Source organism: Agilicoccus flavus, from assembly GCF_014857905.1.
GTDB classification, from domain to species: Bacteria; Actinomycetota; Actinomycetes; order Actinomycetales; family Dermatophilaceae; genus Agilicoccus; species Agilicoccus flavus.
The window spans coordinates 509701-567371 of record NZ_JACYXE010000001.1 but is presented as its reverse complement, the minus strand read 5'-3'; the positions used below and the strand labels follow the sequence as shown (position 1 = coordinate 567371).

Sequence of the window (57671 nt, the reverse complement as noted above, 5' to 3'; positions counted from 1 at the left end):
CGACCTGGCCGACGGCCTCGACTTCGTGTCGATCGCCATGGGCCTCTTCGGCGTCGCCGAGATCCTCGACAACCTCGAGGAGCGGCACGGCAAGGTCCACACGCCGGCGGCCGTCGGCCGGGTCTGGCCCTCGCGGGCCGACCTGCGGCAGTCCTCGGGCGCGATGGGCCGCGGCTCGCTCATCGGTTTCGTCCTCGGCGTCCTGCCCGGCGGCGGCGCTGTCCTCTCCTCGCTCGTCGCCTACGCCGTCGAGAAGAGGCGCGCCAAGCACCCCGAGCGCTTCGGCCGCGGGGCCGTCGAGGGCGTCGCCGCCCCGAGACCGCGAACAACGCCGCCGCGACCTCGTCGTTCATCCCGCTGCTCACCCTGGGCATCCCGGCGAACGCGACGATGGCGCTCATGTTCGGCGCGCTGCTCATCCAGGGCATCCAGCCCGGCCCGCAGCTCGTCACCGAGCACCCCGACCTCTTCTGGGGCGTCATCAACTCGATGTACATCGGCAACATCCTGCTGCTCGTCATGAGCCTGCCGATGGTCGGACTCTTCGTGCGGATCCTGCGGGTGCGCCCCGCGATCCTCGCCCCGGTGACCGCGCTCATCACGCTGCTCGGCGCCTACACCGTCGCCAACCGCGTCTTCGACGTCTTCCTCGTCATCATCTTCGGGGTCATCGGCTACCTCATGAAGAAGTTCGGCTTCGAGCCCGGCCCGCTCGTCCTCGCGTTCGTCCTCGGCACGATGATCGAGAGCTCGGGCCGGCAGTCGCTGCTCATCTTCGGCGGCGACCCGGCCGGCTTCCTCACCCGGCCGATCTCCGGGACGATCCTCGCGCTCGTCCTCGTGGCCGCCCTCGTGCCGATCGTCCAGGCGGTGCTCGCCCGGCGGCGCCGCCCGGCCCCCGCGCCGGACGGGCGCGACGCCCAGCTCCACGACCACCGCTGATCCGACCCACCATCTCGTAGAAGAAGGCCCCCGTGACCATCCTCGTCGGATACCTGCCCACCCCCCAGGGCGAGGCCGCCCTCGACGCCGCGATCGCCGAGGCCGCGCTGCGCGACACCGACCTCGTCGTCGTCAACTCCCCGCGGCGCGGGGCCACCGTCGACGCCGACCTCGTCGGCGACGACGCGAGCACCGCCCTCGTCGAGCGGGCGAGCGCCCGCGGCGTGACCGCCCGCGTCGACCACGCCCTCCACGAGGACCTCGCCGACACCCTGCACTCCCTCGTGCAGGAGACCGGTGCCGACCTCGTCGTCATCGGCCTGCGGCACCGCTCACCCGTCGGCAAGCTGCTCATGGGCTCCGACGCCCAGAAGATCCTGCTCTCCGCCGAGGTGCCCGTCCTGGCGGTCAAGGCCCCGCGCTGATGGCCTCGCGCATCGCGGCGGTCGAGGTCACGCCGCTCGCCCTCGCCGACCCGCCGCTGCTCAACGTTGTCGGGGTGCACCAGCCGTGGGCGCTTCGGGCGCTCGTGCGCGTGCGCACCGACGACGGCAGCGTGGGGCTCGGCGAGACGTACGGCGACACGGCGCACCTCGAGCGGCTCGCCGCGTGCGCGTCGGCCCTGGCCGGCCACGACGTCCGCGACCTGCACGGGATGCGGCGGGTCGTCGACGCGACGCTCACCGGGGCGGGGGGCGCGGGCGCGAGCTTCGGCGACATGCTCGACCTGTCGGCGGCCACGGACCTCGTCTTCTCGCCCTTCAAGGTCGCCTCCCTCGACATCCAGGCCGCTCAGGCGGGCGTGCCGGTCAGCTCCCTGCTCGGCGGGGCCGTCCGTGACGTCGTGCCCTTCAGCGCCTACCTGTTCTACAAGTGGGCCGGTCATCCCGGGCTGCCCGAGGATGACTGGGGCGAGGCCCTCACCCCCGAGCAGATCGTGGCCCAGGCGCGGCGCATGGTGCAGGAGTACGGCTTCGAGGCGATCAAGCTCAAGGCCGGGGTCTTCGAGCCCGACGCCGAGATCGAGGCGATCCGCGCGCTCGCCGAGGCGTTCCCCGGCCACAAGCTGCGGATCGACCCCAACGGGGCCTGGGGCGTCGAGACGTCGCTGCGGGTGGCGGGCGCCCTCGACGGCGTCATCGAGTACCTCGAGGACCCGACCGTCGGCATCGAGGCGATGGCCCAGGTCGCCGCGGGCACCGATATCCCGCTCGCGACGAACATGTGCGTCATCGCCTTCGAGCACGTGCGGCCCGCGGTGCTCGCCGACGCCGTGCAGGTCGTGCTCTCCGACCACCACCTGTGGGGGGGCTGCGGCGCAGCCAGCTCCTCGGCGGGATCGCCTCGACGTTCGGCCTCGGCCTGTCGATGCACTCCAACTCCCACCTCGGCGTCAGCCTCGCCGCGATGGTGCACCTCGCCGCCGCGACCGAGCAGCTCACCTACGCGTGCGACACCCATTACCCGTGGAAGACCCAGGACATCGTGCGGCCCGGGGTGCTCGACTTCAGCGGCGGCGCCGTCACCGTGCCGACCGGGCCCGGGCTGGGCGTCGAGCTCGACGAGGACGCCGTCGGGCTGCTCCACGAGCAGTACCTGGCGTGCGGCGTGCGCGATCGCGCCGACACCGCCTACATGCGCACGATCGAGCCCGACTTCGAGCCGAACACGCTGCGCTGGTAGGCACGCTGCGTGCGATCCGCCTCGCCGCGGTCGATGGCGAGATGACGACACGTCACAGGCGGCCTCGCCGGGTCGGGGTCGCGCACAGGTCGTCGCGGACGCGCCGGATCGGCGGCCGCAGGGCCACCACGGCCGCGAGCGAGCCGAGCTGCACGAGCTCCTCGACGAGGATGCGGGTCGGCGTCACGAGCAGCAGCGACCCGTCCTGCGCGGCGCGGTCGACGTCGGCGGCGAGTAGCCATTCCGACCGGTGGGCCTCGGTCGTCACGTGCTGGAAGGCGGCCGCCTCCGCGGTGGAGGTCACCGGCAGCACGAGGAAACGGACGTCGAACCGCTTCGGCACCCCGATCGGCGTCTCCCAGTCGTCCCACGGGAGGAGGCGCGCCGGGTCGATCGCGGCGCTCGTCTCCTCGGCGACCTCACGCACGGCGCAGGCGAGCACCGTCCGCGCCGCGGTCTCCTCGTCGCCGAGGACGGAGGAGGCGGTGTGCCGCCAGGCGCGCGCGTGCTCGGCGACGAGGGTGGTCGGCAGGTCGATCGCGGCCCCGGCGGCGGCGTCGCCGGCGTCGATGCGTCCGCCCGGGAAGACGACCGCTCCCGGGACGAAGTCCATCGTCGCGACCCGGTGCTGCACGAAGACCTCCAGCCCACACGGGCCGTCGCGTAGCGGCAGGACGCTGACCGCGGGGATCGGGACCGGCTCGTCGCGCACGGTTCGGCTCATCGCCACGCGTGACGCGACGCGGTCGAGCCCGGCCGCGCGTTCGTCGGCGACGACCCGCGCGAGCGCCCCGCGCGGGCGCGGCACGACGGTGAAGCCGCTGCCGGCGTACCAGGGGGCGTTCCACGGCACGTCCGCGTACGTCGTCGACGTGAGCCGGTCGGTGCCGTGGTCGCGGACGATCCCGTACGCCGCCCGCAGGAGCGCGCGCCCGAGCCCGCGGCGCTGGGCCCGCGGGTGCACGACGATCTGCTCCAGGTGCGGGCTGCCGTCCTCGAGCTCGACGACGTGCGCGAACCCCTGCGCGGGGGAGCCGATGACGAGGACCGTGCCGTGCGCGACCCGGTGGGCGCCGCTCGTCGTCGCGAACGCCGAGGTGTCGAACAGCGGGGCGAACTGCCGGTCCCCCGCCGCCTCGATCTCCTCGAGCAGGGGCACGTCCTCCTCCTGCGCGATCCGCACGGAGCTGACTCTTACGGTCACCTTCACGAGCCTACGAGCGTTCTCGGGGTTGAGCGCTGCGGGCTCACGGCGAGGTCAGGTCGGCGGATCGTGCGTGGGCAGGAGATGCACGGGTGCGGCCGCAGGACCGAGTCAGCCGGTGATCTCGCGCGCGACACGCATTCAAATGTGACCTAGATCACAGGTAAAGGGGGTAGCGAGAGGGCCTGCGTCGCAACGCTTTTCGGGCCGACCAAGAGGCCTCGGATACCGTTGCGGCAGTAGGTCGCTCGCCTGTGGACAACCCGGTTATCGGATGCGTGTTCGATAGAATGGGGCATGACGTCGACCACCCTTCCCGAGTCGCCGGCCGTGCCGGCCGGCGATGGGTTGCGGGCACAGATCGACGCCATTCTGGCTTTTCCCGCGGGGTTTGTCCGCGGTGGCGAATGCGGAGTCGGCGGGCTTGGCCGCGTTGACGGCGGAGTTGGTCGCGGCGGCGTCCGCCGCGCAGGCGGCGATCGTGTTGGAGGCGTCGGCGCGAGGGGTGATCGCGGAGTCCGATCACCCCAGGACGCGGGCGTAGGTGGAGCAGTCCTGCCGGGACGCGGGGGTGCCGGTGGCGAAGGCCCAGGCGCGGAACCTGCACGAGGTCGCTCAGACGTGCGTCGGTTACGACGTGGCCGCCCTGCGCACGGCCGTAACCGAGGGGCGGGTCGGGATCGACCTGGCCGGGGGTGGTGGCGAAGTCGTTCCGGCGGTTGAAGCGGGGCATCGAGTACCCGAACTGGGACGCGCTGCTGGCGATCCTCATCGACCATGCGGCCGAGGGTGCGCCCGTCAAGGATTTCGCGGCGATCGTGGACCTCCTGATCGGTCAGTACGGGATCCCCGGCCGGCTGGCGGACCAGCACGAGCGCCTCCGGGACCGGCGCGAACTCACCGGCTTTCATCGGGACCGGAACGGGATGCTGGTCGCGACGTTGCGACTCGACCCGGCCTCGGAAGCCGTCTTCACGGCGGCGATCAACGCCCTGTCCGCGCCGATCACCGACGAACACGGCAACCTCGACCCCCGCTCGGCCGGCGCCCGCCGCGCGGATGCGCTGCTCGACATGGTCGCCGCGGCCACCGAAGCCGACCGCAGCGTCCCCGGGTCGGGGACGAAGGCGAAGGTCGTCGTGACGATCCCGCTCGAGACCCTCATGTCCGGCCTCGAGGAGGCCGCGGCCGATCAGGGCTGGGCGACCACCGGGTTTTCGCAGGCGCTGTCGCCGAGCGAGGCGCGGATCCTCGGCTGCGACGCCCAGATCATCCCCGCCGTCCTCGGCACCAAGAGCGAACTCCTCGACCTCGGCCACGCGAAGCGCCTCATCACCCCCGCTCAGCGCCTCGCGCTGCAGCAGCGCGACGGCCGCTGCACCTTCCCGGGATGCACGATCCCGCCGGCCTGATGCGACGGGCACCACTTGATCTATTGGGCCCTGGGAGCGGCGAACGGAGGCGAGCTTGCGAGCCGCAGTGAGCGCGACAGAGGGATCGGCGGGCGAACGGCTATGACGAATCTGGCCTTGCTCTGTCGTCACCACCACACCGAAGTCCACCGACAACGACACAGAGGCAAAGTCACCCCCGACGGAGTTCGATGGACCCGATCCGACGGCTCCCCGATCGGCAACACCCCGCGCGTCACGTCGTTCTGAGCGGCGGGGCCTCGGCGCGCGCCGGCGCTGTCCGTGCCCGGCCGCGGTCGAGTGCGGGTCGACGCGCACCCGTTTCGCACGTCTCACCCTCTCCGGGTTTCGTCATGGGTCGGGCGTCCTCGCCGCGCTCAGCGCGCGAGGTCGTAGGAATCCTGCACGAGCTCTCGGACGAGGCGTTCCGTGATGCCTGGTCCTGGGCCGATGCTGATCCAGGGTCTTGTCGAGGTAGCGGCCCGGGACGATCGTGGGGTGTCGGCAGCGGAGGTCGTCGCCCCGGTCGGGGTCGGCCTTGACTGTGATGATGGGCTCGGCGGGGTCGTCGGTGACGATGAGAAACACCTTCGCCCCGACCTTGAACACGTCGAGGTGCTCGGTGAAGGGCCGCCCGTTCGTCACGTTGTCGAGGCCTCGGGCCGTGTCCCGGGCGGTCCGCTGCAGCCGTCGTGCGGACAGACTCATGAGAGCGATCCTCCGTCACCCGACCCGGCGCCGCGACCTTCGCGGCGTCCTCGCGCGACGGCGTGTCTGCCTCCACGGGCTGTTCGCGACCGACTCGCCTACCTTGGCGTATGACCTGCGTCCGACGGACCTCGACGATCACGGTGCCGGTCGCGTTGCGGGACCGCGTCGATCACAGCGCCAGAGAGCGCGGCGTCACTGCCGCCGCCCTCATCGAAGCCCTGCTGGACGGCGATGAGCGACGCCGACGGATGGACAGCTTCGGCCGCGCCGTTCGCGGTGCTGATCAGGCCTATCGGGACGAGTTCCATCAGTGGGACATCGCCGCCGACCGTGACGATTGAGCTCAGGCGGGGGATGGTGATCCGGGTCGAACTCGACCCGCTGCACTGGTCAGGAACAGTTCGGGCCGCAGTCCCGCACGGGCGACGCTCGGGGCGAGCGGCGGTCCACCCGATCGGACCGACGGCTCACGGCCGGCCGGCCGCCCGCAACTCCCGGGGTGAGGCGTCGAACCAGCGCCGGCAGGCGCGGGTCAGAGCCGCCTGTTCGGAGAGGCCGACCATCGAGGTGATCTGGGTGAACGGCAGGTCGGTGGTCGTGATGAGCCGGCGCGCGGCGTCGCGGCGTGCCTCGTCGACGATCCGCTCGTAGGTCGTCCCCTCGGCGGCGAGCCATCGCTGCAGCGTGCGGGGGTGCATGCGGAAGGCCCGCGCGACGAGGCCGATGAGCGGCGCCGTCGCCCCGAGGGAGTCGGCGACGACCCGGCTCACCCGGCCCGCGAGCGTCGCGGCGCTCTCGCGGCGGTGGCTCTCCAGGTACTCCAGCGCCATACGGTGCACGAGCGCGTCGCTGCCGCCGTTCGGCGAATCCAGCAAACCCGCCGGCACCCGCAGCAGCGCCTCGCGGGTGCGGAAGCGGACCGGGGCGCCGAAGAAGGCGAGGTAGGCCGCCTCGTCGGCCGCAGGTGCGTCCGGCAGGTGCACCGACCTCAGCCCGTAGTCGTCTCGGCCGGTCACGGCGACGAGGACCCGGTGGGCGAGGCCGAGTCCCAGGTCCACCCCGACCGGCGGCCCCGCGGGGGCGTACCGGACGGCGACCGTCCCCGCCTCGTTCCGCGGGTCCGGCGCCGTCCGCAGCGACACCGTCGGGGAGTGGATGAAGAGGAAGCGCTCCGCGCAGGCGAGGGCCGCGCCCACGGTGGGGGCGCTCTCGAGACCGATCGAGAGGGGCCCGAGGATTCCCACGTCCTGGCGCCCGGCCAGGAGGAGCCCGAGGTCGGGGCGGCCGAGCTCGCGGGCCGCCAGCTCGAGACACGCCCCCACGGCGTCGACGGGGACGAGCGCGTCGCGCTCGTACAGGGCCCGGGGATCGAGCCCGGACCGGCTCAGCATGTCCGACGGGTCGCCGCCCAGCTCGGCGACGAGGGTGTCGAACCCACTGAGCGCGGCGGCGCGGATGAGGACGCTCATGTCGCCATGAGACAAGTTCGTGTCGCGTCGAGTCAATAATTCGGGGCGGTCGGTCCGGTGAACTGGTTCCAGAGGCACGACGGCACACGACGAGACGACACGGAGACGCGATGACGGACACGGTGACGGACACGACGACGCACGACCCGCAGGCGACCCCCGGCGGCGAGGAGGTCGAGGAGGTCGACGTCCTCGTCATCGGCGCCGGCATGTCCGGCATCGACGCGGCCTACCGGCTCGGCGAGCGCCGGCCGGGCACGAGCTACCTCGTGCTCGAGGCGCGCGAGGCGATGGGCGGCACGTGGGACCTGTTCCGCTACCCGGGCATCCGCAGCGACTCCGACATCTTCACGTTCTCCTACCCGTTCGCGCCGTGGACCGGCACGGACGTGCTCGCCGACGGCGCGAGCATCAAGGCGTACGTCGAACGCACCGCCCGCGACGCCGGCATCGAGCCGCACATCCGCTTCGGCGTCCGCGTCGGGGCCGCCTCCTGGAGCTCCGCCGACCAGCGCTGGACCGTGCAGGCCACCGGCCCGGGCGGCGAGCCCCGCACCTACCGGTGCCGCTTCCTCTTCTCGTGCGCCGGCTACTACGACTACGAGAACGGCCACCGCCCCGACTTCCCGGGCCTGTCGGACTACCGCGGCACGTTCGTCCACCCGCAGCACTGGCCCGACGACCTCGACGCCACCGGCACGCGCGTCGTCGTCATCGGCAGCGGCGCGACCGCCGCGACCGTCGTGCCCGCGATGGCGCGCACGGCCGGGCACGTGACGATGCTGCAGCGCACGCCCACGTACATGTCGACGCTGCCCAACAGCGACCCCGCGGCCGACCGCATCCGCGCCCTCCTGCCGCCGCGGCTCGCGCACCGCGCGGTCCGCGCGAAGAACATCGTCCTCACCGAGACGTTCTTCCGGTTCGCCCGCCTCTTCCCCGAGAAGTTCGCGGCGATGCTGCGCGCCGGCCTCGCGCGGGACCTCGACGACGCCACCCTCGACGCCCACTTCGTGCCGCCCTACAAGCCGTGGGACCAGCGCGTGTGCCGCATCCCCTCCGGCGACCTGACGAAGGCGATCGCGTCCGGCGCGGCCGACGTCGTCACCGACACGATCGAGACGTTCGTGCCGGAAGGGATCCGCCTGACCTCCGGGCGGGTGCTGGAGGCCGACGTCGTCGTCAGCGCCACCGGCCTGACGATGCTCGCGTTCGGCGGCATGACGCTGGAGGTCGACGGGCAGCCCGTCGACGTGGGCAGCCGGTTCGCCTACCGCGGGCTCATGCTCGAGGGCGTCCCGAACTTCGCCTTCACCGTCGGTTACACGAACGCGTCGTGGACGCTGCGCTCCGACCTCGTCAGCCGCCACGTCTGCCGGCTGCTCGCCGACCTCGACCGACGCGGGCTCGGCTCGGCCACCCCGCGGCCGGTGCCCGACGCGCAGCGGAGCGACCCGCGGCCGCTCATCTCGTTCAGCTCGGGCTACGTCCTGCGGGCCATCGACCGGTTCCCCAAGCTCACCGGGCGCGCCCCGTGGAACTACCGGCAGAGCTATCTCGCCGAGTCGGCCGGCCTCGCCCTGCGCGGCGTGCGCGCCGGCATGTCCTTCGAGCCGGCGCGAGCCCGGACCAGCCCGGCCCACGCCACCAGCCCGACCCGACCCACTCGACCGAACCACCCCGACCACGCGGAGGCGATCCGATGACCCTGCCCCGCTACGACGTCGCGGCCGGAACCGCCCTGGTCACCGGTGCCGCCGGCGGCATCGGCTCCTGCCTCGCCCGCGAGCTCGCCGGCCGCGGCAGCTATTTCGCGCTCGCCGACCGCGACTCCGGCGCGCTGGCCGCCACCGCGGCCCGGATCCGGAGCGACCACCCCGACCTAAGGGTCAGCGAGCACGTCGTCGACCTCGCCGACCTCGAGCAGGTCGAGCGGCTCGCGCAGGAGGTCCGCGCGGCCCACGGGCCGACCACCCTGCTCGTCAACAACGCGGGCGTCGCGATGGGCGGCCGCTTCGAGGAGCTCGACCCGGTCGACATCGACTGGGTCCTCGCCGTCAACTTCCGCGCGCCGGTCCACCTCACGCACCTGCTGCTGCCCGACCTGCTCGCCACGCCCGGCAGCCACGTCGTCAACGTCTCGAGCCTCTTCGGCCTCATCGCGCCCGCCGGCCAGACCGCCTACGCGGCGAGCAAGTTCGCCCTGCGTGGGTTCAGCGAGTCGCTGCGGGCCGAGCTCGCCGGCCGGGTCGGGGTGACGACGGTACACCCCGGGGGCATCCGCACGGGCATCGCCCGCAACGCCCGGGTCGGCGCCCGCGTCGACCCCGCCGGGGCGAGCGCCGACGGCGAGGCCTTCGACAAGCTGCTGACGTTCCCCGCCGACAAGGCGGCGCGGATGATCCTCGCGGCGATCGAGCGCCGCCGCCCCCGCCTGCTCATCGGCGCGAGCGCCACGATCCCCGACGTCCTCGCCCGAGTCAGCCCGGCCCACCACGACCGGCTCCTCACCGCCGTCCTGGGTCGGCGGCGTGCCCAGCGCGGCGGAAGCGCCGCGCAGGCCGGCACCGCCGACGAGGTCGCCCCCGAGCTCACGAGCGAGGGGGCCGGCGACGCGCCCGGCCCCGACCAGCGCTTCGTCGACGCGGCGGGCACGCGGGTGCGGGTGCGCGTCAACGGCGACCCGGCCTCCGGCCTGCCCCCGGCCCTGCTCGTCCACGGCATCGGGCGCAGCCTGGAGGACTGGACCGATCAGCACCGTCTCCTCGGCACCGGCCGCCAGGTCGTCAGCCTCGACCTGCCCGGCTTCGGGCTGACCGCACCCCTGCCGGGTGCCGCCGGGCTGGCCGCGTTCGCCGATACCGCCGTCGCGGTGCTCGACGCGCTCGGCATCGACGAGCCCGTCGAGCTCGTCGGAAACTCCCTCGGCGGGGCCGTCTGCCTGCACGTGCTCGTCGCTCACCCGGAGCGGGTGCGCACGCTCACGCTCGTCGACAGCGCCGGGTTCGGGGCCGAGGTCACCCTCGCGCTGCGCCTGCTCGCCGTGCCCGGTCTCGGGGCCCGCCTGTTGTCGCGGCCGACCCCGGCGTCGGTGCGCCGGGCCGAACGCTCCCTCTACGTGGACGCCGCGCTCGTCACCGCAGACCGCCTCGACCACGCCCTGCGGGTCGCGGGCAACCCCGGGCGGGTCGAGACCTACCTCGCGATCGCCCGCGAGGTCGGGTCGTTCCGTGGCGTGCGGCCGCAGTGGCGCCGGGCCGTGCTCGACGCGATCGCGAAGCACCCCCGGCCGACGCTCGTCGTCTGGGGCGACCGCGACCTCGTCCTGCCGATCAAGCACCTGCAGGAGGCGATCCGCGAACTGCCGCACGCCCGCAGCCACGTCTTCGAGCGGGCCGGGCACCTGCCGCAGGTCGAGCGGCCGGAGGAGTTCGCCGCCCTCGTCGAGGACTTCTGGGCCCACGCCGCACCGATCGAGTCGGTGCCACCGGGGCGTGAGCTCGCCCGCGACGCGTCGCGCGTCTGACGAGGCGCGCGACGCTCAGGCCGAGCGGAGCCGGTGGCGCGAGTTCGACAGGTGCAGCCGCATCGCGGCGCGGGCCGCGTCGGGGTCGCCGTAGCCGATCGCGGTGGCGATCGCCTCGTGCTCGCGGTGGACGCGCTCGACGTGGCGCGGGTCGGTCAGGGTGAAGCTCTCCTGCAGGCGGGTGCGGGGGAGCAGGATCATCATCGGCCCGAGGGAGTCGAGCAGCTCGAGGTAGAACCGGTTGCCCGCGGCCGCGGCCACGCTGCGGTGGAAGCGGAAGTCGGCCTCGACCGCCCCCGCCTCGCCCGCGGCCGGGAAGGCCGCGAGCGCGGCGCGCACCGCCGCCAGCGCGTCCGGGGTCGCCCGCCCGGCGGCCAGGGCCGCGGCCTCCGACTCGACCCCCACGCGGAAGTCGACCATCGCGAGGACGTCCTCGTGGGTGCGCAGCTGCGCGGCCTCGAGCCCGAATCGCGACGGCTCGGGCACCGCGAGCACGAACGACCCCCGCCCCTGGAAGGTCTCGACGAGCCCGGCCGCCGCCAGCCGCGAGAGCGCCTCGCGGACGACGGTGCGCGACACGGCGTACCGGTCGATGAGGTCCTTCTCGCTCGGAGCTTCGCGCCGGGGGCGAGGTCGCCGTCGAGGATGCGCGCCTGCAGGTCCTCGACGACCCCGCGGGCCAGGCCGCCGCGGCCGCGTTCGATGCTCACGGGCGCCACGCTACGCGGGCCTCACCCGCCGAAGGTGACGCTCTCGAGCGTCAGCTCGCGCGTCCGCTCGCTGAGCGTGAAGCCGAGACCCGGCCGGTCGGGCAGCCACATGCGCCCGTCGCGGATCTCCATCCGCTCGTCGAAGAGCGGGTCGAGCCACTCGAAGTGCTCGACCCAGCGCCCGGCACATGCGCAGCACCCGCGCGCGGTCCCACTGCTGGTTGGCGTCGCCCATGAGCGGGGCGTCGCCGAGGTGCTCGCGCATCGCCTCGACGCGGGCCAGGTCGGTGCGCCAGTCGGGCTGGCCGACCTTGATCTTGATGCCGCCGATCCCGGCCTCCAGCGCCGCGCTCGCCTTCTCCTCGACCTCCTCGATGGAGACCTGGAGGAACCCGCCGGAGGTGTTGTAGACGCGGCAGGAGTCGCGGCGGGCGCCGATGAGCTTGGCGAGCGGGAGCCGGGCGCGCTTCGCCTTGAGGTCCCACAGGGCGATGTCGACCGCCGCGATCGCCTGGGTCGCGACGCCGGAGCGCCCGACCGATGCGCCCGCCCAGAGCAACGTGTCGTACAGGCGCTGGATGTCGTTCGGGTCGTCTCCGACGAGCACCTCGCCGATCTCCTTGACGTGGGCGTACTGGGCCGGGCCGCCGCCCCGCTTGGAGTAGGAGAACCCCATCCCGGTCAGGCCCTGCTCGGTGGTGACCTCGGCGAACAGCATGACCATCCGGGTCAGCAGCTTCTGCCGGCCGGTGAGGACCTTGGCGTCGCTCACGGGGTTCTCGAGCGGGAGGACGACGTGCGACAGGGTCAGGGATGGAGGGACATTTGTTCAATGGTCGATCCGTCCATGCGGCACGTCAAGGGAGATGTGGGCCGTTCCGACGGCACTGTTGTCGACATCAGGCCCGTCCAAGGGGGCAGACCGCTCGGACGGGCCCTGGGAGGAGGGTGGGAAATCGACGCTCCACCTGGGAGAATGCTGTCCCGTGGACGAGAACTCGACCGACGACGTCACCATGGAGGCGCTCCGCCGCGCCCAGACGATCGCCTACCCCGACCCCTCCGCCTCCCGCGCCGCCCGTCGCGAGGGCGAGCACGTGGACCCGCACGTCGTCGTGCTCTTCGGAGCGACGGGCGACCTGTCGCGGCGCAAGCTGCTCCCGGCGCTGGCGCACCTGTCGGTGTCGTCGCTGACGCCCGACATCCACGTCATCGGCACGTCGCTCGACGAGTACGACGACGACGCGTTCCGCGAGTTCGCGCGGAAGTCGATCGCCGACTTCGGCGCGCACAAGCTCACCGACGCCGAGTGGGAGAGCTTCAAGCCCCGCCTCCAGTTCGTCTCGCAGAGCGAGGGGCCGGGGGCGCTCGCGGACGCCGTGCACAAGGCTCAGGAGAGCCTCGGCAGCTCGTCGCGGATCCTGCACTACCTCAGCGTCCCCCCGAAGGCCGCCACCGCCGTCATCACGACGGTCAAGGAGGCCGGCCTCGTCGACAACTCGCGTGTCGTCATGGAGAAGCCGTTCGGCACCGACATCGAGAGCGCCGTGCGCCTCAACGCCGACCTGCACCGCACGTTCGACGAGTCGCAGATCTTCCGCATCGACCACTTCCTCGGCAAGGAGGCGGCGCAGAACATCCTCGCGTTCCGCTTCGCGAACGGGCTGTTCGAGCCCATCTGGAACCGCAACTTCATCGACCACGTCCAGATCGACGTGCCCGAGGCGTTGGGCCTCGACCAGCGCGCCGCGTTCTACGAGCCCACCGGCGCCTACCGAGACATGGTCGTCACGCACCTCTTCCAGGTCATGGCGTTCGTCGCGATGGAGCCGCCGACCGCCCTCGAGCCGCGCTCGATCAGCGACGAGAAGGACAAGGTGTTCCGCTCGCTGCTGCCCATCCGGCCGAGCGACGTCATCCGCGGGCAGTACCAGGGCTACCGCGACCAGCCGGGAGTCGCGCGTGACTCCGACACCGAGACGTTCATCGCCCTGCGGGCGCGGATCGACAACTGGCGCTGGGCGGGCATCCCGTTCTACCTGCGCACCGGGAAGATGATGGCCGAGGGTCAGCGCATCATCTCCATCGCCTTCAAGGAGGCGCCGAAGTCGATGTTCCCCGCCGGTTCCGGCGTCGACTCGATGGGCCCCGACCACCTCACGTTCGATCTCGCCGACGAGTCGAAGGTGTCGCTGAGCTTCTACGGCAAGCGCCCCGGCCCCGGCATGCGCCTGGAGAAGCTGTCGATGCAGTTCTCCACCTCCGAGACGGAGTACGCCACCGACGTCCTCGAGGCGTACGAGCGTCTTCTCATGGACGCGATGCGCGGCGACCGCACCCTGTTCACGACGGCCGACGGCATCGAGAGCCTCTGGGCGCGGTCGATGCCGCTGCTCGAGGACCCGCCCGCGGTCAAGCCGTACTCGCCCGGTAGCTGGGGCCCGAACGCGATCCACCAGCTCATCGCCCCGCACGCGTGGCGTCTGCCGTTCGAGCGGGCGTGGCGGGTCCGGCGCTCCTGACCCAGGAGACTGCGCACCGATCCCGTCGGCCCGCCCGCCGCCCGCCGATCGGGCGGCCTTGCTTCTAACCGAGCAGGGCCGTCGCGGCGAGGATGACGGGCACCGACCCCGCCGTCGTCAGGAGGATCGTGTCGCGCGCGAGGGTCGTCGACCGCCCGTAGCGCGACGCGTGGACGAAGATGTTCTGGGCCGTGGGCAGGGCCGAGGTGACGACGATGGCGAGCAGCGGCAGGCCCTCCACGCCGAGGCCGAAGCGGGCCACGGCGTAGGCCGTCAGCGGCTGGAGGAACAGCTTGAGCATGGTCGTCGTCACGAGCTCCGCCCGGGAGCCCCCCGCGCCCAGCCCCGGCCCGAGGCGCAGCGCGATGCCGTAGGCGATGAGCATCGCCGGCACGGCGAAGTGGCCCACGAGGTCGACGGGGGCGCGGATCGCCGTCGGGAGGGTCACGCCCGTCAGGGCGAGGACGAGGCCGAGGAGGCTGCCGACGGTCAGCGGGTTCGACAGGGCCGCGAGGATCATGCGCCCCACGCCCTGCCCGGGCCCGCGGGTGTGCCGGTCGAGGACCGTCATGGCCAGCGGCTGCATGACGAGGAGCTGCATGAGCAGCGTGGGGGCGACGAGGGCGGCGTCCCCGAGCACGTACGCGGCGATGGGGATGCCGAGGTTGCCGGCGTTGACGTACGTGCACGACAGCGCCCCGATCGTCGCCTCGCCCGCGTCGCGGTGCCAGCGCCACCGGGCCAGCGCGAGGTAGATCGCCCCGGGGATGAGCACGCCGGCCGCGGACGCGACGAGGTTGGGCGAGAGCACCTGGTGCACGTCGGCCTCGCCGATCGTCAGGAGCATGAGCGCCGGGCTGGCCACGAAGAACGACAGCGTGAGCAGGACGGACTGGGCCTTCTCGTCGACGAGCCGCACGTGCGCGAGGAGCGCGCCGAGGGCGATGACGGCCCCCACGGTGATGAAGCCGTCGAAGACCTGCCCCACGCCTGGCCCCCGCTCGGTGTGCTCGTCGTCCGCCCGTCACCCGATTGTCCCGCAGGGGCCGCGGCGCCGGGCGGGCGGCCCGGACCCCCGCGGAGGGGGACCGGGTCGTGCGGTCCCGCTCTCAGCCGCGCAGGGCGGGCAGCACCTGCTCGGAGAACGCGTCGAGGTAGGCGGTCTGCTCCTGGCCCACGTGGTGCAGGTAGATGTCGTCGAAGCCGAGGCCGCCGAACTCGGCGAGGCGGTCGCGGTGCTCGCTCAGGTCGTGCGACACGACGACGGACTGGTGGACCGAGTCCATGGTCACGTGTTCGGCCATCGTGTCGAACCCCTCGTGGGTCTCGGTGTCCCAGCACACCGGCGGGGCGAAGACGTTGCTGCGCCACTGGTCCCAGGCGATGGCCTCGGCCTCGTCGGCGGCCGGCGCCCACGAGAGGTGGACCTGCAGCGAGATCGGCCCGCGACCGTCGGCGGCGCGGTAGGCGTCGATGATGTCGCGCAGCTTCTCGACCGGCTGGTTGATGGTGATGAGGGCGTCGGCCCAGGCCGCGACGCGGGTCGCCGACTCGACCGACACGACCGGCGCGACGAGCCGCGGCCGCTCCTGCGGCAGGTCCCAAAGCCGGGCGCGGTCGACGCGGACGAGGCCGTCGTGGGTGACCTCCTCGCCGTCGAGCATGCGGCGGATGACGTCGACGCACTCCTCGAGCCGCCGCGTGCGCGTCTCCTTGTCGGGCCACCGGTCGCCGGTGATGTGCTCGTTCGAGGCCTCGCCGCTGCCGAGCGCCGTCCAGAACCGGCCGGGGAACATCTGGCCGAGGGACGCGATCTTCTGCGCGACGATCGCCGGGTGGTAGCGCTGCCCGGGCGCGCAGACGCAGCCGAACTCGAGGTCCGTCGTCGCGAGCGCGGCCCCCAGCCAGGACCACGCGTAGCCAGAGTGCCCCTGTCGGGCGCTCCACGGGGAGAAGTGGTCCGAACACATGGCCATGTCGTAGCCGACCCGTTCGGCGTGCTGGACGTCGGCGAGCAATTGGCGGGGCGAGATCTGCTCGTGCGAGGCGTGGAATCCGATGCGCATCCGGCCATGCTCTCAGGACGTGGGACCGCCCGCGTCCCCACGCGGGGCCCTCCCGCGGGTCGCGGTGTCCCGCAGGGCGGTCGCGAACGCGTCGGCCCCGGCCTTGCGGCGCTCGGTGAAGCTCGCCCGGTTCCACGCCTCCCAGCGCACGTCGAACGCGACGGGCGCGCCGCCTCCGCCCGTCCCGCCGGCCCCGGCGACGGCGACGCCGATCCGGTCCACGGCGACGGGGGTGGGCCGGCCGCCGACCGGGACCACGGCGACGCGGGAGGACGGGTCGCCGAGTCCGAGGAGCCCCCACGGCAGGCGCAGCGTCAGGCGGGCGAGGCCGTCGGCCGCGGGCGGGGCGAGCGCCCACGTGGCGAGGGTGTCGCCGGTGCGACCGGTGAGGGCCCCGGCGTCGTCGGCCCGCACGAGGTTCCCGACCTCGAGCAGCTCGGCCCCGCGCGCGGGCGCCGCGCCCCGCGCGGGGTAGGGCCGGTTGAGGGTGAGGCGCTGGAGCGCCCACCCGTCGGCGTCGGGTCGGGGCAGCGCCGCCGGGGGCAGGCCGTCGAGGCGGAGCGGGTCGAGCTCGGAGCGGACGAGCGCCGCCGCGGTCCCGGCCGCCGGGTCGACGCGCACGAGCACGTCGAAGCGGGGGTCGGCGCCCAGCCCCGGCACGGCCCGGCCCCCGGGCACGACGTCGAACCCGAGCACGACGGGCGCGGGCAGCTCGCCGAGGTGGTCGAGGCGCAGGTGGACCCAGGACGCGTCGTGGTCGAGGACGATCCGGGTGAACCCGGCGTCGGCCTCGTGCACGGTCCGCTCGCCGACGCGCGCCGGGTCGTGGGCGAGCAGGCCGAAGAACTGCTCGTTGGTGAGCACGTCGTGCCACAGCGCGCGGCGCTCGGGATCGGCGACGGCGTGCCGCGGCAGCGTGTTCCACGTGAACTTGAACCACTCGTCGGTCCACGCGAAGAGCAGGCCGCCGGCCAGCCCCAGCTCGGCGAAGGACGCCAGCATGGCCGCGTCCGTCGACATCGCCTCGGTCTCCGTGTGGTTCCCCTGGTCGCGTCCGTTCGTGCCGACGTGCGCCGACCCGAGCGAGGACGGCACGCCGAACTCGGTGACCATGAGCGGCATCCCGGCGTGGTGCCGGACGAGGTCGCGCACGTAGGCGAGGTAGGGATCGGCGCTCCCGCCGCCGGCGGCCGGGCGCACGTACGAGGGCTGGAGGCGCTGGAAGTCGGGGTAGTAGGGGTAGGCGTGATAGCTCGCGAACGTGCCGCCCGGCCAGGCGGTGTGCGCGCGCACGTGGTTCGCGTCGACGCCGACGAGGTCCTCGCGGTCGAGGGGCTCGTCGGGGTGGGACAGGGGGTCGGTCGTGGGCCAGTTGACGAGCGCGATCGGCACCGAGAGGCCGTGCCGCGCCTCGTGGCCGGCGAGCTCGTCCATCCGGGCGGCCACCCACCGCTCGGTCGGCGACGCGTCCGGGGCCGACGAGAAGTACGTGCCGCGGTGGGCGGGCCGGGCGGCGTTGCGGGCGTCGGAGGCCGCGGTCGCCACCGGGTCCCACTCGACGCCGACGATCCACGCCGCCACCCACGGCGACACGTCGGCCGTCCACGCCCCGCTCGCGCGGCCCCGCCGCGGGGCGCGCCGCAGCGTGCCGTGGACGGCCGCGCTCGCGTCCCGGATCTCCTGCACCATCGCCCGCGTCGGGGCGTCGGCGAACAGGTCCTGGTGCTCCAGGTAGGACTCGTCGGGCAGGTAGATCCCCTGCACGAGGTAGAGAGGGTCGTCGGGGTGGGCCTCGTTGTGGGTCCGCAGCTCGGCGTACATGTGCGGCGGGTGGATCGTGTAGATCCGGACGACCCGGACCCCGTCGCTGCGCATCATCGCGAACCAGCGCCGGTAGTCCTCGGCGGTGATCGCCAGCTCGCCCGGGGAGTGACCGGGGGTCGTGCTGCCGAGGTTGACCCCCGCCCAGAACGTCGCGTCCCCGCCGGCGGTGTGCAGCCGCAGCGTCGTCCCGTCCTGCGTCGCGAGGCAGGACAGCGCGCCGCGGGTCACGGGTCGCGGGCGCCAGGAGGGCTCGTCGGCGGCCGCGCCGCCGGTGGCCGGCGCGGCGCCGGGCGTGCACCCGGCCATCCCGGCGCTCAGGATCCCGCCCCCGAGCAGCGACGCGGACAGGAAGGCCCGGCGGGGGATCGAAGGGGTCGACACGCCCCTCCCATCGGCCGCGCGGGGCCCGGTGCGAGCCCTGACGATCCGAGGCGGCGGGCCGGGCCGGCCCCTCCCGCGGGCGCTCAGGGTCGCGCGGACCGGGCCCGGCGCCGGGTGACCTCGTAGCCGAGGTTCGTGGCGCCCACGATGAGCACCCCGGCGACGAGCGAGTGCCACCAGGTCGGGTTGCGCATGTCGAACATCATGTAGAGCGCCACGGCGACGAGGAAGACGAGGCAGACGTAGTCGGTCGCGGGGGAGCCCGGCATCCGGAACGACGACGCCACCACCCGGCCCGCGGCGAGGGCGCGGCGGTAGCCGAGGTGGGACAGGAAGATCGAGATCCAGCCGAAGAGGATGAACACGGCGCAGGCGCTGAGGACGACCTCGAACGCGTGGCTCGCGCCCGCGACGTAGATGAGCCCGATCCCGATGAGGTAGACGCACCCGACGGTGAGCAACCCCCCGGCCGGGACGCCTCGGCGCGAGACCCACACCGTCGCCCTGGGCGCCTGACCGTGGGCGGCGAGGTTGCGCAGCAGTCGCACCGCGGCGTACAGCGTGGCGTTGACCCCCGAGATCGCCGCCGAGAGCACGACGAAGTTCATCACCCCGGCGAGGCCGGGCACGTGCAGCGAGGCGAGGGCCGTGACGAACGGGGACTCGGCGCCGGAGTACGCGTCGGTGGGCAACAGCATGGCGAGCACGGCGATGCTGCCGATGTAGAACAGCGCGATGCGGACGACGACGGAGTTGATCGCGGTCGGCATGGCCTTGGCGGGGTCCTTGGCCTCGCCCGCGGAGACGCCGACGATCTCGACGGCCGAGAACGAGAAGACGACCCCGGACAGGACGATGACGAGGGCGATCCCCCCGTGGGGGAGGAAGCCTCCGTTGCGCCACAGGTTGGCGACGCTCGCCTGGCCGCCGGCCCCGAACACGTCGGTGGCCACGACGATCCCGACTCCCGCGAGGAGGAACAGGATGATGGCCGTGACCTTGATGGCCGAGGCCCAGAACTCGATGTGCCCGAACACGCGCACGCTGAGCAGGTTGCAGCCGACGATCGTGAGGGCCGCGACGAGCGAGGGGATCCAGCCCGGCACCTGGGGCACCCAGTACTGGACGTACACGGCGAGCGCGGCGATCTCCGCGATCCCGGCCAGGGCGGCCAGGGCGACGTAGATCCACCCCGTCATGAAGGCCAGCCGGTCGGAGACGAACTCGCGGGCGTAGGAGACGAAGGCGCCCGTCGTCGGCCGGTAGAGGACGAGCTCGCCCAGGGCCCGCATGAGCAGATAGATCACGACGCTGACGACGAGGTAGCTGACGATGAGGCCGGGCCCCGCCGTCGCCAGCCGGGTCCCGATGCCGAGGAACAGGCCGACGCCGATCGCCCCTCCGATGGCGATCATCTGGATCTGCAGGTTGGACAGCGTCTGGTGGTAGCCCTCGTCGCCGGGATCCGTGTAGACCGGGAGCGGTCCGGTGGCCGGGTCGTCGGGGTCGAAGGGCCGCCGCGGATCGAGTGACACGACCGGTCTCCGTCCGTGCGGTGCCGCGGGCACGAACGTGTCACGCGGGATGGCGGTCACCCTAGCGGCGCGGACGGCGCCCAGACCGTGTGCGCGAGAAGGGATGTGGCCCGGCCCGACGAGGGGCGACCGATCTGTCCGCTCACCCGGGTCGCTGATCCCGCCGGGCCGCCGGCGCGCCCCGGCGGTAGGGTCCGGGCATCGTCCCGGCCCGAAGGAGCGCCCGATGACCTCCCCCCTGCGCAGCAGCACCGTCGCCGACGTCGTCCGCCGCAGTGCGCGCGCCTTCGGCGACCGGGTCGCCGTCCGGTTCTCGGACCGCGAGTGGACCTACCGCGAGCTGGACGAGGCGACGACCCGGGCGGCGGCGCACTTGCTCGGCCTGGGCCTGACCCGGGGCGATCGCGTGGCCGCGCTGGGGCACAACTCGGACGCCTACCTGCTCGGGTTCCTCGCGTGCGCCCGGGCGGGTCTCGTGCACGTGCCGCTGAACTACAACCTCATCGGGCCCGAGCTCGACTACCTGCTGGCCCAGTCGGGGGCGCGCGCCCTGCTGCTCGACCCGGGTCTGCGCGCCTCCCTGCGCGACGTCGAGTCGCCGGAGATCGTCGTGCCCCTGCGCGACGAGGCCGGCAGCCTGCTCGAGGCGGCGCGCTCCGGGGAGGTACCGGAGCTGACGGCGCAGGTCGACGACGCCGACCTCGTGCAACTCCTCTACACCTCCGGCACCACGTCCGCCCCCAAGGGCGCGATGATGACCCACCGGGCCCTCGTCCACGAGTACATCTCGTGCCTCGTGGCCCTCGACCTCGCGCCGGACGACGCGCCGCTGCACGTCATGCCCCTCTACCACTCGGCGCAGATGCACGTGTTCCTCCTGCCGGCGCTGGCCGTGGGCGCGACGAACACGATCCTCGAGAAGCCGGATCCGACCGAGATCCTCGAGCGCCTGGCCCGCGACGGGCACCGGTCGTTCTTCGCCGCGCCGACGCTGTGGGTGGCGATCGCGAACCACCCCGGCTTCGCCGACGCCGACCTGTCGGGGCTGCGCCGGGCCTACTACGGCGCGTCGATCATGCCGGGCCCGATCCTGGAGCGCCTGCGCGGGGCGTGCCCCGACCTCGGGTTCTACAACGCCTTCGGCCAGTCCGAGATCGCCCCGCTCGCGACGGTCCTGCGGCCGGAGGAGCACGCGGAACGGCCGGCGTCGGCGGGGCGCCCGGTGCTCTTCGTGGAGGTGCGGGTCGTCGACGCCGCCGGCGAGGACGTCGCCCCGGGGGAGCTCGGCGAGGTCTGGTACCGCAGTCCCCAGCTGTGCGAGGGCTACTGGGACAAGCCGGACGAGACGGCCGCGGCGTTCGAGGGCGGCTGGTTCCACTCCGGCGACCTCGTGACGATGGACGAGGAGGGCTACCTCACCGTCGTGGACCGGGTGAAGGACGTCATCAACACCGGCGGCGTGCTCGTCGCCTCCCGCGAGATCGAGGACGCGCTGTACACGCACGAGGCCGTCGCCGAGGTGGCGTGCATCGGGGTCCCGGACGAGACGTGGATCGAGGCGATCCGGGCGTGCGTCGTCCTGCGGTCGGGCGCGGAGGTCGGCCAGGACGAGCTGCGGGCGCACGCGCGCAGCCGCCTCGCCGGGTTCAAGGTGCCCAAGTCGATCGTGTTCGTCGATGAGTTGCCCCGCAACGCCTCGGGCAAGATCCTCAAGCGCGAGCTGCGGGACTGAGCTCAGCCGCGATCGGGGCGCCCGGCGCCCCGGGCCGGGAATGAACGCGGATCGGGCTCTGTTGTCGCCGTCGTAAGGCATGCCTTACACGTCGTGTCTCGGCGCTCGAGCCGAACGTCGACGCCGTCGTTCGCGGTTCGTCGCCCGGCCCTGCCCGGAGCGCCCGCCGGCGGAAGGGACCACATCGGGGTGGCCTCGCCAGTGCCCACAACGTGCGAGAGAAGGAACATGCGCCAGCTTCGCGTCGCCGTCATCGGCGCGGGTCCCGCGGGGATCTACGCCTCCGACATCCTCACGAAGGAGAACGAGAACGCCCGGGTCGACCTGTACGACCGCCTCCCCGCGCCGTACGGCCTGGTGCGCTACGGCGTCGCGCCCGACCACCCGCGCATCAAGGAGATCATCAAGGCGCTGCGCCGGGTGCTCTCCGGGGACCGCATCCGGTTCATCGGCAACGTCGACTACGGCACCGACCTCGACCTGGAGACCCTGCGCCGCCACTACGACGCGGTCATCTTCTCGACGGGCGCCTCGGCGGACAAGCCTCTGACGATCCCCGGGATCGAGCTGCCCGGCAGCCACGGCGCCGCCGACTTCGTGTCCTGGTACGACGGGCACCCCGACGTGCCGCGCGACTGGCCGCTGACGGCGAAGAGCGTCGCCGTGCTCGGCGCCGGCAACGTCGCCCTCGACGTCGCCCGGATGCTCGCCAAGCCCGCCGACGAGCAGCTGACCACCGAGATCCCCGACAACGTCTACCGGGGCCTGCTCGCCAACGAGGCCACCGACGTCCACGTCTTCGCCCGCCGCGGCCCGGCGCAGCTGAAGTTCACGCCGATGGAGTTCCGCGAGCTCGCGCACTCCCCGAACATCGACGTCCTCGTCGAGCCCGAGGGCTTCGAGATCGACGACGCCGGCCAGGCCGCGATCAACGCGAGCAAGTCGACCAAGCTCGTCGTCGACACCCTGCTGAAGTACCTCGACGCGGAGCCGACCGGCGCCCCGCACCGCATCCACCTGCACATGTGCCAGGCCCCGGTGGCCGTGCTCGGGCAGGACCGCGTCACCGGGCTGCGCACCGAGCGCACGGCGTTCAACGGCGACGGCACCGTCCACGGGACCGGCGAGACGTTCGACTGGGACGTCCAGGCCGTCTACCGCGCCGTCGGGTACCACTCGTCCCCGCTGCGGGGGCTGCCGTTCGACGACGTCGCGGGCGTCGTCCCGCACGAGGCCGGCCGCGTGCTCGACGAGCACGGTGCCGCGCTGCCCGGGACGTACGTCACCGGGTGGATCAAGCGCGGGCCCGTCGGTCTCATCGGCCACACGAAGTCGGACGCGTCCGAGACGATCCGCAGCCTCCTCGAGGACGCCGAGCGCCTCCCCGCCCCGGAGGTCGCCGACCCCGACGCGCTGCTCGAGCACCTGCTCTCCAGCGGCGTCGACGCGACGCTGTGGGAGGAGTGGGAGCGCCTCGACGCCCACGAGATCGCCCTCGGCGAGGCCGTGGGCCGGCAGCGGGTCAAGGTCGTGCCGCGCGAGGACATGGTCCACCACGGCCGCCTGCGCGAGCAGGTGCCGACCACCCAGCGCTGAGCGCCGGCCCTCACCGGTCCGCGCGAACGCCCCGGCCCACGCGGCCGGGGCGTTCGCGTGTCCTCAGGCGTAGGTGTGTCCTCAGCGCTTGACGTGGGCGTCGAGGAAGCGCACCAGCTGCTCCTGGAGCGCGGGGTCGGCGAAGAACTGCGGGTCGGCGTGCGGCTTGTCGATGAGCGTCAGTTCGTTCGCGACGCCGGCCCGGTCGAGGGCGGCCTTGAACCCCTCCGCCTGCGGGTAGGGCGCCGTGCAGTCCTCCTTGCCCGAGAAAAGGAGGACGGGCGGCGTCGCTGGGCCGACGTAGGTGACGGGGCTCGCGGTGGCCGCGACCTTCTCGCCCTCGGGGGAGTCGGGGTCGGCGCCGATGAGCCGGCCGTGCGACGACTCCGCCCCGGGCTTGCCGCCGCCGCAGACGTTCTTCTGGTCCTCGGTGCGCGTCCGCAGGTCGTACAGCCCGTAGAAGCCGACGAACGCCTTGACCGAGGCGTCGACCCCCGTCGTGCCGAGGGTGCCCTGCAGGTCGGCGCGGCCGGGCGTGAGCGCGGTCATCGCCGCGAGGTGGGCCCCGGCGGAGTCGCCCATGAGCGCGAACCGGCCGGCGTCGAGCCCGTACTCGCCCGCGTGGGCCCGCAGGTGGCGCACCGCGGCGGCCACGTCCTGCATCGGCTCGGGGAAGCGCGTGTTCGGGATGAGCCGGTAGTTCGGGGCGGCGACGGCGTAGCCGCGGTCCAGCAGCAGCTTCTTCGTCTGCGACATCTGGATGTCCTCGAGCCCGATGTCGCTCTTGTCGCCGCCCTTCCACCCGCCCCCGTGCACCCAGACGACGACGGGAAACGGCCCCGGGCCCCGGTCGGCCGGCACGAAGAGGTCGAGGCGGTGCTCGGTGGTGCCGTCGTCCACGTAGGCGACGTCGGTGCGCTCCGGCACGATCTGTGCGGGCGCCGCGGCCGGGTTCGACCGGCCCGCGGTGGAGGGGGCGGGCGCCGACGTCGTCCCGGCTCCCGTGCTCGCCGCCGCCGGGCCCGGGGCGGGCGGGGCGTCCGTCCCGCACCCGGCCAGGCCCCCGACCAGCGCCGCCGCGAGGACGACCGCCGGCAGCGCTCCTCGCGCCGGTCGTCCGGTCCGACGGCGGATCGGCCGTCGTGTCGTGATCATCGTCCCCATGGTTTCGTCCGACCTCGTCCCTGTCTCGACGGGGGCCGGCCCCCCGGGCCCCTCACCACCAGGCTACGGGCCGCGGTCGCACCACGCCCCCGCGTCGTAGGCTGCGCGGACACCGCGAGAGAGGACGCCATCGTGCGCATCGCCCCCGACGTCGCCGACTGCGTCGACTCGCCGATCGGACAGGCGTTGGAGCTGCTCGGCGGGCGTGACCGGTCGAGCGTGCTCGACGTCGCCCAGGCCGCGCCGCCGTACCCGCCGGCGCCCGAGGTGCTCGAGCACGTGGCGGCCGTGGTGCGCGCCGCGGACGGCGCCGGCTACACCCCCATCCCCGGTCTGACGCACCTGCGGGAGGCGTTCGCGGCCGAGCTCTCGCGCGACGCCGGCGGCTCGGGCGGCGCCGACGCGGTCCGGCCGGGGAACGTCCTGATCAGCGCGGGCTGCAACCAGGCGTTCGCGCTCGCGGTCGACACGCTGTGCACCGCCGGAGACGAGGTCGTCGTCCCGCTGCCCTACTACTTCAACCACGACATGTGGCTGCGCCAGCGCGGCGTCCGGCCCGTGTACCTCGAGGGCGGCCCCGACCTGCTGCCTCGGGTCGAGGACGCCCAGGCGCTGCTCACGGGGCGCACGCGCGCCATCCTCCTCGTCAGCCCCGGCAACCCCACGGGCGCCACCCTGCCGCCGGAGCGGATCGCCGCCTTCGCCGCCCTCGCCCGGCGAACCGGCATCGCCCTGATCCTCGACGAGACCTACCGCTCGTTCCGCGGCACGACCGCGCCGGCGCACGACCTGTACGACGACCCCGACTGGGGCGACACGCTGATCGGCCTGCACTCGTTCAGCAAGGACCTCGCGCTGTCCGGGTACCGGGTGGGCGCGGTGGTCGCCTCCCCGCGCGTGATCCGGGAGGTCACGAAGGTCATGGACTGCGTCGCGGTGTGCGCGCCCCGCATCGGGCAGGAGGCCGCGTGGGCGGGTCTGACCCGCGCCGGGGCCTGGCGCGCGGAGCGGGCGGCCGAGACGACGGCCCGGCGGGAGGGGTTCGCGGCGGCGATGACCGCCCGCCCGGGAGGCTTCGAGCTGCTCTCGACGGGCGCGTTCTTCGCATGGGTCGCCCACCCGTTCCCGGACTCCTCGACGCGGGAGGTCGCGCGCGTGCTCGTGGCCGACCACGACGTCCTCGTCCTGCCCGGCACCGCCTTCGGCCCGCGCGACCCCGGCGCGTTCCGCGTCAGCGTCGGCAACCTCGGCGCCACGGCCGCCGCCGGCCTCGCGGAGACGTTCGCGCGCCTGGGCGCCGGTTCCTGAAGCGACCCCGTCCGCGACCTGCACCGGCCCGCCCGGCCCCGCCCGCGAACGGGCCGGTGACACTCCCGCGTGGGGAGCATCACCGGCCCGTGGGCGCGGTGCCGGGTCAGGGCGTCGGCATGCCGCCGTTGACGTGCAGCGTCTCGCCGACGACGTAGCTCGACTCGGGGGAGGCGAGGAAGACGTAGGCGGGGGCCAGCTCGGTGGGCTGGCCGGCGCGGCCGAGCCCGGTGGACTGCCCGAACTCCGGCAGGTCCTCCGGCTTCTGGCCGCCGGAGGGCTGCAGCGGGGTCCAGATCGGGCCCGGGGCCACGGCGTTGACGCGGATGCCCTGCGGTGCGAGCTCCTCCGCGAGGCCCTTGGTGAAGTTGTTGATCGCGGCCTTCGTCGACGCGTAGTCGAGGAGCTTCGGCGCCGGCTGGTAGGCCTGGATCGACGTCGTGTTGATGATCGTCGCGCCCGCCTTCAGGTGCGGCAGCGCGGCCCGCGTCAGGCGGAACATCGCGAGGATGTTGACGTCGTAGGTCGCCTCGAGCTGCTCGTCGGTGATCGACGCGAGCCCGTCGGTGGCGACCTGCTTGCCGCCGTTGTTGACGAGGATGTCGAGCCCGCCGAGGGCCTTGACCGTCCGCTCGACGAGGTCGGCCGTGAACGCCTTGTCGCGCAGGTCGCCGGGGATCGTCTCGACGGTGCGGCCCTCGGCGCGGATGATCTCGGCCACGTGGGCGGCGTCCTTCTCCTCCTGCGGCAGGTAGGTGATGACGACGTCGGCGCCCTCGCGGGCGAAGGCGATGGCGGTGGCGGCACCGATGCCGGAGTCGCCGCCGGTGACGAGCGCCTTCCGGCCCGTCAGCCGGCCGGTGCCGCGGTAGGAGTGCTCGCCGAGGTCGGCCTTCGGGGTCATCTCCACGTCGAGCCCGGTGCCGGGCAGCGCCTCAGCGGGCGGGGAGATCTTCGGGTAACGGGTGACCGGGTCCTGCAGCTCGAGCTGGTCGGTCGTCGTGCGGTCGGCGTCCTGCGACATGGGGTCTCCTCCATCGGATGGGGCCGGGACGCGACAGTGGTCGAACGCCCCTGCGGCCGAGGCGTATCCGCCGTCGACCGCGCAAGTGACTCGTCCTGTTGCTACCCGCGGGGCGGGGGCCGTCACACGTGGGGCCTTGCGCACGCGTGCCGCCCCGATCGTCTCGCCGACCGGAATGTGGACGGGGTGTGGACGGGGGCGCCGGGCGGACGGGGCGCGATCACGTCGCAAGGGGTGCCGTGGCGCCCCGCGAGGCGCGGAGTTTGACCTGCGCGAGCGCCCGGACCCACCATCGCGTTCGTGCCCTCCTCTCCGTCGCCCCGTCGCCCCCACGTGCTGTTGATCCTCGTCGACGACATGGGTTTCGGCGCCTCGTCCCCGTACGGCGGCCCGTGCCGGATGCCGGTCGCCGACCGCCTGGCCGACGAGGGCTTGCGGTTCACGCGCTTCCACGTGACGTCGCTGTGCTCGCCGACGCGCGCGGCCCTGCTCTCCGGCCGCAACCACCACTCGGTCGGCATGGGGGTCACGACGGAGATGACCTCCGACCGGCCGGGGTACACGGGGCGCCGCCCGCCCTCGGCCGCGACCCTGGCCCAGGTGCTCTCCGGCGCCGGCTACGCGACGGCCGCGTTCGGCAAGTGGCACCAGACGCCGCCCGCCGACCTGGGGCCGTACGGGCCGTACACGTACTGGCCGCGCGGCGAGGGGTTCGACCGGTTCTACGGGTTCATGGGCGCCGAGATGAACCACTGGTACCCGCAGCTCTACGACGACGTCACCCCCGTCGAACCCGCACGCACCCCGGCTGAGGGCTACCACCTCACCGAGGACCTCGTCGACCACGCCGACGCGTGGATCCGCGAGCAGGTGGGCGCCGGCGAGGCCCCCTTCTTCGCCTACGTCGCGTTCGGCGCGACCCACGCGCCGTTCCACGTCGCACCGGAATGGATCGAGCGCTACCGCGGCGAGTTCGACCGCGGCTGGGACGACGTGCGGGCCACGACCCTGGCGCGGCAGAAGGAGCTCGGGGTCGTCCCGCCCGAGACGGTGCTGTCGCCGTGGCCGGAGGAGGTGCCGCGCTGGGACGACCTCGACGCCGACGCCCGGGCCGTCGCCGCGCGATTCATGGAGACCTACGCGGGGTTCGCCGAGCACACCGACGCGCAGGTGGGGCGCCTGATCGGCACCCTCGACGAGCTCGGGGTCGCCGAGGACACCCTCGTCCTCTACCTGCTGGGCGACAACGGCGCGTCGGGGGAGGGCGGCCTGGAGGGCACGGTCCGCGAGCACCTCGTGGGTCACGGGGGCGCCGACGACGTCGCGGAGATGGCCGCCCGCCTCGACGAGATCGGGTCCCCCTCGACGTACGGGCTCTACCCGGCCGGCTGGGCGCTCGCGATGAACACGCCGTACCAGTGGACCAAGCAGATCGCGTCCCACCACGGCGGCAATCGCGACGGCGCGATCGTGCGCTGGCCGGCCGGCGTCACCGACGGCGGGTCCGTGCGCCACCAGTGGCACCACGTCATCGACGTCATGCCGACGATCCTCGAGGCCGCCGGCGTCGCCCCGCCCGCCGAGCACGACGGCGTGCCGCAGCAGCCGGTCGAGGGCACGTCGATGGCGTACGCCTTCGCCGACCCCGACGCGCCCGACACCCGGACGACGCAGTACTTCGAGATGGTCGGCAACCGCGGCGTGTACGCCGACGGCTGGACCGCGGTCACCCGCCACGGCATCCCCTGGAAGATGGCGGAGGAGCCCCGCCCCTTCGACGACGACGTGTGGGAGCTCTACGACACGACCACCGACTGGAGCCAAGCGCGCGACCTGGCGGCGCAGGAGCCGGAACGGCTCGCCGCCCTGCAGCAGGTGTTCGCCGCCGAGGCCGCGCGGCACCAGGTGTTCCCGCTCGACGACCGGGTGACCGAGCGCGAGAACCCCGACCTCGCGCCGCGCCCCGACCCGCGCACCGGGGTCACCGAGTTCGCCTACGGACCGGGCGACGGCCGTCTCACCGAGGAGATCGCGCCCAACGTCAAGAACCGGTCGCACCGGATCGAGGCCCGGGTCGGGCTGGCGGGCCCGGACGGGGCCGACCTGCTCGTCGGACCCTGCCTCGCCCCGGCCGCCGGCCCCTACGGTGCCGTGAACGCGCCGGTGTCCGGAGCGAAGGTCGCGGAGTCTGACGGGGCGGAGTCTGACGGGGCCGACCCGGGCCCGCCGACGAGCGACTCCGGCGTCCTCGTCGCGCAGGGCGGCGCCTTCGGCGGGTGGTCGCTCTACCTCCACGACGGGCGACTCTGCTACGTCTACAACCTCTTCGGCCGCGACCTGACGATCGTCCGGTCGGCGGAGCCCGTGTGCGCCGGGGAGCGCACCCTCGCGCTCCGTTTCGACTACGACGGCGGCGAGCCCGGCGGCGGCGCCGACCTCGCGCTCGAGGTCGACGGCGCCGTCGTCGGGCGGGGCCGCATCGAGGTGAGCACGCCGTTCTACTTCTCCTTCGACGAGACCTTCAACGTCGGCGTCGACCGCGGGACGTCCGTCAGCCCCGACTACGTGCCGCTGCGCAACGCGTTCACCGGCCGCCTCGACCAGGTGCGCGTCCTGCTCGCCGACGATGCCGTCGAGCTCACCGACGCCCAGGAGCTCCAGCGGAAGCTGGCCCACGAGTGAGCTGCTGCGCCCCCGGCCGCGGCCCGCGCCCCGACGCCCGGCCCCCGCTCGGCCCGCCCGGTCACGCCGGTCAGGTCGGTGACCGCGACCGACCCGTCGCGACCCCGACCGCTCCGGTGGCGCGCGCGGCCGCCGACGCCCCCGCGCCCGCCTGGGCGCCGATCCCCGCCGGCGCCTTCGCCATGGGCTCGGACGACCCGTGGGCCGACCCCGCCGACGGGGAGGGCCCGGTCCGCACGGTCGACGTGGCGGCGTTCGACGTCGCGACGACGACGGTGACCAACGCCGACTTCGCCGCCTTCACAGCGGCGACCGGGCACGTGAGCACCGCACAGCGGGAGGGGTGGTCGTTCGTCGTCGAGGCGTTCCTGCCGCCCGGCCGGGAGTGGGAGCGGGTGGCGGGCGCGCCGTGGTGGTGCCGCGTGCCGGGCGCGACGTGGGCGACGCCACGCGGGCCGGGTTCCGACGTCGAGGACCTCGCCGACCACCCCGTCGTCCACGTGTCGTGGGACGACGCGGTCGCGTACGCGGCGTGGGCCGGCGCCCGGTTGCCGAGCGAGGCGGAGTGGGAGAAGGCCGCGCGCGGGGGCCTGGAGCGGGCCCGCTTCCCGTGGGGCGACGAGCTCACCCCGGGTGGGGAGCACCGGATGAACGTCTGGCAGGGCTCGTTTCCCGACCGGGACACCGCCGACGACGGCTGGAGCGGGACGTGCCCCGCGGCGTCGTACCCGCCCAACGGGTTCGGGCTGTACTGCGCGACCGGCAACGTCTGGGAGTGGTGCGCCGACGCCGTCTATCCCGGTGCCCCCGCCACGACCGACTCGACCGGCTCTGCCGGCGGAGCCCGGGGCCCCCGCGCCCGCGTGTCCAAGGGCGGCTCGTACCTGTGCCACGCCTCCTACTGCCGCCGCTACCGCTGCGCCGCCCGGCAGTGGCTGACGCCGGACTCGACCGCCGGTCACCTGGGGTTCCGGCTCGCCCGGTGACCTCCGGAGCCGGGCGAGCGCGCCGGGTAGGACAGCTTCACCTTCAATGACAGGAGCCCTGACCTGCGGTTACGGTCGTGGCGGAGGTGGGATGTCATGGCCGGGACGACGGTGACGCACGACAGGTGGGAACCCCACGCCGGGGCGATCTCGGCGCGGCTCAACGCCCTGCGGGCGGCGGTGCTGGGGGCGAACGACGGCATCGTGTCGATGGCGGGGATCGTCGTCGGGGTCGCCGGTGCCACGACGGAGCATCAGCCCGTCGTCATCGCCGGGGTGGCGGGGCTCGTGGCCGGGGCCGTGTCGATGTCGCTCGGGGAGTACGTGTCGGTGAGCAGCCAACGCGACGGGGAGCGCCACCTCGTCGCGAAGGAGGCCGACGAGCTCGCGCGCTGGCCGCGGGAGGAGCTCGCCGAGCTGGCGGCGCTGTACGAGGCCAAGGGCCTCTCGCCGCAGACGGCGGCGACGGTGGCCGCCGAGCTGACCGAACGGGACGCGTTGCGCGCGCACCTCGACGCCGAACTCGGCCTCGACCCCGACGAGGTGGTCAGTCCCGTCGTCGCCGCGGTCTCGTCGGCGGCGTCGTTCCTCCTCGGCGGGCTGCTTCCCGTGCTGGCGATCCTCCTCGCGCCGACGGCGTGGCGCGTGCCGGTGACCTCCGCCGTCGTCCTGCTCGCGCTCGCGCTCACGGGCTGGCTCGGGGCGCGCGTCGGCGGCGGCTCGGGCGCTCGGGCGGCGCTGCGGGTCACCATCGGCGGCGCCGCGGGCCTCGCCCTCACCTACGGCATCGGGTGCGCGCTCGGGACGACGATCGGGTAGCGCGCTCCGTCACCGGCGCCGGGATCTCCGACTTGGGCCGGGGTTGGCCTGGTTTTCCTACTCAGGCCCCGGAGCTAAGGTGCACCGGGGTCGGGGGCGCCTCGACATCGACGCTCTTGCGCCTGCCCCGGAGATGCGTACAACGGGCCCCTCTGGTGTTTGACGCTGTCCCGTCACGGGACTAGAGTTTCGTAATTGCTCCCCACCGTCCGGCCTCGGCTGGATTGGTGGGGCTTTTCGTTCTACGGGAGCCCATCATGCTGCGGACCACGTTCGTCCTGGACTACCAGAACGTCCACCTCACCGCTCGAGACGTCTTCTGTCCGTCCCAGGATGCCCACCACGCTCTGATCCATCCCATACGGTTCGCCCAAGCCGCCCTGAGGGCGCGCAACGCGGGGCAGCGCCCCGGGTTCGAGCCCGCGACCCTCGGACGGGTCCTCACCTATCGGGGGCTTTCGCACGTCGACCACGATTCAGAGCAAAACGCCCGCTGCCAGGCGCAGGCTCAGGAGTGGCAGCGAGCAGGTGCGCACGTCGTTCTCCGCGATCTCAAGTACGACCTGCAGCGCGACACGTCCGGCTCCCCCGTGCGTACCGTGAACGGCAAGACGATCCCGATAGGGCGCGGGCGAGAGAAGGGCATCGACGTACTGTGCGCGCTGGCCTGCGTACGGGAGGCGCGCGCCGACGATGTGGAGCTCGTCGTCCTGGCCTCGCGGGACAGTGATCTCGTCCCGGTGCTCGACGAGGTGTTCGACATGCGAGGGAGCGACCCGTCGGTAGCCAAGATCGAGACCGTCACGTGGCACCTGCGCGTTCCCGGGGGGCGACCTCGCGGAGGCGGTAGCCTTCGGCCCGGCGCTCCCCGTCGCATCTGGAACACGAACCTCGACCGAACGGTCTTTACTGCGTCGCGTGACCTCAAGGCATACACGTAGCGGCGGCGGGTTGGGGTCGGTGTCGAGACGGACCTGGCGCGGCTACATTGGCCAACGGGCCCGTCTACACGCTGAGCGCGATCCGGTCAGGCTGCTGGGTGCCGGCCCTACCGGCCGGCGGCGGCCTTGGCGCGGCGCAGCGTCGGCCCGACGACCGACCCGAGGGCGATGAGCACGACGAGGACGCCGACGAGGGCGAGGTTCGGGGTCACCCACGTGCCGGCGGCCCCGTAGATCGCGCCGACGACCACGGGGCCGGCGGCGGCGAGCACGTAGCCCGTGCCCTGGGCGATCGCCGAGAGGGCGGGGACGTCGGCGGAGCGGGGCTGGTCGGCGATGAACGTCAGGGCCGTCGAGAACGCGCCGCCCTGCGCGACGCCGCAGACGAGCGCCCCCACCACGGCCGGGGCGGGCCCGAGCTGGAGGCAGAGCACCCCGACGATCTGCGCCCCGAACACGCCGGCGATCCACGCCGGCGCGTGCCCGGACGTCGCGTGGTGCGGGGCGAGGAACGCGCCGGGCAGGCCGAGGAGGCTGAGCAGTCCGAGGACCACACCCGCGACCGACGCCGACCATCCCTGGGCCATGAGCTGGTCGGGCAGCCACGTGGCGATGCTGTAGAACACGAGCGACTGCAGGCCCATGAAGGCCGTGATGAGCCAGGTCAGGGGCGCGCGGGCGACCGTGGCGAACCCGCTCGGCGGGGTGAGCGTGCCGGTCTGCCGGGGCGGTGCGCGGTGCACGAGCACCGCCCACCAGGCGAGCACGGCGGCGGCGGGCACCGCCCAGACGAGCAGGGCCGGCGCCCAGCCCCAGCCGAGGTCGACCTCCAGGGGCGCCGTGAGCGCCGACCCGGCGGCGCCGCTGAGTTGCAGCACCGCGGTGTACAGGCCCATGAGGAGCGCGACCTGGGCGGGGAACCGGTAGCGGATGAACGAGGGGACGAGCACGTTGCCCACCGCGATGCCGACGCCGACAAGGACGGTGCCGACGAAGAAGAGGGCGGCGCCGCCCGTGCTGCGCACGGCGATGCCGAGGGTCATGGGCACGAGCAGCGCCAGCATCGTGCGTTCGAGGCCCAGCCGACGGACGACGAACGGCGCCGTGAACGCGAAGATCCCGAAGCACATGAGCGGCAGCGACGTCGTCGCGCCCGCGAGCGCCGGGCCCAGGTGGAGGTCCGCCCGCAGCGACGGCAGGGCGGGGGGCACGCTCGTGATCGGCGCGCGGAGCAGGGCGGCCACCGCGAGCACCGCCACCGCCGTCCACGGCAGCGCTCGGCGGGTGCGCGATCTCGTCCGTGCCACCCCGCCACCCTAGGACCGGCGTCGCCGACGCGAACCGGCCGGCCCGCCGTGCGCGTCCGCCCGCGGTGACGGTGGGTGAGCGCCCGGTGCCGCGACACTCCGGTCGAGCCCGCCGCCACGACGTCCGCCGTCGTCCTGCCGTCGCGCCCGCCGCGGTACAGCCCGCCCCGTCGCGCTGCTGTCGCGTCCACCGCGGTACAGCCCGCCCCGTCGCGCTGCTGTCGCGTCCACCGCGGTACAGCCCGCCCCGTCGCGCTGCTGTCGCGTCCACCGCGGTACAGCCCGCCCCGTCGCGCTGCCGTCGCGTCCACCGCGGTACAGCCCGCCCCGTCGCGCTGCTGTCGCGTCCACGGCGGTACAGCCCGCCCCGTCGCGCTGCCGTCGCGCCCGCGGCAGCGGCGCCCGCCCTGCCGCCGACTCCGCCGCGGCGACGCCCGCCCCGCCCCGCCCCGCCGTGGCGCCCGCGGCGGCGCGACACTGGTGCGGTGACGTACCACGAGTCCTGGGTGGAGAAGCAGATCCGCGAGGCGATGGAGCGCGGGGAGTTCGACGGTCTCCCCGGCACCGGCAAGCCGCTCGACCTGGGTGACCCCGACGACCCCGACTGGTGGGCCAAGCGCAAGATGGCGCGCGAGGGCCTCGACACGGCCGACGCCCTGCCGCCCGTGCTCGCCCTGCGGCGGGAGGCGGCGACCTACCCGGAGGCGCTGCTGGACCTCGGCAGCGAGGACGGGGTGCGCGCGGTCATCCGGGACTACAACGCCCGCGTCGTCGCCGAGCGGCTGCGCCCGGTGGTCGGGCGGGCGATGCCCGCCGTCGCCCCGCGTCTCGACGTCGAGGAGACGGTCGCCCGCTGGCGCGAACTGCGCGCGGCGCGCGCCGCGGAGCTCGCCGCCGCGGCGCCGCCCGCGGACCCTCCGGCCCCGCCCCGCCCCTGGTGGTCGCGCTGGTGGTCGGCCCTGCGCCGCCCCCGCGAGGACGGCGCGGCCTGATCCCGTCGTGGTGCGGGCACTCGCCCGGCCGCGGCGCGTGTGATGCGTCCCCCGGCCGCGAGCCGCCTCCGGCGGTTGCGCTGGGGCCGGATGCCGCTCGTCCCGGGGGCGACCGACGGTCGAAGAACCATCTCGGCCGGGTCGATCCGCCGGCCCGTTCCGACGTGACCCGCTGACCTGCACGTTCGTGAATCAGCGTCCCTGAGATGGCGATCGACCCGGCCGAAATGGTTCGTCGGTCTGCGGGCCCGCCCTCTGCGCGGTCGACTCGACCTGTCCGACCCGACCCGCCCGGGACGGTCCCGAGGGTCGGCGCACACCATGTGGGCCGGGCGGCGAGGTCGGCGCCGCGGGTCGACGGGGGAGCGGCGGTCTCCGACCGGCTCACCGTCGGAAACCCTCTGAGCTGCGCCGGTGTCGGTTCACGTGCGGGGAGCGTCGGCGACCCGGCCGAGGTCGTGGGTCCGTGGGCGTGCCCCGCTCGCTGGTGCGACCGGCCCGACCCGTCCGGCCCGAGCTGCGGGCCGGGAGGGCCCGTCGCGGCGGCCGTGTCGGTGCCGTGGGCCAGGATTGGCCCGTGACGGACGACGCGACCCCCGACCCGAACGACCGCCGGCCCCCCGGGACGGGCGAGCCGCGGCAGGCCGTCGTCCTCGTGCACGGGGTCGGCAACCAGGAGCCGATGCGGTCGCTGCGCTCCTTCACCCACGGCATCGGCCTGCGCCGGTTGTTCAGCTCCCCCGACCGGGTCAGCGGCCTCGACGAGCTGCGCCGCCTCTCCGAGCCGCCCGCCGCCGGACGGCGCGCGTACACCGACTTCTACGAGCTGTACTGGGCGCACCTCGCGCCGAACTCCGACGTGCGGACGTCGCTGTCGTGGACCGTGCGCCTGCTCGCGCGGCGCGACTGGTGGACCGCCCCCGCCCCCGTTGCGCGGCTCGTCGTCGCCGTCCAGGTGCTCGCCGTCACCGCCGTCGCGCTGCTCGTCTGGGGATGCCTCGCCGCCGTGCTCGACTCGGGCCCTGCGGGCCTGCTCGGCGTCTTCGAGCGGTGGCAGGTGTGGATCGGGCTGCTCACGGGGGCGCTGCACCTGTTCTTCGGCTACTTCCTGCGGAGCGTGCTCTCCGACGCCGTCCGCTACCTCACCCCGCGGCCCGCGAACATCGAGTCGCGCCAGCGCATCCGCGACGAGGGCCTGACCCTCCTGCGGCGGCTGCACGCCGACGACCGGTACGTGCGGGTCGTCCTCGTCGGGCACTCGCTCGGCTCGGTCATCGCCTACGACCTGCTGCGGTGCCTGTGGGACGAGATGCGCCACCCCGACCCCGCCGTCTCCGGGGACCAGGGCCACATCGACGTCTTCGACGCCGCCGCCGACGCCATCGACCCCTCGGGTCAGCCGCCGGCGCGGCGCGCGTTCCTGCGGCCCGGGACCCGGTCGTCGGGCGGGTCCGGTTCGCGCCCCGGGTCGGGTCCCGCCTCCGCCGCCCCGGTGCCGCCGCCCGCTCCCGAGCCGACCCTCACCGTGCCCGCGGAGGTCGCTCGCTTCCAGACCGCGCAGTTCGCGCTGTGGCAGGCCGCCCGCCGCGACGGGGTACCGTGGCTCGTCTCGGACTTCGTCTCGATCGGCTCGCCGTTGACGTTCGCGGCGTCGTTGCTCGACGAGCCCGACGAGCTCTTCGGAGGCCGCCGCGGCCTCACCCTCGCCGACCAGCAGGCGCTCAAGGAGTTCCCCCGCTGCCCGCCCCTGCGCGACGAACTGGAGGACTCGCGCTTCTACACACGCCGCTACCGTCGCGGCGGCGGCGGCGGCGGCAGCAGCGGCGGGTCCGGCGGGTCCGGCGACGGGTCGGTGGAACTCCGCGTCGGGCACACCGCCGCGCCCTTCGGCCCGACGCGGTGGACCAACCTCTACATCCCGGCCAGGTCGGTGCTGCGCGGCGACTTCGTGGCCGGCCCGGTCGCCGCGCACATGGGCCCCGGCGTCGCCGACCTGGGCGTGCGCGTCCCGGGTCGGGGTGGCTGGGCGAGCTGGCGGCGCCATTTCCCGCTCGCCCACCTCAGCTACTGGTGGACGCCGCGGACCGCCGATCCCGTCCCCGCCGGTGTGCCCTCCGCCGCGGCCGGCGGGTGGGATGACCCCGCCCTGCCCGAGACGACGCCCCGCGTCGAGCCGCCCGCCGGGTCCGGGGCGTTGCCGAGGAACGTCGACGCGCTGCGGGCGGCCCTGCGGCTCGACGACATCCGCGATGCCCCGCCCCGCCCTCCTGCGTGAGAGCCTGCACGGACGGGCCGACGTCCTGCGGGGGCGGCCGTCCGAGGATCACGGGAGGTAGAGATGGCCTGGCTGGTGCTCATCGCGTCGGGGGTGCTCGAGGCGGTGTGGGCGACCGCCCTCGGCCGGTCGGCGGGCCTCACGCGGCTCTGGCCCACCGTGGTGTTCGGCGTGAGCGTCGTCATCAGCATGCTCGGCCTCGCGTGGGCGATGCGCACGCTGCCGGTCGGGACGAGCTACGCCGTCTGGGTGGCCGTCGGGGCCTCGCTGACCGTCGCGTACGCGATGCTCACCGGCGAGGAGCCGTTCTCCCTCGTCAAGGCGTTCCTGCTGCTCGGCATCATCGGCTGCGTCATCGGTCTCAAGCTGCAGCACTGAGCCCGAGTCCGCCCGAGCTGCGCCGAGCCGCTCGGGCCTCTCGACTCACTCCTGCACGCGCTCCGCGGCGGCCACGATGTCGTCGAGGTCGGATTCCACCGCCTTTCGCTCGACCCGGGCGCCCAGGGGAGCCATGACCTTGTTCGCGAGCCGCTTGAGCCCAGACGCGTCCTGGTCCGGGACGCCCTCGAACGCCATCGTCAGCGTCGTCCCGGGGTGACGAGCGGTGAGGGTGAACGTCGTCGTGTATTCGGCCCCCTCCGACACGGAGCGGATCTGCGTCATGCCGAGGGCCTCGAGCGCGACGACCTCCATCTCCTGCGTTTCGGACTTCCCGAGCATCGTGCGGGTCTCGCGCCACCGGGTGCCGATCCGGTACGGGCCGTCGGTGAGCCGCTCGATCCGCGTGACGGCGGACAGGTTCTCCTCCGCGTGCTCGATGTCGGTCAGGGCGGCCCACACGCGGTCGGGGGCGGCGTCGGTGTCGCGGTGCAGGGTCATCGGTTCGGGCACGGTCACTCCTGGGGGTCGTGGGCGGTTCGGGGACGGGTGGACGAGGCGGCGAACTGCGCCGCGCTCGCGTAGGACTTCTGGGTTCCGCGCCGGGTGACGGAGTCGGCGGCGTAGGCGTTGGCGAACTCGATCGCGGCGCGCACGTCGCGCGAGCCGGACCACGCGTGCGCGAACGCGCCGATGAAGGCGTCGCCCGCGCCGGTCGTGTCGACGGCCTCGACGGCGTGCCCGGGCACGACCTCCTCGCCGTCGGCGTCGACGCGCAGGACACCCGCGGAGCCGAGCGTGACGAGGACGGCGTCGAGGCCGCGGTCGAGCAGGCTCCGCGCCGCCGCCCGGACCTGTTCCGGCGTGTCGACGGGCAGGCCGGTGAGCAGGCCCAGCTCGCTCTCGTTGGGGGTGAAGAACGCGCAGCGGCAGGCCTGGGCGATGTCGAGGTCGGGGTCGCCCGGCGCCGGGTTGAGCAGGACCGGGACGCCGAGTCGTTTGCCGAGGTCGATCGCCGCGTACACCGTCTCGAGGGGAACCTCGAGCTGGAGGACGAGCAGGTCGCAGGCGGCGAGGGCGTCGGCGGCGGCCTCGACGTCGGCGGGGGTCAGCGCCGCGTTGGCGCCCTTGACGATGAGGATGCGGTTCGTGCCGTCGGGCTCGACGAAGATCGGCGCGACCCCGTTCGTGCCCGGAGCCCGGCCCACGTGGGCGACGTCGATGCCCTCGCCGCGCAGGGTGTCGAGCATGAGGTCGCCGAACGCGTCGGACCCGACGCGCGCGACCATCGTGACGTCCGACCCGAGGCGGGCCGCGGCGACGGCCTGGTTGGCCCCCTTGCCGCCGCACCCGAGCTCGAACTCCGGGGCCTCGAGCGTCTCGCCCGCCGCCGGCATCCGAGGCGTGTAGGTGACGAGGTCGATCATCGTCGACCCGAGGACGCCGATCACGACGCCCGCGATCCGTCGGACCCGTCCGACCCGCCGTCGAGCACGGCCCAGCCGTGCGCCTCCAGGGCGACGCCGCCGTCGTGCGCGCGGGCCGCCCCGGCCAGGACCTCTCCGGCGCCGGTCACGGGGATCACGGCGGCGTCGTCGGCGAGGTTGAGGGCGACGACGAGCCGCGCGCCCTCGCCGGTCACCTCGTACGCGAAACGGTCGTTCTCCAGGTGCAGCGTGGCCGGCCGGGCGGTGTGCAGCCAGCGGTGCCGCCGACGCAGACCGACGAGCGCGCGGTGGACCGCCAGCGTGTCCGCCCCGAGCTCCGAGAGCTCCGCCGGACTCGCCGGGAACAGCGGGCGGATGTCGTCGTCGCCGCCGAAGCGCTCCTCCTTGACCCCGCGATAGGCGAGCTCGTCGCCGTAGTAGACGGCGGGCGTGCCGCCCACGGTGAACAGCAGCGCGAGGGCGTGGGGGAGGTGCCGTTCGTCGGTGAGCCGGCTCGCGATGCGCGTGACGTCGTGGTTGCCGACGAACGTCCACGGGACGAACGTGGCGAGGAACTCGTCGTGGCGGCCCAGGGCGTGCGCGATCTCGTGGAAGTTGGTGTCGTTGAGGCCGCTCCAGACCGCCTTCCACAGCTCGTACTGGGTGACGGCATCCATCCCCGAGCGGGTGACGACGTCGGCGTAGTGGCCGTGGATGACCTCGCCGACGACGTAGACGTCGGGGTGGCGCTCGCGCACGCGGGGCAGCACCCGCGCCCAGAACTCCGGCAGCACCGCGTAGGCGGCGTCGAGGCGCCACGCGTCTGCGCCCGCGTCGAGCCAGTGGCACATGGCGTCGGTGACGAGGTCGACGACCGCCTCGCTGCCGTGGTCGAGCGCCACGAGCTGGTCGTGGCCCTCGAAGTTCCGGTATCTCGGCACCGCACCCGCGCCGTCGCCGTCGGACCACTCCAGGTGGAACCAGCCGGCGGTCTCGGCGCCCGCGCCCTGCTCCAGGACCGCCTGGAACGCGGGGTGCTCGCGGCCCACGTGGTTGAAGACGCCGTCGAGCATGACGCGCAGGCCCTTGGCGTGGCAGGCCGCGAAGAACGACTCCGCGTCCTGCGCCGTGCCGAGGCGCGGGTCGACGCGCAGGTGGTCGGTCGTGTCGTAACCGTGGGTCGACGACGCGAAGATGGGCCCGAGGGCGATCCCGTTGAGACCGAGGTCGACGACGTGGTCGAGCCACGCCTCCAGGTGGGCGAACCGGTGCGCCGGCTCGGGGTCGCCGGATGCCCCGTGCGGCGCTCCCGTGAAGCCGAGCGGATACACGTGCCACCACATCGAGTCGCGAACCCAGTCGGGCATGAGGGACCTCCTGTTCGTCCTGGTCTCACCGTACGGGTGGGGACCGACAGCGTCGCCCCGGGGCGACGCGGAGGCCGGCGGCTGTGAGCGCCGGGCAAGGCGCGGCCGAGAGTCACCCGGGAACGGATCGGCCCGTCGCCGCGTCTCACCGCAGTACCCCGGCGCGTCTAGGGCCCGCCCCGTCGTTCACGCGTCCGCGACCCCGACCGCCCCCCGCCGCCACCGCAGGAGCTCACCCGTGACCGTTTCGCCCCTCGTCTGGGCCCTCACGATCGCCGCCATCCTGGGCCTCTTGGCCTTCGACTTCTTCTTCCACGTCCGCAAGGCGCACTCGCCGACCCTGCGGGAGGCGGCGATCTGGTCGTCGATCTACGTGGGCCTCGCCGTCGTCTTCGGGTTCGGTCTGCTGATCTTCGGCGGCGGTCAGATGGGGTCGGAGTACTTCGCCGGGTACATCACAGAGAAGGCGTTGAGCGTCGACAACCTCTTCGTCTTCCTCATCATCATGGCCAGCTTCTCGGTCCCGCGGGCCGACCAGCAGAAGGTGCTCCTCTTCGGCATCGTCTTCGCGCTCATCGCCCGCACCGGGTTCATCTTCCTCGGCGCCGCCCTCATCAACCGCTTCGCCTGGGTGTTCTACCTCTTCGGCCTCATCCTCATCATCACGGCCGGCCAGATGCTCAAGTCGGAGGGCGAGGACTCCCACGAGGCCGACAACATCGTCATCCGGCTCGCGCGGCGCTTCCTGCACACGAGCGAGCATTACGACGGCGACAAGCTCTTCACGGTCGAGAACGGCAAGCGCGTCATGACGCCGATGCTGCTCGTCATGGTCGCCATCGGCGGCACCGACATCCTCTTCGCGCTCGACTCGATCCCCGCGATCTTCGGCCTCACGCAGAACACGTACATCGTGTTCACGGCCACCGCGTTCTCGCTCATGGGTCTGCGCCAGCTCTACTTCCTCATCGAGGGCCTGCTCGACCGCCTCATCTACCTCAGCTACGGCCTCGCCGCGATCCTCGGCTTCATCGGCGTGAAGCTCATCCTCCACGCGCTGCACGAGAACAACCTGCCGTTCGTCAACGACGGGCAGCCGGTGCCCGTCGTCGAGGTGAGCACGGGCTTCTCGCTCACCGTCATCATCGGCGTCCTCGTCGTCACCGTCATCGCCTCGCTGCTCAGCCCCGCCGGCAAGGCGCAGACCGCCGTGACGAACGCCCGCCACCACGCGAAGAACGCCCTCGACCCCGACTACGAGACCGACCCGGTCGAGCGCGAGAAGGCGTACGGCAAGCTGCTGAAGGAGATCGAGACGATCAAGGGCCTCGCGCCCAAATACCGCGCCCGGATCCGCGAGGAGCGTGAACTCATGGACCTGGTCGAGCGCGCGGTCGCCGAGCACGACTCCAGCCCGAAGGCCAAGCGCGACGAGGTCCGCGCCGCCGTCGACACCCCTGTGGACGGGCGAGCCTGAGCCGCGCGCCGGGGTGGGAGAGTCGAACCTCCCACCCCGCACAGGAGGTCACCGTGACCCCACCGGAACCGCCCGGCGGCGAAACACGCAGCGCCGACCCCGCAGCCACCGACGAGACGATCGGAACCGCCGCCGGGTCCTCGCCCGCCTCGGCCGGCCGTCCCCGTCCCGCATCCCGCACCGAGGTCGTCGTCGGCGACGACGGCCTCGCCCGTCCGGCCTGGGCGAGCACCGACCCGCTGCTGCGGGAGTACTACGACACCGAGTGGGGCCTACCGGTCCGCGACGAACGCGGCTTCTTCGAGCGCCTCAGCCTGGAGGCGTTCCAGTCGGGGCTGAGCTGGGCGACGATTCTGCGCAAGCGACCCGCGTTCCGGAGCGCGTTCGCGGACTTCGACCCCGAGCTGGTCGCGCAGTTCGGCGACGTCGACGTCGAGCGACTCATGGCCGACGCCGGCATCGTCCGCAACGCCCGCAAGATCGACGCGACCATCGGGAACGCCCGCGCCACGCTCACGTTGCGCGAGCGGGGCGGGCTGGCGGACCTCGTCTGGTCCTTCGCCCCCGCGCGCACCCCGATGCCGCGCACGACGGCGGAGGTCCCCGCCACGTCACCGGAGTCGGTGGCCCTCGCGAAAGAGCTGCGCAGCGCGGGGTTCTCGTTCGTCGGGCCCACGACGATGTTCGCCCTCATGGAGGCGGTCGGCGTCGTCGACACCCATCTGCTCGACAGCCACCGCCGCGGCTCGTCCGGCATCTGGTCACCCGACGGCACCCGCGCCTGACGCGCGGCCGCGGAGGGGCGTTCCGGCCGGGTCCTCAGGATCTCGGATCAGACCCCCTTGTCGTGCTCGCTGCGGCTCGCGAGTTCGCCTGCGTTCGCCGCTCAGCTTTCTCTGTCGTGCTCACTGCGGCTCGCAAGCTCGCCTCCGTTCGCCGCTTCTGTGAACCCGAAGAACTCGGCCAAACCGACCTTCTCGCGCACCGGGCGCCCGACGACGGGGGCGTTGTCGCGGCCCACGCTCGCCCCGCCCGCGGTCGCCTCCGCCGCATCGTCGCGCGCGGCCCGGCGCATCCAGCCCCGCCGGGCGGGGCGGAGCCGTCCACCCGACAGTTCGAGGTGGGTCGGGCCCGGTCCGGCCACCTCGTGGTCCCGCGGGTCGTCGGCCCGGTCGGGGTCGCCGGGGGTGTCGTGGTCCGTGTCGCGCGACTCCTCGGGACCATCGAGCGGGTCGTGGGCGCCGTCGATCCAGTCCTCGTAAGACACCTCGTGGTCGACGCCCTCACCGCCGAGCTGCCGGTAGTCGGTGATCGAGAACCCGTGCAGGGCGGTCCAGTGCCGGGTGAGGGCGGTGTGGGCGACGTCGAGCTCCCAGTCGGGCATCGAGCGCAGCGCGTCCTCGGTGAGCCGGCTGTCCCGGTGGATGGTCGCGGCGAGGAGGAGCTCCCGGCCGTGCTCGGCGGCCAGACGCATCGCGTTCTCGTAATCGCCACGCTCGCGTCCCTCGAGGGAGTCGAGGTCGACGCGGGCGCGCTTGAGGCTCGGGCAGTGGCGCACCGCCTCGGTCACCTCGGCGGTGTGCGTCGCGAAGAGGTGGAGCATGAGGGCCAGTTCTTCGACGAGGTGCCCGTCGCCGGAGCTGCGCCACAGCACTCCGGGTGCGACGTCGAGGCCGGGCGGGCCCGGGACCCCGGTGAGCTGCAGCCGCACCAGGTGCCACGCGTAGTTCTGCCCCTCGTGCAGCAGCACGAGCCAGCGTGGCTGGATGCCCGGGTCCATGCGGTGCCGTGAGCCGACGATGATGCTGGCCGTGACGGCGCTCATCCGTTCACCACTTCTCGATCCGTCGGCGCACCACCCCCGCGGGCGCCGTACCCCGCCCTGCGGCGCGCGGGCGGGTCGCCCGCCGCGCCGTTCGACGCGGCCCGGAGGCGGGCCCGGCGTCGACACGGCCGCCGCACCGGGGCGCGTCGGCCGTGTTCCCCCTCGCCAGAGTAGGTTTCGCCTCCCCAGCGGGGCAACCGTCCGACTTCGCCTCGCGCGGCGGAGCTGCGCGAGGCAAGTGGACACCGCCCCCGCGGGTGCGGCAGTCTCGACGTGGGGGAAACGCACGTGGCTCCGCGCCATCGGCTCGCCATGCGTCGACCAGCGTCGCGCCGGGGCCCGGGCAGCGGTGCCGAAACAGCTGCCCACGAAGCGGAAAGGACGCCACATGCCGACCTCGCCACGCCTGCGCGTCGTCGTCACCGGCGCGGCGACGGGACTCCTCGCCGCGCTCGCCTCGTCAGGGACCCTCGCGCCGCCCGCCGCCGCCACCGCTCCGCGGGCCACTGCCTCGCAGTCGCGCGCCTTGCAGACGGACGCGCAGCACGCCGCCGCGGTCGCGTCCGCAACGGCCGTCGCGACCCGATCGGGGCGCGCCCTCGGCCCGCGGGCGGCCGCTCGACCGACGCGCGTGACGGCGGTGCCGTCGTCGGTCGTCGCGGCGATCGGGTCGTCCGTGGCAGCGCGGGGGAGCGTCGCCGGCGGAGGCACCCACCCGGTCCGCCTCCAGCGCAAGGCGGTGAACGGCTGGGCCACGGTCGCGACCTCGTCGACGCGCAACGGCCGGTACGTGCTGCGCGTGCCGACCCGTTCCGCGGGGACCCAGACGCTGCGAGTGCTCGCCGGCGCCACCGGCTCGGCGGTCTCGCGCCCGTTCTCGGTGGGGGTGGGCGCGGGCAACCCGCGTTCGGTGGCCTACCTGACCAGGCCGGCGCCGCGCTGGGACCCGTGCCGACCCATCACGTACCGGGTCAACCTCGCCCGCGCCCCCCGCGGGGCTGCGGCCGACGTCGACCGGTCGATCGCCAAGGTGTCGGCGGCCACCGGCCTGCGCTTCGTCAAGGCCGGCTCGACGACCGTCGTGCCCGGGTCGGCCGGCCGCGACATCCTCGACGAGTACCCGCGCGGCACCGACCTCGTCGTCGCGTACTCCCGTCCGGGCGCCTCCGGTTATCTGCCGCGCGGCTCCCGGACGCTCGGCGTCGGCGGGGCCTTCTTCGAGCAGGGCACCACCGCCGTCCGCGGCCGCGAGTGGCACCGGATCCTCCAGGGCTATCTCGTCGTCGACGGGACGCAGGGGCTGCCGGGCGGGTTCGGGCCCGGGAACGTCTCCGGGTATCAGGGCACGTGGGGTCAGGTGCTCATGCACGAGCTCGGCCACGTCGTCGGCCTCGACCACCCGGGCGTCCGCGACCCCCGGCAGATCATGCACGTCGAGACGACGCGCAAGCCCGCGGTCTGGGGCGCGGGTGACCTGGTCGGCCTGAGGGCGTTGGGCTCCGCGAGCGGCTGCTTCTGAGCGGCGAACGTAGGTGAGCGTGCGAGCCGGAGTGAGCGCGACAGAAGGCGTTGAGCGGCGAACGTAGGTGAGCGTGCGAGCCGGAGTGAGCGCGACAGAAGGTGTTGAGCGGCGAACGTAGGTGAGCGTGCGAGCCGGAGTGAGCGCGACAGAAGGTGTTGAGCGGCGAACGTAGGTGAGCGTGCGAGCCGGAGTGAGCGCGACAGAAGGTGTTGAGCGGCGAACGCAGGTGAGCGTGCGAGCCGAGCCGGAGTGAGCGCGACAAAAGTTCTGAGCGGGACCGAGGGCTCTGAGCGGGTCAGACCGGGCCCGGGGCGACCGGGGTCGCGGGATCCTCGTCCTCGCTGCGCAGGAGGGTCAGGGCGCCGGCGAGGGCGAGCGCGAGGCCGACGACGACGAGCCAGGTCGTGCCGGCGCGCGGGTGCTCGCCGAGCATCGTCCAGCCGATCGCGGCGGGGACGATGGTGCTCGTGAGGTAGTTCGTCCCGAGGACGGCGACGGCGTGGGCGCCGGCGAGGCCGCGGGTGAGGTGCATCTGCCCGAGGAACAGGCCGCCGAGCAGGAGGAACGCGGCGACCCACGACGTCCAGGGCCACGCCCAGAACCGCCAGATCTCGTGGACCGCGTCCGCGACGAGGAGGCGGGCCGTGATCGCGCTGATGGCGAAGCCGGTCCCGGCGAAGACCCCCGAGACGCCGGGCGGGAGCGGTACGGCGAACGCGAGCGCACAGGCCGCGACCCCGCCCCCGATGACGAGGAGCTGCGCGGTCGTGATCGGCACGGCCGGGCCGGTCACCGTCGTCGCGGCGAGCGCGACGATGCCGAGGCTGACGGCGCCGATCGCGGTCCAGTCGAGCGATCCGATGCGCCGGGTGCCCGTGACGTGCTGGATGATCGCCGTCACCGCGAGGCCGCCGACGACGCACGCCTGCACGATGAGCAACGGCAGGTGCTGGCGCGCGGCGAGGGTGCAGACGAAGCCGAGGCCCTGCAGGCCGGTTCCGATCCACCACGCCGGGGAGGAGAAGGCCCCGCCGGCGGCCTTCGCGCCGTCGGACAGGCGCGCCCCGGCGGCGCCGTAGGCGAGCACGCCGAGGACGAGCGCGACGATCGAGAGGGTCATGGCTGCGCCGGCGCGCTGGGTGAGCTCACCGCTCCACGCTAACCCGGGCGACGTGAGCGGCCGGCGCCCCCAGGGGGTAGGGCGCCGGCCGCGATCGGGGGAGGCGTCTTGCCTCGGGAGGTGACGCGATGCGACGGGTGTCGCGAGGGCGGTCACCCTGGTCGAGTCACCGGATCCGCTCTGCCGAACCTCAGGCCGATTCGAGCGACCAGGTGGCGGTGCTCGTGTGCGACTCGCCGGCGGCGAGCTCGACGTGCCCGGCCAGCGCGTTCGCCGTCTCGATGCACACCATGCCGTGCCATTCGTCGTCGCCGAAGTCGGACAGTGACGCGGCCTTGGCCTGCCACGGGTTCCAGATCACGACGCTCGCGGAGCCCTCGCGGGTGAGGGTGAGGCGGCGGTTCTTGCCCTCGTCGACGAGCGTGACGGGGCCGGTGTGCTGGTAGACCCGGTCGGTCTCACGCGTGAGGGTGAGGTCGCCGGACTGCGCGTTGATGGCCCGGCCACCGGGCGCCTTGTCGGCGTACCGGGTGCCGTCGAGGCCGTCGATGCGGATGCTCTCGGCGTCGGAGATCGCGAGGTAGGTGTGCATCGCGTCCTCGAGGTCGAGGCCGTCGGCCCCGGCCGTGACGGTGAGGGCGGTCGTCAGCGTCGCCCCGAAGGTGACGGCGTACTCGCCGCGGACGTCGGTGGGCTCGCCGTCGGGGACGTCGGCGCCGGCCCCGACGAGGGTGAAGCGGAGGGTGACGCCGTCGGGGCCGCTCTCGCCGCCGGCGAACGTCCACTCGGCCGTGCGGAACCAGCCGTGCGCGGGGGTCTTGTTCTTGCGACGCCCGGGGCCGAACCACGGGGCGCACAACGGGATCCCGCCGCGGATGGCCGTCCCGGCCTCGAACCGGGCCCGGGAACTGACCCAAATGACGGGGTCGGCCCCGGCGGGGGTCCAGTCGGTCACGGTGGCGCCGAGCAGGTAGACCTCGCCTCGGGCGGAGGGGGTGTCGACGCGCAGGACGGGCAGGCCGCCCTGTCCGTCGGCCGGCGTCACGCCGTCGGGCAGGGTGGCGGGGTCGATGGTGGGCATGACATCGACGGTAACCCGCAGAACCGTTGGGCCACCGTCACATCCGCGCCTGCCAGGACGTGTGTTGCCGCCGGTGACGGCCCGGTCCTCCGGGGCCGACGCGTGGGACGCGAGCCGGCGGGGTGGGGGGCGACCACGCCGCGGGGGGCTGTCGCGCGGACCGAGGACGGGGTGGGTCAGGCGCGGACGAGACCCGCCCGGGCGGCCTCGGCGACCCGCTCCCAGATCTGCGGGGACGCGGCGGCGACGAGGCGCGCGGGACGCGGGCCGAGCTCGCCCGGCACGTAGTCGGTGCCGTCGAGGTGCCGGACGACGCCGCCGGTCTCGGCGAGGAACAGCGAGCCGGGGGCGTGATCCCACGGCTTGGGCCGCCCGTACAGGAGGGCGTCGGAGCCGCCCGTCGCGAGCCGCGGGTAGTCGACGCCGCAGCACCAGGCGGTGTCGCCGAACGTGAGTCCGTCGCGCTCGCCGCGCTCGGCGGGGTTCGACGTGAGCAGGCGCCAGTCCGCCGGGTCCGGGGAGGGGGTGTCGCGGTGGACGCGTCGCCCGTCGAGCCACAGGCCGGAGCCGCGCTCGGCCACGTACGCGCGCTCGTGCTCCGGCTGCCAGATCCACGCCCGCACGGTCTGCCCGGAGCGGAGCTCGGCGATCATCACCGCGTGGTCGTCGCGGCCGTGGACGAAGTTCTTCGTGCCGTCGATCGGGTCGACGACGAACGCGTGCTCGGCCCCGGCGAGCCGGGTGAGCAGGGCGGGGTCGAACTCGGTCGCCTCCTCGCCCACGACGAGCACGTCGGGGTCGTCGGCGAGGAGCGCCTCGGTGATGAGGTGCTCGGCCTCGCGGTCGGCGACGGTGACGAGGTCGCCGGGGTTCTTCTCGATGACCTCGCCCTCGGCGAGGGACCGGAATCGAGGGGTGACGACCTGCGCGGCGACGTCCTGCATCAGGGCCAGCACGGCTTGCGTGTCCACGTCTCCACCGTCTCACACCGGCGTGTCGCCCGTTCCGTGGTGGTCGGCGCCGGGGCCGGAGGACGGGACGGTGTGCCCGGCGTCGCCCGCGCGGAGGCCGCCAAGTGAACGTCGAACGCCCGGGTGGGTCCGTGGGGCACGGACACCGTGGGTACCGTCGCACGGTGACGAGCAACCTGACCCGCGACCGGGCCCGCCGGCGTTCGGCGAGCCTCGACGTCCTCGCGTACGAGGTCGAGGTCGACGTCCGCGAGTGCGTGGATCCGGCCGTGACGACCTACCCGACCCGCAGCACGATCCGCATCACCTGCAGCGTGGACGAGACGTTCCTCGACTTCCTCGGCGAGTCCGTGGACGCGGTCGAGGTGAACGGGCGGGCGTGCGAGGTCGAGTACGACGGGGCGCGCGTCACGATCCGCGGGCTCGTCCCCGACGCCGAGAACGTCGTCACGGTGCGGGCGCGGGCCCGCTACTCGCGGTCGGGGGAGGGCCTGCACCGCTACGTCGACCCGGCCGACGGCCTCACCTACCTGTACACGCAGTACGAGCCGGCCGACGCGCGGCGCGTCTTCGTCGACGCCGAGCAACCCGACCTCAAGTCGCGGTTCACGTTCGTTGTCACGGCGCCGTCCGACTGGGAGGTGCTGAGCAACTCCGTCGAGGTCGCCCGGCAGGAGGAGCCCCCGAACTCGGCCGGGATGCCGTGCAGCCGGCGGACGTTCGCGCCCACCCCGCCGATGTCCACGTACGTCACGTGCCTGTGCGTCGGGCCGTACGCCCGGTTCGACGACGTCTGGACCGGGCGGGGCCCCGACGGGGCGGAGCTCACGGTCCCGATCGGGATGTGGTGCCGGCGCTCCCTGGTCGACAGCTTCGACGCGGACGCTCTGCTCGCGACGACGAAGCGGGGCCTCGACTTCTTCCACGAGGCGTTCGCTTTCCCCTACCCGTGGGGGAAGTACGACTCGATCTTCGTGCCCGAGTACAACCTCGGCGCCATGGAGAACCCAGGGCTCGTCACGTTCAGCGACGCCGCGTACGTCTTCCAGTCCGGCGCCACGGCGAGCCAGCGCGAGGCCCGCTCCAACACGATGCTCCACGAGATGGCGCACATGTGGTTCGGCGACCTCGTCACCCCGGCGTGGTGGGACGACCTGTGGCTCAAGGAGTCGTTCGCCGACTACATGGGGACGCACGCCAACGCCGTGGCCACGGAGTTCACCGACGCGTGGACGCCGTTCTGCGCCCGCCGCAAGGCGTGGGCCTACCGCCAGGACCAGCTCCCGACGACGCACCCGATCGTCGCCGACATCCCGGACGTCGAGGCGGCCAAGCAGAACTTCGACGGCATCACCTACGCCAAGGGCGCGAGCGTGCTCAAGCAGCTCGTCTCCTACGTCGGCCAGGACGCGTTCCTCGCCGGCTCCCGCACCTACTTCGCGCGGCACGCCTTCTCGACGGCGACCCTGGACGACCTGCTCGACGCGCTCGCGCAGGCATCGGGTCGCGACCTGGGCGAATGGGCCCGGCTGTGGCTGACCACCACCGGCACCAACGTCCTCACGTCGCGTCTCGAGACCGACGGTGACCGCGTCGGCCGGTTGACGATCGAGCAGGAGGGCGAGCCGCTGCGCCCCCACCGCCTCGTCGTCGGGCTGTACTCCCTGGCGGAGGCTCAATCGGGCTCCGGCGACGCGTCCCGGGTCGGCCTGACGCGCACGCACCGGCTCGAGGTCGACGTCGCCGGCGCCGAGACGGTCGTCGAGGAGGCGGCCGGGGTGCCGCGGCCCGACCTCGTGCTCGTCAACGACGACGACCTCACGTACGCGAAGGTGCGCGTCGACGAGGCGTCGCTCGCGGTGGCGCGGGATCACCTCGCCGACGTCGGGTCGTCGTTGTCTCGGGCCTGCCTGTGGTCGGCGCTGTGGAACGCGTGCCGCGACGGGCGGATGCCGGCGGCGCGCTATCTCGACGTCGTGCTGTTCCAGGCCCCGCGGGAGAGCCACGTCGCCCTCCAGCACGGCGCGCTCCTCGACGCCGCCACCGCGATCGAGTCCTACGCCCCGGCGGCGGACCGGGCCGAGCTGCGCCGCCGCCTCCTCGAGGCGGCGTGGGAGCAGGTCGCGGCGGCCGACCCGGGCAGCGGGGCGCAGCTCACGTGGGCGCGCGCCCTGGCCCGCGCCGCCGGCGTGTGCGGCGACCGCGCCCACGAGGTCCGCGAACTGCTCGACGGCTCGCACGTCGTGCCCGGGCTGCCGCTGCTCCCGGAGCTGCGCTGGCAGCTCTGGACGGCGCTCGCCGCGAGCGGGCACGCGACCCTGTCCGACCTGCGCGCCGAGCTGGACGCCGATCCGACCTCGCTCGCGCCGGTCCGGTACCTGGCGGCGGCGTCGTCCCTGCCGACGGCCGACGTCAAGGCGCGCGTGTGGGACGAGATCTTCAGCCGGACCGACGCCTCGAACGACGAGGTCCAGGCGCTCGTCGACGGGTTCTCTCGGCCGGGGCACGGAGCCCTCGTCGCGGGCTACCGCGGTCGGTACTTCGCCGCCCTCGACGGTCTGTGGACAGCACGCAGCCAGGAGATCGCCCAGCGCGTGGCACGAGGGCTGTTCCCCTCGGGCGACCTCGACACGGGCGCCCGGGCCGACGAGCACCCGGTCGTCGTCGACTCCGGCGCATGGCTGGATACCCACCCGGACGCCCCGGGTGCGTTGCGGCGCCTCGTCCTCGAAGGACGTGACCACCTGCTCCGGGCGCTGCGCGCCCAGGCCGCCCCACGCTGAGGACGCCGCACGCGACTACCGCGCGCGGTACGGCACCTGCACCCACGAGAGCGGCTCGCCGGCGCGGTTGATGCTCACCTGCAGCCAGTTCGTGTTGTTGCTCGAGCCGTCGACGGTGATGCGGGTGAGGTTGTCGGCCTTGCCCGTGATCCCGTAGAAGCCGAGCCAGCGCGAGCCCTCGGCGAGGGGGCGGTCGACGTTGTAGACGTGGCTGTCACCGTCGATGAGGTAGACGGCGCCGCGGTAGTGCTTCGCCTCCTCGACGAGGGCCTGGATGAACGGCACGAACGCGCGGTCGGTGCCGGGCTTCGGCGCGTAGGTGGGGTCGAACATGTCGGCCTGCGTGAAGAGCACGACCGCCCGGTCACCCGCGTTGCGCGCCGTCGCGAACGACTGCCGCATGAGCGAGATGTTGTTCGCCATGCGCGCCTTCTGCTCGGCGGCCTGCTGCGGGGTCGGCGCGGTCTTGCCGGTCCACGGCTCGAGGCCGTCGTTGCTGCCGACGATGTGCAGCGCGGCGAACGAGACCTTGTCGCGGCGCCACGACACGTTCTCCGGGAACCCGTAGGCGGCCTGCGAGGAGATCTTCGTCGGCCTGCCGTTCGTCGTGTCGGGCGTGGCGAAGAAGACCGTGCGGATCTTCGCGAGCCGCTCGAGCGGGTCGTAGCCGCCGTTGTTGGGGCGGTGGCAGTCGGTCCACTCGTTGTCGCCGGGCGAATAGACGAGCGGGGTCCTGAGGCGGTCGAACTGGGTCTTGACGACGGAGAAGTAGCCGTCGTCGCACCGGGTCGAGCCGCTCTTGACGTCGCCGACGTGCACGCTGAGATCGGTCTTCGCCGCGTTGATCTCGTGGATCCACGCCGGGAACGTCGCGACCTGCTCGGCGCCGTAGGGCACGTCGCCGATGACCGAGAGCCGTGCGGCCGGTGCGCCCTTGCGCTGCGGGCCGTAGGGCACGAACGAGCCGAGGAGCCGCGTGGCGACCTTCAGCGGGGTCGGCAGCTTGAGCTCGATGTACTCGTTCTGGTCGGGCACGGTGACCGAGCGGCCGCCGGTCGCCGGGAAGTTGTTGTCGTTCATCACGGCGATCGTCGAGGAGTCGATGATCTCGACGTCCTCGATGGTGAAGAACGGAAAGGTGAAGCTCGCCCCGGCGCGCCCGCCGACGCCCTTGGGGTCGGCGATGTCCATGAGGTCGGCGACGAGCTTCTTGCTCACGTAGCCGTTCTTCTTCACGCCCGCGATGTCGATGAGGTAGATCCGCTTGAACCTCGCCTGTGCGCCCTGCTTGCTGTCGCGCTCGATGACGAGGAACTGGTGGTCGTCGACGGCGGTCATGTCGCCGATGGCGTTCTCGGGCGACTCCATCCGGTAGCGCCACTGCATCCCGGTGTGGCGGCCGGAGCCGCGGCCGATCGACACCTCGAAGAACCGCAGGTCGCCGCGGCGGCCCGCGTCCTTGTCCTCCTGGGTCGCGCCCTCGAGCAGCGGGTAGAGCGTGCGCCCGTCCGGCGAGATCGCCATGCCCTCGAACCCCTTGGAGTTCGGCAGGTTCGGCTTCTCGCCCGCGGCGAGCGTCGGGTTCGACGGCGACGTCACGCCCGGCGTCGGGACGGGCGGGGAGAGCAGGCGGCCCTGCTGGTCGGTGTGCAGGAGGTAGGGGCCGAACTCCTCGCCGAACCAGAACGTGCCGTCCTGGCGACCTGCATGGACTCGACGTCGAAGTCCCAGCCGGTGAGCTTGCGGTCGGGCTTGGGGCACGTGTACCCCGCGGGCAGCCTCGCCTCGGCGCCGCACCCGCCGTCGCGCCAGATGCGCCACGGCACGAGCCCGTTCGGGTCGGACAGCGTGAACATCGTGTTGATGTACGTCGTCGTGCCCGGCGTGCCGTCCGTGTCCTCCGTGCCCCGGCCCGGGCGGATGCGGTGCACGGCGAGGTCGGCGTCCTGGCTGTTCGCCTTGGCGCCGAACCCGTTGTCGCCCATGACGAGGTAGCTGTCGTCGCCGAGGCGGTGCGTGGCCGAGAACCCCTGGACCGGCTGGCCCGGGAACGGCCGCTTCGCCGCCGAGGGGCCGGTGAGGAAGTGCCCGGACGGCTCGCTGCCGGGCGTGAAGGTCTCGGCGGGCAGTGAGCAGTCGGTGACGCACAAGGCGGCCCGAGTGGCTCGGGCCGCCTTCTGCGGCGACGGTCGGCTGCGCGTCAGGCGCTCAGCGACTCGGCGTTCTCCGGGTTCTGCGCCCACAGGTCAGGGCCGAACACCTCGTAGGTGATCCGCTCCGGCGGGATGCCCTTCGCGAGCAGCGTCGTGCGGGCCTCGCGCATGAACGGCAGCGGGCCGCACATGAACGCCTGCGCGTTCGAGGGGATGTCGACCGCCGTGAGGTCCATGAGGCCGCTCGCCGCGGAGCGGGCCCGGGCGGAGTCCTCGTCGGCGCCCGCCTCGTACCAGAGGTGGGTGCGGGTCCTGGCCAGCCGCGTCGCCGCGGCGCTCGTCACGTCGTACAGGGCGTGCGCGGACGGCGAGCGGTCGGCGTGGGCGAGGATGATCTCGCGCTCCGGCTGGGTGCGCATGACGTCGTCGAGGATCGCGGCGGTCGTCGTGATGCCGACGCCGGCGCTGATGAGCACGAGCGGGTCGCTGCTCTGGTCGACGAGCACGTCACCCGCGGGGAAGGACAGCTCGATCGTGGTGCCGACCGGGCAGTGGTCGTGCAGGAAGTTCGAGACGAGACCCGCCGGGGCGGTGGCGGTGGCGCGCACGCGGCGCACCGTGATCTGGCGCGTGGCCGGGCGCGGACCGGTCGAGATCGTGTACTGGCGCGGCTGGCGCGATCCGTCGGGCAGGTCGGCCCAGACCGTGACGTACTGGCCGGGGCTGTGCGTGAACAGGGGGCCGCCGTCGACGGGGCGCAGGATGAGGGAGACGACGTCCTCGGCCTCGTCGATGCGCTGGATGATCTCGAACTCCTTGCGCGCCGTCTCGGCGGTGACGTTGTGCTCGCGGTACAGCATCGCCTCGGCGGAGACGAGCTGCAGCGCGAACAGCCAGTAGACCTCGTTCCACGCGGCGGCGATCTCGGGGGTGACGGCGTCGCCGAGCACCTCGCCGATCGCCTCCATGAGGTACTTGCCCACGATCGTGTATTCGCTCGGCTTGATGCCGAGGGACACGTGCTTCTGCGCGATCCGCTCCATCACCGGCCGGAACGACGGCGCGTCGGGGTCGATGAGCTGCACGGCGTAGGCCACGACGGAGGCGGCGAGGGCCTGGGCCTGCTCGCCCAGCTCCTGGTCGGCGTGGTTGAAGATGCGCAGCAGCTCGGGGTGGGCCGCGAACATCTTCGGGTAGAACCGGGACGTGATCGTGACGGAGTTCTCGGCGACGACACCGGCGGTCGCTTCGACGACGGCCTTCGACGACTCGGAGAGCATGGGGGCTCCTTCGGCGGGGCGGGCGTGGCTCCGAGAAGGTGCCGAAGGTCCGACTCCACCGCGGGCCACGGCTGACATGGGCGCTCGCCACGCTAGGCCCCGGCGCGCCGGCGCGGGTGGGACGGAAGTCCCGGGACACGACGAGGTGACGACGCCCGGCCGGGGGAGTGGGTCCCGGCCGGACGCCGTCCGGTGGAGGGGGTCTGGGCCCAGGTCAGGCCTGGGTGGAACGGAGACGACCGCGCAGGTCGCCGGTCGCGCCGTAGGCGCGCAGGACCCGCAGGCGCTGGGCCGCGGCGTCCTGCGTGGCCGCCGCGCCGTGGCGCCGGGCCGGGAACTGGCCGCGGCGGTTCCGGGGCAGGCGGTCGGCGGGGACGTAGTCACCCAGTGCGGCGGCGACGTACGTCTCGCCGTGAGTGGCGGCCCCGCGATTGGGGCCGAGCGCGCGCAGGTCGGCCGCGGTGACCGTGCCCCGGGGCCGGTCCCGGACGATGGAGTGGACCGTGGCGGTGCGCGCGGCCGGGGTGTCCTCGACGACCTCGGCGTCGATCACCTCGTTCGTGGCGACCGTGGCGTACAGCGGGCCGGAGGCGACCGGCGCGACCGGCGCGGCGGGACGGGCGGCCGGGGCGCTCACGGCGTGCGGGCGCCTCACGGCGGCCGGCGCGGCGGGTCGGACAGCGGCCCCCGATCGGGCCGACAGTGCGGCGACGGCGAGCCAGACGAGTCCGGCGGCCGTGAGCGTCATCAGCCCGATCGAGTACCACTGCGGTGCCCCCGGCAGCAGCGACACGACGTTCCCCACGACGAGTGCGCCACTGACCAGCAGGGCCAGGAGCCGCAGGTGCGGCGTCCGGGCCGAGCGCTCCAGCACCCGGCCGGTCCCGGCCACGGTGGCGAGCAGAGCGCCGGCGGAGACGGCGAGCATCCCCGCGTGCAACAGATACAGCGTGTGCATGGAATCCCCCACGTTCGATACACGGTGACCCGGCCGTCCCCCGACGACGCGGACCGTTCCCCCTGGTTCGTCGACCCATCCCCATGGGCCGGACGATGTTCGTGACTCGCCGAGGTGCGACGCGCTCTGGCGGTGCTCCCCGGACGAACCCCCTAGTCGAACGATCGTCCTGGTCAACGGTACTGAACGTATGTCCATCTCGCAAACGCGCGCGAATCACGCCGGGGCGCAGGGCAACCCGTGCGACCTGCGCCGATGTGGTGCGGCAGCGGACGGTGCGGGGAACGCGACAGGGCCGGACGAGAGGTCTCGTCCGGCCCTGTCGGGAGTGCGGGGTGCGTCAGTCGGTGCCGGCCCCGGCCTCGTTCTCGAGGCGGATCTGCCGACCCTCCTCGATCATCGCGTCGCGCTTGCTCTCCGCCTTCTCGCTCATCTTCGTGTCGCGGGGCGGCAGCTGGAGGTGCTCCTCGGCCTTGATCCCGGCCTGCAGCTGACGGGCGCGCTCCAGCTCGGAGTCGATCTCGGCGCCCAGCAGGAGGGCGTTGTTCGTGATCCACAGCCAGAGGAGGAAGACGATGACGCCGGCGAGGGCGCCGTACGTCTTGTTGTAGCTGCCGAAGTTGCCCACGTAGAAGCCGAAGGCCGCGGAGGCGAGCACCCAGGTGAGGATGGCGACGGCCGCGCCCACCGAGACCCAGCGGAACTTGGGCTGCTTGACGTTGGGCGTGACGTAGTAGAGCAGCGCCACGATGAAGATGACGACGACGAGGATGACCGGCCACTTGGCAAGGTCCCAGACGGTCACGGCGGTGGAGCCGAGGCCGACGAGGTCGCCGACGAACTGGGCCACCGGGCCGCTGACGACGAGGCCCACGAGGACGAGCGCGACGAGCACGAGGATGACGAGGGTGAGCACCAGCATGAGCGGGCGCAGCTTCCAGATCGGGCGGCCCTCGTCGATCTCGTAGATGCGGTTCATCGCTCGGCTGAAGGCGTTGACGTAGCCCGAGGCCGACCAGAGCGCGCCGAGGATACCGAGGACGAGCGCGAGGCCCGCTCCGCCGGAGTTGACCATCTGCGCGATGACCGGCCGGATCTGCTCCTGCGCCGAGGCGGGCACGACCCCGTTCGTCGTCTCGAGGATGCGGTTGACCGACTCCTGGCCCTGACCGAAGACGCCGAGGAGCGACACGAGCGCCAGCAGCGCCGGGAAGAGGGCGAGGACCGCGTAGTAGGTCAGGCTCGCCGCGAGGTCGGTGCACTGGTCGCGGGTGAACTCCATGAACGCCTTCTTGGCGGTGAAGGTCCACGACGGCTTGCTGATGTCGGTGAGCGAGTCGGGCTTGTCGGGATGATCGGGGTTCGGGGCGTTCTCGCGGGTCGCAGCCGACCCGGCGTCGTCGGACATGTGGTTCCTCCACGTCGGCAGGTGCTCGGTCGCGACGACACTACCCGCGTGCCGCGCGGACCAGACCTCCTCCAGGCCCTGGGTGTGCCGACACGAGACGCCGTGCCCGCGAACGGGGTCCGTGTGCGACCGCGACAGCCCCGCTCGCGTCGGCCGGGTGCCGCGCGGCGCGACCCCGTGGGGTCGGACCGGGGCGGAGGCGAGTCGGGTGCGTCGCCGCGGCGCGGCGCGTCGGGCGCTCAGGGGCGCGCGGCCGTGGTCGGCCTTCATCGCCCGGTCTCCGTGCGGGGCGCGCCGGGTCGTGCGGTGCTGCGGGGCGCGCGGGTGCGCGCGGGCGTCCTGCCCATTGGTGCCGTCCCTCCGTGGAAGGAGCCGACGCCGCAGACGTCCGCGTGCCCTCCTGGCGATGCGGACGCGACGTGACTCGCTCGACGGCCATATCGGCAGGTCCCGCGCTCCCCTGAGCGGCGGCGCAGCCACGGGCGACGGTCGCGGTTCTCGCCGGGTGTCGCGCACGTCACAGACCGCGGTCGACGCCGCTGATCGCGTACCGTCGAGCCCATGGCCCGCCCGCACGCCGCCGCGCTCGTCGAAGACGCGGTCAATCGGAAGATCACCGACGTCCTGCGCGGGCGGGGGTGGGAACCGAGCGCCATCGCGCATCCCGGCTACGGCAGCGAGAGCTTCGTCCGCGTCCTCGGCCGCATCCTGCTCACGCGCGTGCCCATGCCCGACGACGAGCCCGACGCCCAGGCGCAGGCCGCGAGCACCCTGCGCGAGCGGGCCGAGGCGCAGGTGCGGGGGTGGCGGGCGTTCATGACGGCGCAGGCCGCCGACGCCGAGGCCGTCATCACCGTGGGCGGGCGCGAGCACCGGACGCGCACCGACCGCAGCGGGTACATCGACACGGTCATCGAGGACCACGGCCTGCAGCCGGGCTGGCAGCGCCTCACCATCGCGCCAGTGGGGGGCGACCCCGTCCCCGCCGACGTCTACATCGTCGCGGCCGACCAGACGTTCGGGGTGGTCAGCGACATCGACGACACCGTGATGATCACCGCCCTGCCCCGTCCCCTCATCGCCGCGTGGAACACGTTCGTCCTGCACGAG

44 protein-coding genes and 3 pseudogenes (2 of these 47 only partly in view) are annotated in these 57671 nt (G+C 73.5%); 23 read left to right on the top strand and 24 right to left on the bottom strand.

Translation table 11 applies throughout. The features are described from left to right. The 3 genes and pseudogenes from ICW24_RS02550 to ICW24_RS19550 all read left to right on the top strand — a co-directional run. Positions 1-942: pseudogene (locus ICW24_RS02550) on the top strand (tripartite tricarboxylate transporter permease) (it extends 578 nt beyond the left edge of the window). Between the two features lie 32 nt (positions 943-974). Then, entirely contained in the window at positions 975-1367 is a 393-nt protein-coding gene (locus tag ICW24_RS02545; RefSeq protein ID WP_226344128.1) for a universal stress protein, read from the top strand. Continuing rightward, a pseudogene (locus tag ICW24_RS19550) lies at positions 1367-2625 on the top strand (enolase C-terminal domain-like protein). The gene ICW24_RS02545 and the pseudogene ICW24_RS19550 overlap by 1 nt, the downstream one beginning before the upstream one ends. Positions 2626-2677: 52 nt before the next feature. Here ICW24_RS19550 and ICW24_RS02535 read toward each other — a convergent pair. Then, complete coding sequence (locus tag ICW24_RS02535; protein ID WP_226344127.1) at positions 2678-3829, bottom strand: GNAT family N-acetyltransferase; 1152 nt, start codon at positions 3827-3829, stop codon at positions 2678-2680. A gap of 695 nt (positions 3830-4524) precedes the next feature. Here ICW24_RS02535 and ICW24_RS02530 point away from each other — a divergent pair. Next, positions 4525-5241 (top strand): DUF222 domain-containing protein, encoded by a 717-nt coding sequence (locus ICW24_RS02530; RefSeq protein ID WP_226344126.1) that lies wholly within the window; start codon positions 4525-4527, stop codon positions 5239-5241. A gap of 351 nt (positions 5242-5592) precedes the next feature. Here ICW24_RS02530 and ICW24_RS02525 read toward each other — a convergent pair whose 3' ends face one another. After that, positions 5593-5949: an MmcQ/YjbR family DNA-binding protein gene (locus ICW24_RS02525; protein ID WP_226344125.1), complete on the bottom strand. Its 357-nt coding sequence runs from the start codon at positions 5947-5949 to the stop codon at positions 5593-5595. A 143-nt stretch (positions 5950-6092) separates the two neighbouring features. Here ICW24_RS02525 and ICW24_RS02520 point away from each other — a divergent pair, with 143 nt between their 5' ends. Continuing rightward, entirely contained in the window at positions 6093-6293 is a 201-nt protein-coding gene (locus tag ICW24_RS02520; RefSeq protein WP_226344124.1) for a hypothetical protein, read from the top strand. A gap of 126 nt (positions 6294-6419) precedes the next feature. Here the strand turns inward: ICW24_RS02520 and ICW24_RS02515 are convergent, their stop codons facing one another. After that, positions 6420-7421, bottom strand: coding sequence for an AraC family transcriptional regulator (locus ICW24_RS02515; RefSeq protein WP_226344123.1), 1002 nt, complete (start codon positions 7419-7421; stop codon positions 6420-6422). A 110-nt stretch (positions 7422-7531) separates the two neighbouring features. On the opposite strand from ICW24_RS02515, the gene ICW24_RS02510 reads away from it, so the two are divergent. Both ICW24_RS02510 and ICW24_RS02505 read left to right on the top strand, forming a co-directional pair. Further along, complete coding sequence (locus tag ICW24_RS02510; protein WP_226344122.1) at positions 7532-9127, top strand: flavin-containing monooxygenase; 1596 nt, start codon at positions 7532-7534, stop codon at positions 9125-9127. After that, positions 9124-10947, top strand: coding sequence for an SDR family NAD(P)-dependent oxidoreductase (locus ICW24_RS02505; RefSeq protein WP_226344121.1), 1824 nt, complete (start codon positions 9124-9126; stop codon positions 10945-10947). Before ICW24_RS02510 ends, ICW24_RS02505 begins: the two co-directional genes overlap by 4 nt. A 15-nt stretch (positions 10948-10962) precedes the next feature. Here ICW24_RS02505 and ICW24_RS02500 read toward each other — a convergent pair whose 3' ends face one another. Continuing rightward, positions 10963-11526, bottom strand: a complete 564-nt coding sequence (locus ICW24_RS02500) for a FadR/GntR family transcriptional regulator (RefSeq protein WP_307781275.1) — start codon at positions 11524-11526, stop codon at positions 10963-10965. A gap of 152 nt (positions 11527-11678) precedes the next feature. Beyond that, positions 11679-12468: pseudogene (locus tag ICW24_RS02495) on the bottom strand (enolase C-terminal domain-like protein). Positions 12469-12673: 205 nt separating this feature from the next. On the opposite strand from ICW24_RS02495, the gene zwf reads away from it, so the two are divergent. Next, positions 12674-14179, top strand: a complete 1506-nt coding sequence (gene zwf / locus ICW24_RS02490) for a glucose-6-phosphate dehydrogenase (protein WP_264176140.1) — start codon at positions 12674-12676, stop codon at positions 14177-14179. A 64-nt stretch (positions 14180-14243) separates the two neighbouring features. On the opposite strand, the gene ICW24_RS19545 is transcribed toward zwf, so the two are convergent. From ICW24_RS19545 to ICW24_RS02470, 4 genes are all read right to left on the bottom strand, one after another. After that, positions 14244-15167, bottom strand: a complete 924-nt coding sequence (locus tag ICW24_RS19545; protein WP_226344119.1) for an AEC family transporter — start codon at positions 15165-15167, stop codon at positions 14244-14246. Between the two features lie 121 nt (positions 15168-15288). After that, positions 15289-16245 (bottom strand): TIGR03885 family FMN-dependent LLM class oxidoreductase, encoded by a 957-nt coding sequence (locus ICW24_RS02480; RefSeq protein WP_226344118.1) that lies wholly within the window; start codon positions 16243-16245, stop codon positions 15289-15291. Between the two features lie 12 nt (positions 16246-16257). Next, positions 16258-18450, bottom strand: coding sequence for a hypothetical protein (locus ICW24_RS02475; RefSeq protein ID WP_226344117.1), 2193 nt, complete (start codon positions 18448-18450; stop codon positions 16258-16260). A gap of 83 nt (positions 18451-18533) precedes the next feature. Then, on the bottom strand, positions 18534-19985 hold the full coding sequence (locus tag ICW24_RS02470; protein WP_226344116.1) for an amino acid permease: 1452 nt from the start codon (positions 19983-19985) through the stop codon (positions 18534-18536). 226 nt (positions 19986-20211) lie between these two features. Here ICW24_RS02470 and ICW24_RS02465 point away from each other — a divergent pair, with 226 nt between their 5' ends. After that, on the top strand, positions 20212-21717 hold the full coding sequence (locus ICW24_RS02465; protein ID WP_226344115.1) for a fatty acyl-CoA synthetase: 1506 nt from the start codon (positions 20212-20214) through the stop codon (positions 21715-21717). Positions 21718-21945: 228 nt separating this feature from the next. Next, positions 21946-23313, top strand: a complete 1368-nt coding sequence (locus tag ICW24_RS02460) for an FAD-dependent oxidoreductase (protein WP_226344114.1) — start codon at positions 21946-21948, stop codon at positions 23311-23313. An 81-nt stretch (positions 23314-23394) separates the two neighbouring features. On the opposite strand, the gene ICW24_RS02455 is transcribed toward ICW24_RS02460, so the two are convergent. Continuing rightward, a complete protein-coding gene (locus tag ICW24_RS02455) occupies positions 23395-24468 on the bottom strand; it encodes an alpha/beta hydrolase (protein ID WP_226344113.1) in 1074 nt (357 codons plus the stop codon). A 141-nt stretch (positions 24469-24609) separates the two neighbouring features. On the opposite strand from ICW24_RS02455, the gene ICW24_RS02450 reads away from it, so the two are divergent. Continuing rightward, entirely contained in the window at positions 24610-25785 is a 1176-nt protein-coding gene (locus ICW24_RS02450; protein ID WP_226344112.1) for an aminotransferase, read from the top strand. A gap of 106 nt (positions 25786-25891) precedes the next feature. Here ICW24_RS02450 and ICW24_RS02445 read toward each other — a convergent pair whose 3' ends face one another. Then, positions 25892-26809 (bottom strand): SDR family oxidoreductase, encoded by a 918-nt coding sequence (locus tag ICW24_RS02445; protein WP_226344111.1) that lies wholly within the window; start codon positions 26807-26809, stop codon positions 25892-25894. Between the two features lie 300 nt (positions 26810-27109). Here ICW24_RS02445 and ICW24_RS02440 point away from each other — a divergent pair, with 300 nt between their 5' ends. The 4 genes from ICW24_RS02440 (at position 27110) to ICW24_RS02425 (ending at position 32237) form a co-directional block, all read left to right on the top strand. Continuing rightward, positions 27110-29491 carry an arylsulfatase gene (locus ICW24_RS02440; RefSeq protein WP_226344110.1) on the top strand — a complete coding sequence of 794 codons (2382 nt, stop codon included), beginning with the start codon at positions 27110-27112 and terminating at the stop codon, positions 29489-29491. Beyond that, positions 29488-30477, top strand: a complete 990-nt coding sequence (locus ICW24_RS02435) for an SUMF1/EgtB/PvdO family nonheme iron enzyme (protein ID WP_226344109.1) — start codon at positions 29488-29490, stop codon at positions 30475-30477. The genes ICW24_RS02440 and ICW24_RS02435 overlap by 4 nt, the downstream gene beginning before the upstream one ends. 96 nt (positions 30478-30573) lie before the next feature. After that, complete coding sequence (locus tag ICW24_RS02430) at positions 30574-31296, top strand: VIT1/CCC1 transporter family protein (RefSeq protein ID WP_226344108.1); 723 nt, start codon at positions 30574-30576, stop codon at positions 31294-31296. 257 nt (positions 31297-31553) lie between these two features. Then, positions 31554-32237: a PIN domain-containing protein gene (locus ICW24_RS02425; RefSeq protein ID WP_226344107.1), complete on the top strand. Its 684-nt coding sequence runs from the start codon at positions 31554-31556 to the stop codon at positions 32235-32237. A gap of 107 nt (positions 32238-32344) precedes the next feature. Here ICW24_RS02425 and ICW24_RS02420 read toward each other — a convergent pair whose 3' ends face one another. After that, complete coding sequence (locus ICW24_RS02420; protein WP_226344106.1) at positions 32345-33544, bottom strand: MFS transporter; 1200 nt, start codon at positions 33542-33544, stop codon at positions 32345-32347. 485 nt (positions 33545-34029) lie between these two features. Between ICW24_RS02420 and ICW24_RS02415 the strand changes: the two genes are divergently transcribed. From ICW24_RS02415 to ICW24_RS02405, 3 genes are all read left to right on the top strand, one after another. After that, on the top strand, positions 34030-34536 hold the full coding sequence (locus ICW24_RS02415) for a DnaJ family domain-containing protein (RefSeq protein WP_226344105.1): 507 nt from the start codon (positions 34030-34032) through the stop codon (positions 34534-34536). A gap of 577 nt (positions 34537-35113) precedes the next feature. Then, positions 35114-36811, top strand: a complete 1698-nt coding sequence (locus ICW24_RS02410) for a hypothetical protein (protein ID WP_226344104.1) — start codon at positions 35114-35116, stop codon at positions 36809-36811. A 63-nt stretch (positions 36812-36874) separates the two neighbouring features. Then, a complete protein-coding gene (locus tag ICW24_RS02405) occupies positions 36875-37189 on the top strand; it encodes a DMT family transporter (RefSeq protein WP_226344103.1) in 315 nt (104 codons plus the stop codon). A gap of 45 nt (positions 37190-37234) precedes the next feature. Here the strand turns inward: ICW24_RS02405 and ICW24_RS02400 are convergent, their stop codons facing one another. From ICW24_RS02400 to ICW24_RS02390, 3 genes are read right to left on the bottom strand one after another with little or no spacing between them, the layout of a single operon-like run. Further along, positions 37235-37702: an SRPBCC family protein gene (locus ICW24_RS02400; RefSeq protein ID WP_226344102.1), complete on the bottom strand. Its 468-nt coding sequence runs from the start codon at positions 37700-37702 to the stop codon at positions 37235-37237. Positions 37703-37704: 2 nt separating this feature from the next. Further along, positions 37705-38640: a ribokinase gene (rbsK, locus tag ICW24_RS02395; protein WP_226344101.1), complete on the bottom strand. Its 936-nt coding sequence runs from the start codon at positions 38638-38640 to the stop codon at positions 37705-37707. After that, the gene (locus ICW24_RS02390; protein WP_226344100.1) at positions 38637-39983 is read right to left on the bottom strand and encodes an alpha-amylase family glycosyl hydrolase; all 1347 of its coding nucleotides are present in this window, start codon (positions 39981-39983) and stop codon (positions 38637-38639) included. Before ICW24_RS02390 ends, rbsK begins: the two co-directional genes overlap by 4 nt. Before the next feature lie 238 nt (positions 39984-40221). Here ICW24_RS02390 and ICW24_RS02385 point away from each other — a divergent pair, with 238 nt between their 5' ends. Next, the gene (locus ICW24_RS02385) at positions 40222-41460 is read left to right on the top strand and encodes a TerC family protein (protein WP_226344099.1); all 1239 of its coding nucleotides are present in this window, start codon (positions 40222-40224) and stop codon (positions 41458-41460) included. A gap of 119 nt (positions 41461-41579) precedes the next feature. Next, positions 41580-42245 carry a DNA-3-methyladenine glycosylase I gene (locus ICW24_RS02380; protein WP_226344338.1) on the top strand — a complete coding sequence of 222 codons (666 nt, stop codon included), beginning with the start codon at positions 41580-41582 and terminating at the stop codon, positions 42243-42245. A gap of 101 nt (positions 42246-42346) precedes the next feature. Here the strand turns inward: ICW24_RS02380 and ICW24_RS02375 are convergent, their stop codons facing one another. After that, entirely contained in the window at positions 42347-43285 is a 939-nt protein-coding gene (locus tag ICW24_RS02375; protein WP_226344098.1) for a hypothetical protein, read from the bottom strand. Positions 43286-43673: 388 nt separating this feature from the next. Here ICW24_RS02375 and ICW24_RS02370 point away from each other — a divergent pair, with 388 nt between their 5' ends. Continuing rightward, positions 43674-44804, top strand: coding sequence for a hypothetical protein (locus ICW24_RS02370; RefSeq protein ID WP_226344097.1), 1131 nt, complete (start codon positions 43674-43676; stop codon positions 44802-44804). Between the two features lie 298 nt (positions 44805-45102). Here the strand turns inward: ICW24_RS02370 and ICW24_RS02365 are convergent, their stop codons facing one another. From ICW24_RS02365 to ICW24_RS02355, 3 genes are all read right to left on the bottom strand, one after another. Next, positions 45103-45927 carry a hypothetical protein gene (locus ICW24_RS02365; protein ID WP_226344096.1) on the bottom strand — a complete coding sequence of 275 codons (825 nt, stop codon included), beginning with the start codon at positions 45925-45927 and terminating at the stop codon, positions 45103-45105. A gap of 190 nt (positions 45928-46117) precedes the next feature. After that, on the bottom strand, positions 46118-47008 hold the full coding sequence (locus tag ICW24_RS02360) for a D-hexose-6-phosphate mutarotase (protein WP_226344095.1): 891 nt from the start codon (positions 47006-47008) through the stop codon (positions 46118-46120). 176 nt (positions 47009-47184) lie between these two features. Next, positions 47185-47979, bottom strand: coding sequence for an inositol monophosphatase family protein (locus ICW24_RS02355; RefSeq protein ID WP_226344094.1), 795 nt, complete (start codon positions 47977-47979; stop codon positions 47185-47187). 164 nt (positions 47980-48143) lie between these two features. On the opposite strand from ICW24_RS02355, the gene pepN reads away from it, so the two are divergent. Further along, entirely contained in the window at positions 48144-50762 is a 2619-nt protein-coding gene (gene pepN, locus ICW24_RS02350; RefSeq protein ID WP_226344093.1) for an aminopeptidase N, read from the top strand. A gap of 15 nt (positions 50763-50777) precedes the next feature. Here pepN and ICW24_RS02345 read toward each other — a convergent pair whose 3' ends face one another. The 5 genes from ICW24_RS02345 to ICW24_RS02325 all read right to left on the bottom strand — a co-directional run bounded on the left by ICW24_RS02345 (position 50778) and on the right by ICW24_RS02325 (position 56561). Further along, positions 50778-52415, bottom strand: a complete 1638-nt coding sequence (locus ICW24_RS02345; protein WP_226344337.1) for an esterase-like activity of phytase family protein — start codon at positions 52413-52415, stop codon at positions 50778-50780. Beyond that, positions 52358-52912, bottom strand: a complete 555-nt coding sequence (locus tag ICW24_RS02340; RefSeq protein ID WP_226344092.1) for a hypothetical protein — start codon at positions 52910-52912, stop codon at positions 52358-52360. Before ICW24_RS02340 ends, ICW24_RS02345 begins: the two co-directional genes overlap by 58 nt. A 50-nt stretch (positions 52913-52962) precedes the next feature. Next, entirely contained in the window at positions 52963-54195 is a 1233-nt protein-coding gene (locus ICW24_RS02335) for a globin domain-containing protein (RefSeq protein ID WP_226344091.1), read from the bottom strand. A gap of 214 nt (positions 54196-54409) precedes the next feature. After that, a complete protein-coding gene (locus tag ICW24_RS02330; protein WP_226344090.1) occupies positions 54410-55153 on the bottom strand; it encodes a hypothetical protein in 744 nt (247 codons plus the stop codon). A 340-nt stretch (positions 55154-55493) separates the two neighbouring features. Beyond that, positions 55494-56561: a YihY/virulence factor BrkB family protein gene (locus tag ICW24_RS02325; protein ID WP_226344089.1), complete on the bottom strand. Its 1068-nt coding sequence runs from the start codon at positions 56559-56561 to the stop codon at positions 55494-55496. Positions 56562-57122: 561 nt separating this feature from the next. Between ICW24_RS02325 and ICW24_RS02320 the strand changes: the two genes are divergently transcribed. Then, positions 57123-57671: the 5' portion of an App1 family protein phosphatidate phosphatase gene (locus ICW24_RS02320; RefSeq protein WP_226344088.1), read on the top strand. Its footprint extends 525 nt past the window's final position; the window shows 549 of its 1074 coding nt (coding positions 1-549); it begins with the start codon at positions 57123-57125; its stop codon lies off the right edge, out of view.

Bases quoted from the DNA above. Each gene is read 5' to 3' on its own strand.
- ICW24_RS02525 (WP_226344125.1), bottom strand. From the start codon at position 5,949: ATGAGTCTGTCCGCACGACGGCTGCAGCGGACCGCCCGGGACACGGCC.
- ICW24_RS02515 (WP_226344123.1), bottom strand. From the start codon at position 7,421: ATGAGCGTCCTCATCCGCGCCGCCGCGCTCAGTGGGTTCGACACCCTC.
- ICW24_RS02510 (WP_226344122.1), top strand. From the start codon at position 7,532: ATGACGGACACGGTGACGGACACGACGACGCACGACCCGCAGGCGACC.
- ICW24_RS02505 (WP_226344121.1), top strand. From the start codon at position 9,124: ATGACCCTGCCCCGCTACGACGTCGCGGCCGGAACCGCCCTGGTCACC.
- zwf (WP_264176140.1), top strand. From the start codon at position 12,674: ATGGAGGCGCTCCGCCGCGCCCAGACGATCGCCTACCCCGACCCCTCC.
- ICW24_RS02480 (WP_226344118.1), bottom strand. From the start codon at position 16,245: ATGCGCATCGGATTCCACGCCTCGCACGAGCAGATCTCGCCCCGCCAA.
- ICW24_RS02465 (WP_226344115.1), top strand. From the start codon at position 20,212: ATGACCTCCCCCCTGCGCAGCAGCACCGTCGCCGACGTCGTCCGCCGC.
- ICW24_RS02460 (WP_226344114.1), top strand. From the start codon at position 21,946: ATGCGCCAGCTTCGCGTCGCCGTCATCGGCGCGGGTCCCGCGGGGATC.
- ICW24_RS02455 (WP_226344113.1), bottom strand. From the start codon at position 24,468: ATGATCACGACACGACGGCCGATCCGCCGTCGGACCGGACGACCGGCG.
- ICW24_RS02445 (WP_226344111.1), bottom strand. From the start codon at position 26,809: ATGTCGCAGGACGCCGACCGCACGACGACCGACCAGCTCGAGCTGCAG.
- ICW24_RS02430 (WP_226344108.1), top strand. From the start codon at position 30,574: ATGGCCGGGACGACGGTGACGCACGACAGGTGGGAACCCCACGCCGGG.
- ICW24_RS02425 (WP_226344107.1), top strand. From the start codon at position 31,554: ATGCTGCGGACCACGTTCGTCCTGGACTACCAGAACGTCCACCTCACC.
- ICW24_RS02405 (WP_226344103.1), top strand. From the start codon at position 36,875: ATGGCCTGGCTGGTGCTCATCGCGTCGGGGGTGCTCGAGGCGGTGTGG.
- ICW24_RS02390 (WP_226344100.1), bottom strand. From the start codon at position 39,983: ATGCCCGACTGGGTTCGCGACTCGATGTGGTGGCACGTGTATCCGCTC.
- ICW24_RS02375 (WP_226344098.1), bottom strand. From the start codon at position 43,285: ATGAGCGCCGTCACGGCCAGCATCATCGTCGGCTCACGGCACCGCATG.
- ICW24_RS02370 (WP_226344097.1), top strand. From the start codon at position 43,674: ATGCCGACCTCGCCACGCCTGCGCGTCGTCGTCACCGGCGCGGCGACG.
- ICW24_RS02365 (WP_226344096.1), bottom strand. From the start codon at position 45,927: ATGACCCTCTCGATCGTCGCGCTCGTCCTCGGCGTGCTCGCCTACGGC.
- ICW24_RS02360 (WP_226344095.1), bottom strand. From the start codon at position 47,008: ATGCCCACCATCGACCCCGCCACCCTGCCCGACGGCGTGACGCCGGCC.
- ICW24_RS02335 (WP_226344091.1), bottom strand. From the start codon at position 54,195: ATGCTCTCCGAGTCGTCGAAGGCCGTCGTCGAAGCGACCGCCGGTGTC.
- ICW24_RS02330 (WP_226344090.1), bottom strand. From the start codon at position 55,153: ATGCACACGCTGTATCTGTTGCACGCGGGGATGCTCGCCGTCTCCGCC.
- ICW24_RS02325 (WP_226344089.1), bottom strand. From the start codon at position 56,561: ATGTCCGACGACGCCGGGTCGGCTGCGACCCGCGAGAACGCCCCGAAC.